Below are 57,671 nucleotides of genomic sequence, written 5' to 3'. Positions count from 1 at the left end.
CGTCCTCAATGTGTCCTGTTGGACATCATGATGCCTGGCATGGACGGATGCCAAGTTGCAAGGTACATGCGCGCCTGCCGCTGGGGGCGCGAGGCCTGTCTGGTCGCCTTGACTGCGAACGACGACGAGCAAAGCCGCGACAGGACGATGCGGGCAGGTATCGATTTTCACCTTTGCAAACCCGTGAGCGCACAAGCCTTGATCGATATTCTGGAAGCCATCCGGGCGTCAGCGCCGTTGCGGAAGGAGAGCGCAGGACGATTGTGATATCTTGGAATGATCCTTAACAATCGTACAAAACACCCTCGGAAAGTCTGCAGGATGGGAAATGACGCAAGCATGCAGAAAGCCGCTCGGCTGGCGCTCATCGCATCGGGAGACGATTGGGCGATGGTCAGCATGCATCTTCCTGACGGTGCGGCGCCGCAACGGATATGTACCGCCGAGCGCGCAGACCTGGGAGCGGCGCTGGAAGCGCTCGAGGCTCAGGTAAGCCGCGAACAGTGCGACATCCCGGATATGCGCGCCAGCAGCTTGCCGCCCTCGTGTCGTGACCTGGCGCAACGCAGCGGCGTGGGCAGCTACCGCGCCGTGCGCCGCAGCTTCATGTATGGAAGCGCCGAGGGGAGCTGCGTTATCGCAGTCGCCAGCGCAGCTGCGCGGGAAGCTGGCGCCAGTATCGGACTGGAATTGATCGCCGACCTGTTCGCAGCCGGCGTCCCGGATCCCTCTGCCAGGGGAATAGCGAACGGGGACGATGCCATGTTCGGCTTCGCAGCCCCCGCGATCGACGCCGCGCCTGCCAGCGAGGCCAGGCATGCACAGGAACAGTTCCGTCTCCTGTTCGAGTCCGCGCCCGGACCCTATCTGGTGCTGTTGCCGGCGGATTTGCGGATCGTGGCAGTGAGCAATGCTTACCTCGCGGCCACCATGGTCACGCGCGAGCAGATCGTCGGCCGCCGCATGTTCGACGTGTTCCCGGATGATCCCGCGGACCAGGCGGAAAGCGGGGTCGCGGCCCTGAACGCATCGCTCCAGCGGGTCCTGCAGACCCGCCTGGCCGATGTGATGGCTGTGCAGCGCTATCCGATCCGCCGGCCGGACGGAAGCTTCGAACTGCGCTACTGGAGTCCTGTGAATTCCCCGGTCCTCGACGCGGACGGGCGCGTCATGTACATCATCCACCGGGTCGAGGACGTGACCGACTACGTGCTCGCGCACCGGCCGCCCGCCCCGGGCGCGCAGCAGGCCACGACCACCAGGCTGGAAGCCGAGATCGTGCTGCGTTCGTATGAGCTCAAGCGCATGGCCGATTCGCTGGCGCAGAGCGAGCAGCGGCTGCGCTACGTCACGCGCGCCACGAACGATGTGATTTGGGACTGGAGCATGGTCGACGATGTGCTGTGGTGCAGCCGCAGCGCGCTGGAGCCGCTCGGCAGCGTGCTCGCGCGTTCGACCACCCTGGCCGACTGGGGCGCCTGCATCCACCCCGACGATCGCGAGCGGGTCGATGCGAGCCTGCGCGCCAGCGTGGCCGCGCAGCGTGAAAACTGGTCCGCCGAATACCGTCTCTGCTTGCCCGGCGACGTCGAGCGCCATGTGCTGCACCGCTGCTTTACCGTGATCGACGAGCAGGGTGGACCGCAGCGGATGGTCGGCACCATCGCCGACCTGACCGAACAGAAGCGCCAGGAAGCGCGCGTTCGCATGCAGGCGGAAATGCTGGACTACGCGACCGACGCCATCTTGGTGCGCGACCTCGATAACCGGGTAGTTTACTGGAACCAGGCCGCCGCCGCGCGCTACGGCTGGAACAGCGATGAGGTCATCGGGCGTCCGGTGAGCGAGACCTTGTATGCCCGCTGCGCTCCGTCCGACTTCCAGCATGCCATGCAGGTGCTGATGCGGCACGGCGACTATTCCGGCCGCATGGTGCATGCGGCGGCGGACGGCCGCAAGTTCGTTGTCCACGTGCACTGGATCCTGGTGCGCCGCGAAGACGGCACGCCACGCGCGATCCTGTCGGTCGTGACCGATCTGAGCGAGCAGATCGCGCTGGAACAGCGCCTGCTGCAGATCCAGAAGCTCGAATCGCTCGGACGGCTGACCGGCGGCCTGGCCCATGACTTCAACAATTGGCTGACGGTTATCCTGGGCAGTGCCGAAGAGCTCATGGAAGCGCTCGACGGCCAGCCGGCCCTGCGCGAGGTCGCCCACATGATCCAGATGGCCGGCGAGCGCGGCGCCGAATTGACGCGCCGCCTGCTGGCCTTCGGCCGCCGTCAACCACTGACCCCGCAGACCTTCGACGTCGGAGAAGCGATCGCATCTATCCGTCCCCTGATCGTGCGCAGCCTGCCCGAGAATATCGACCTGCAGCTGGTCGACATGGACCACCGGTGGTGCGTTTACGCCGACCGGTCCCAGCTCGAGGCGGCCATCATCAACCTGTGCATCAATGCGCGCGACGCCATGCCCGACGGCGGGAAACTGACGATCCAGCTGTTGCTGGCCGACGTCGAGGAACAGGGAGCCGGCTTGAGCAAACCGCTGCCATCCGGCGAGTATGTCGTGATCGCGGTCGCGGACAATGGCGCGGGTATCTCCCAGGACGTCATGGAGCATGTGTTCGAGCCCTTTTTCACGACCAAGGACGAAGCCTCGGGCAGCGGATTGGGCCTGAGCATGGTGTATGGCTTCGTCAGGCAGTCGAACGGCGACGTGACGATCTACTCGGAACTGGGGCGCGGTACTCAGCTCAAGCTGTATCTGCCGCGCGCGCACGCCGAACCGGTGGCGCGGCCGCAGCCTGCGGCAGCCGCCGGGAGACGGCCGCCTCCCGGGCGCGCGGTGCTGCTGGTCGAGGACGACCCGATCGTGCGTGCGCACATCCGCGGCCTGTTGCGCGAGCTGCAGTGCGAGGTGATGGAGGCCTCCGGGGCGGAGGAGGCACTGGCCCAGCTGGCCGCCGGCGCTGCCGTCGACCTGCTGTTCACGGACGTCGTCATGCCCGGCATGGCCGGCACCGAGCTGGCCACGCGCGCCCGCGCCATGCGCCCCGGCCTGTCCGTCCTGCTGAGTTCGGGGTATACCTTCGAAGCCATGCGTCACCAGGACGAGCCGGCACCCGGCATCCGTTTCCTGAACAAGCCTTACGGGAAAAGCGTCCTGGCGCAAACGCTGGCGGAAGCGCTCGGGACGGGCGGGGAGACACGATGAATCCGGCTGATGAAAACACGCGCGAACAGACGCTCGTGGCGCGCAGGATGGAGGCTTTCGCCGCCCTGGCGGAGCACCTCGCCGTGCCGAACGATCTCGCCACGCTGTGCGCGCAGGTGCTGGTGTCCCTGCGCGACGATGTCGAGGCGATGGCGGTGTACCTGGTCGAGGAAGACCGGCGGCTGACGCTGCTGTTGCACGAGGGATTCCGGATGCCGCCGCCCGAGCGCGCGGCCGATGCGTGGGAGCTCTGCGGCCTCGACCCGGATCATGCCGGAGAGCGAAACGCGGACGCGGTCGTCCGCATCTTCGCTACCGGGACCGAGTCGCCGGCCTGGGTTGGCGAGCATGCCCCTGCGCTGGCGCAGGTTCCGTTTGGCGGCCGCGAGCCGGGGCAGCGGCGGGGTGTCGTGGTATTCGTGCTGCGCCGGGCCGACCACCTTCCTTCGCTGGCGGCGTTGCTGGAGCTGGTCATGCACAGGCTTGCCCAGGCGCTCGCACGGGAAGCTGCGCCGCGTGCAGGCCCCGGCGCCGGTGCGGCTGGCCGCATCCGCGTTCTGCTGGTCGACGACGATCAGCTGCTGGCCGCCTATGTCAGGCGTATCCTGGAGCGCGCTGGCTTTGCCTTCCATGCGGCGCACAACGCGCGCGAGGGTTTCGAGCTGGCCATCTCGACCGAGCCCGATGTCATCCTGATTGACAAGGTCATGCCGGACCTCGACGGCATCAAGCTGTTGCGCAAGATGCGTGGCAACGACATGCTCAGCACCGTTCCGGTCATCATGCTTTCCGGCTACGCCGACGAAACGGCGCGGGTCGCCGCCCTCGGCGCCGGCGCCGACGACTTCGTGGTCAAGCCCTTCAGCGCCAAGGACCTGGTGGCGCGGATCGAAGCCAATGTGCGCCTGGTGCGCTTGCGCCATGATGCTGTCTGGCGCCAGAGCGAGCTGCTGCGCCTGCGCCAGTCGCAGCAGGAATTGCGGACCCTGCTCGACACGGTCCAGCGGGTACGCGACGACGAACGGCGCAGACTGGCGCGCGAGGTGCATGATCAGTTGGGGCAGATTCTCACCGCGGTCAAGATCGACCTGCGCCTGCTGGCGGGCCGCATCGCGGCGCCCGGCGAGCCGACGCCGGCATGCGATATCCTGGCCGAGCTGAATGCCGGCCTGTCGGGCGTCGACCTGGCAATCGCTGCGGTTCAGGACATTGCTGCGCTGCTGCGCCCGCCCGAACTCGAGGAGGGTGGCCTGGTCGCCGCGCTGCGCTGGCAGGCCGCGGAACTGCAGCGCCGTGCTGGCATCGCCTGCAGCGTCGAGTTCGACCCGACGAACTATGTCGAGCAATCGCCTTTCGTCTCTGGCGAACTGTTGCGGATTTGCCAGGAAGCCCTGACCAACGTCTTACGCCACGCCGGTGCGACCCGGGTGTTGATCCAGGTTGCCATGCGCAACACATCGCTCCTGGTCAGGATTTGCGATAACGGTACCGGTGTACCGGAGGGGCGCCAGCACGATCCGGCCTCGCTCGGCCTGAAAGGAATGCACGAGCGGGCGGCCAGCATCCGCGCCCGCTTGCGGGTACGCGGACGGCCCGGCCTCGGCACTGTTGTCGCGATCCGCCGCCGGCAGGCGCAGCGCTGACGGCGCCTTTAGCGCGACGCCGCAATCCAGCGATCGACTTTCGCCTCCAGTACCGCCAGCGGCAGCGTGCCTTCGCCCAGCACGATCTCGTGGAATTTCGGCAGGCTGAATTTGTCGCCCAGCGCGGCTTCCGCGCGCTTGCGCAGTTCGATGATCTTCAGCGAACCGATCTTGTAGCCGAGCGCCTGGCCCGGCCACACCATGTAGCGCTCGATCTGGGCGCGTGCTTCGGCTTCCGAGTAGCCCAGCGTGTCCTGGAAATACTGGATGGCCTTTGCACGGCTCCAGCCTTTCGAGTGCAGGCCGGTATCCACCACCAGGCGCGCCGCACGCAGCATCTCGTCGTTCAGGTGGCCGAAATAGTCTTCCGGCTTGTCGAACAGGCCCATCTCCTTGCCCAGGGTCTCGGCATACAGCGCCCAGCCCTCGGTGAAGGCATTGTTGCCGCCGAACTTACGGAAGTTCGGCAGGCCCAGTTCCTGCACCAGCGCGATGTGGAAGTGGTGGCCCGGCTGGCCTTCATGCAGGTAGAGCGTGACCATGCCGGTGCTGCCGTACAGCTTCGGATCGTTCACCACCGACCAGAACACGCCCGGACGCGAGCCGTCCGCGGCCGGCGGGGTGTAGTGGTCCGAAGCGGAGGCGCGCGTCAGTTCCGGCTCCAGGCGCAGGTCGAGCGGCGCCTTCGGGCGCAAGGTGAACAGGGCCGGCAGCTTGGCGCGCACCTTGGCGTCGAGATCGCGGAACACCTCGATCACCTGCTGGTCCGAGGTGAAGGGCTTGTACTTCGGCTGTTCCGACACCCAGCGCGGCAGGCCGGCTGCCGGGCCGGTGTAGCCCATCTTCGGGCCGGTGACGGCGTACTCGCCCTGGATGCGCGCCACTTCCTTCAGGCCGATCTCGTGGATCTGGTCCGGCGTGAGGTCGGTGGTGGTCATCGCCGCCACGCGCGCCGCATACCAGGCCGCGCCGTTCGGCAGCGCATTCCAGCCGGCGCTGGTGCGGGTCTTGGGCAGGTAGTCCTTCTCCAGATAGGTCGCCAGGCGCTTGAGGGCCGGATTGAGCTTGTTGCCGATCGCCTTGCGGTAGGCCTGCTGCAGGCTGCGCTTCTCGCTTGCCGTGAAGCTCGCCGGCATGTTCCTGATCGGCGTATAGAAGATGCTGTCCTCGGCCTTGGTGGCCACCAACTGCTTGAACTGGGGGAGGGCGGACTGCATCGGCTCGCGCGGCTGCACCACGCCGCGCTTGACGCCTTCGCGCATGTTGGCGATCGACTGGTCGATGTGCGGCACCAGCTGGGCCAGGCGGTTCAGGTAGGCGCGGTAGTCGCGGGGAGTACTGAGCGGCTGGGCGCCCTGGCCGCTGGCGTAGTTCGCCAGGATCACCGGCATGCTGACCATCTGGTCGATCGGGATCAGGTGTTCCGGGAAGGCGGCCAGGCGCAGCGCGCTGTCCAGTTCGAACTTGAGGATGTCGTAGCTGGTCTGGTCGCGGCTGCCCAGGCGCTCGCGCGGGATGCTGGACAGGCGCTTGAGGTAGCTGCGGTAGAGCGCGAACTGCTGCTGGCGGATCTTCGGCGAGATCGACAGGCCCAGCTTGTCGTTGAAGCGGTTGTCGCCATTCTCGGTGGCCCATACCGGCTCGAAGCGCGCCAGCGATTCATAGTACTCGTCGGCCAGGGCGTTGATCTGCCGGCTTTCCTGGCTTGCGGCGGAGGAGGCAGGTTTGGGTGCGTCCGGCTGGGCGGCCGCTGCAGGGCCACAGGCGAGCAGCGCGGCGGCTGCCAGCGCCGCCAATGTGAAGCATGCTTTCATGGTGTTTCCTTGTGAATCAATAGCTGGCGAGCGGGCTCAAGACACCGTTCTTGAAGGTGTAGACGGTGACGGTGGTCTTCTTCAGGTTACCCTTGGGGTCGTAGCCGTAGGCGCCGACCACGCCCTGGTAGCTGATCGCGTGCATGGCCGCGCCCACCTTGGCGGCATCGACCGAATTGGCCGACTTCATGGCCTGGGCGATGAACTTGGTCTGGTCGTAGAAGGACGGCGCGTAGACGTCCGGGTCGCGCTTGAAGCGCGCCTTGTAGGCGTCGATGAAGGCCTGGCCGCCCGGCTGCTTGGCGACGATGGCGCCGGCCTGGGCGCAGCGCACGTTCTCGCCGACGGCGGCGCCGCCGAGCTTCGCCATCTCAGGGCTGCACAGGGTGTCGCCGCCCAGCAGCGGCACGTTCAGGCCGAGCGCCTTCATCTGGCGCGCCATCGGGGCGCCCTGCGGCGCATAGCCGCCGAAAAACACCGCATCCACGCGCTTGGCTTTCAAGGCGGTGAGGATGGCGGCGAAATCGGTCGCCTTGTCGGTGGTGTATTCGTGGCCGGCGACCTTCATGCCGTTGGCGGCCGCCTGGCGCTTGAATTCCATCGCGATGCCCTGGCCGAAGGCGGTGCGGTCGTCGATGACGCCGACGTTCTTCACTTTCAGTTCCTTGGCCGCGTAGGCCGCCACCGAGCCGCCCACCTGGGTGTCGCTGGCGACGATGCGGAACACGGTCGGGTAGCCGGACTGGGTGATCTTGGGATTGGTGCCGACGGTCGACATCAGGATGCCGCTGTCGTTGTAGACGCGCGAAGCGGGGATCGCCACGCCCGAGTTGTAGGGGCCCAGCACGAACTTGACCTTGGCGTCGGCGAACTTCTGCGCCACGGTGACGCCCTGTTTCGGGTCGCCCTGGTCGTCTTCGGACTGCAGTTCGAAGCGGATCGTATTGCCGCCGACCTGGATTTTCTGGGCGTTGAGTTCCTCGACGGCGAGGCGCACGCCGTTTTCGTTGTCCTTGCCGGCGAAGGCGTTGGACCCGGACAGCGGGCCGCTCACGCCGATCTTGACGACTTGTTCTGCGGCGTTAGCTTGGGTAGCGAGCAGCGCGGCCAGCGCCAGCGGCGCCATGTGCAGTTTGAATGGCATTCCCTGAGTCTCCGTTGTATGCGAACGGACGCCATCATCGCACGAAAGCTGGCGCCGGTTAAGCGCTAGGCAGGAATCCCATGCGAGATCAGCTCCAGCGGCAGCGCAGTGGTGCACTTGATCTGCTCCATCGAGAACGCCGACGAGACCCCGGTCAGGCGCGCCGCCTTGATCAGCTTTTTGTAGAAGCGGTCGTAGCCCGCGATGTCGGTGGTGACGACCTTCAGCAGGTAGTCGACGTCGCCGCTCATGCGGTGGAACTCGAGCACTTCCGGCAGCGCCTGCACGGCCGAGGCGAAGCGCGCCAGCCATTTTTCGTCGTGCTCGCTGGTGCGCACGCTGACGAACACGGTCACCGGCAGGCCGACCTTGTCGCGGTTGACGATGCTGACCCGGCTTTCGATATACCCCTCTTCCTCGAGGCGCTTGACGCGCTTCCAGCATGGCGTACTGGACAAGCCGACCTTTTCGCTGAGGCCGGAAATGGAGAGGGTGGCGTCCGCCTGCAATGCGGCAAGAATAGCGCAGTCAAACTTGTCGAGTGAGTTCATTTTCCCTATATCGATATGTGGAGAATGTATATGCCAATGCCGCGTCACAAAGCGGACAAATTAGGATATGTTTACCGGCACGACTCCGTAACATATTCAGGAACAATAACACGATCCGCAGCAACTAATTACCTTTTTGTAATTATCTTTATGAACACTGAACTTTACCTCGACGCCAACGCCACTTCGCCGGTGCTGCCGGCAGCCATCGACGCGGCCATGACGGCCATGATGGCCTGCTTCGGCAACCCGAGCAGCAGCCATGCCTGCGGCCTGCGCGCCAAGGCGCTGCTCGACGCCACGCGGGCCAGCGCGCGCCGCGTGCTGGGGGCGGCCAGCGGACGGGTGATGTTCACCAGCGGCGCGACCGAGGGCATCCAGACCGCGGTGCTGTCGGCGCTGTGCGCGGTGCGCGAGCGGCGCCGGCGCGGCGAAGCCTGCGGCGACCTGCTGCTGTACGGCGCCACCGAACACAAGGCCGTGCCGGAAAGCCTGGCGCACTGGAACCGCCTGCTCGGCACCGATCTCGAACTGCGGGTACTGCCGGTCGACGGTGACGGCCGCCACCGGCTGGACGTGCTGCGCGAACTGGCGCCGCGCGCCGCCTTTGTCTGCACCATGGCGGCCAACAACGAGACCGGCGTCGTGTCCGACCTCGACGGCATCGCCCGCGTGCTCGAAGCAACGGCCAGCCCGGCGCTGTGGATGGTCGACTGCGTGCAGGCCCTCGGCAAGCTGGCCCTGGGCCTGGACGCCACCCGCATCGACTACGCACCCTTCTCGGGCCACAAGCTGTACGCACCGAAAGGCATCGGCCTGCTCTACGTGCGCGAGGGCGCGCCCTATACGCCCCTGATGTGCGGCGGCGGCCAGGAGGCCGGCCAGCGCTCCGGCACCGAGAACATGGGCGGCATCGCTGCCCTCGGCGCGGTGCTCGGCGCACTGGAAGCGGGTGACACCTTCCGCAGCCCCACGCAGTTGCGCGCCTACCGCGACCGTCTCGCGGTGGCACTGCGCGACGCGTTCCCCGGCCTGGTGTTCAACGCCCCGCTCGAAGGCGCCTTGCCGACCACCCTGAACTTCTCGGTGCCGGGCATGAGCAGCAAGGAGCTGCTCGACCTGTTCGATGCCGCCGGCGTGCGCGTCAGCGCCGGCTCGGCCTGTTCGGCCGCCAAGGCGGCGCCGAGCTATGTGCTGGATGCGATGGGCGTGCCGCTGGAGCGCAGCGCGTCGGCCGTGCGCCTCTCCTTCGGTCCGCTGGCGGACGACGCCTTCATCGACGCCGCCTGTGCGCGCATCCTGCACTGCGGCCGGGCGCTGCTGCAGGCACGCCCCGAGGCGCGCCTGCAGCAGCTCGAATCGAACGGCGCCAGCGGCTGGCTGCTGTTCGACGACGAGGGCCGCCATTGCATCGCCATCGATCCGCCGGCGGCGCAGGCGCCACGCATCGCGGCCGACCTGCGCGCGCGTGCTTGCTTCCTGCTGGCCTGCTTCGACACCAGCCATGGCGCCGGCGGCGCCGACATCCTGGCGCAATTGCTGGACACGGCGCCGGGCTGGCCGGGCGGGGCGCAGCAGGTCGCGACGGCCAAGGGTGTGCTGGATGCGATCGCGCTCGGCCAGGACGTACTGGCGAAGGACGGCGACGCATTCCTGCTCGGCCGCCCGGAGAATGGCGTGCTGGCGCTTGACGCCGTGCGCTTCGTCTTCGGCGCGGCGCCGGGCGACCCCAAGCTCGACGCGGCGCTGTGTTGTCACCGCATCGGCGAACCGGCCGTGTCGCGTCCCGGGGCCGAGGCATTGCCGGACGAGGGCATCGACCTCGACGCGACTTCGGCCGCCGCCTACCTGGCGTCCCACCCGGATGCGCTCCTGATCGACGTACGCGAGCTGCCCGAACACGCCGCGGCCGCCGCCCAGCTGCGCGGACGCAGCGCCCACAACGTGCCGCTGTCGCAGCTGGCCGGCCAGGCTTCCCACTGGCTGCGTGAACCGCGTCCGCTGGTGTTCGTCTGCCGCAGCGGCAACCGCAGCGCACGCGCCGCGCGCCTGCTGCGCCGCCTCGGCCACGCCCAGGCCTGGCACGTCGCCGGCGGGCTGGCGCTGGCCAACTGATTCAACACACAGCGGCGGATCTGCCGCCTGTGTACGCCACCGCACAGTAGCTGCCGCCTGCATCTTCTAGCATGGCGGTGGCCGTGCGCGCCCTGCGTTTCCCTTCCCATTGACCTGCTTCCGGCGCTCGAACACGCCAGCGGTCTACAGCGCGCGCCTCTGTGTCGAGGTCCCTTTGAAGCAAGAGATGAATCCGAAGGCCGAATCCGGTGCCGCAGGCCTGCGGGCCTTGCTGGCTGAACTGGCCGAAGCGCTCGATGCCGCCAGCGATGCGCTGGACGGCGCACGCCGGCGCGGCAGCGAGCTCCCGCCCGCCGCCGGCGCCATCCTCGACCACCTCCCCCTGATCGACGCCCAGCTGCGCCAGGCGCGCGGCCAACTGCTGCACGACCGCGGCCGCCTGCCGCCGCACGCACCGGGCGGCGATGCCCGCATCCTCGTGCTCGCGCGCGAACTGGCCGCCGCCGAAGAAGGACGCATCGACCGCGCCGCCTTGGCCCACTTCCTCGCCGCCCGCCAGGAAGGCGCGCCCTTGACGCTGGCGGAACTGCGCCTGTTCCCGGCCGCGCTGCGCCTGGCCATGCTGGATGTTCTACGCCACATCGCCGCACGCGGCGCCCGCGCCTGCGAGGAACGCCTCCTCGCCGCCGACTGGGCCGGAAAAATGCTGGACACCGCCGCCAGCCGCTCCGGCGACCTGGTGCTGCTGGTCGCCGACATGGCGCGCGCCGTGCAGCCGCTGGGCAGCAGCTTCGTGGCCGAACTGGCGCGCCGCCTGCAGGGGCAGGGCGGCGCCGTGGCCCAGGCACTGGGCTGGATCGACGCGCGCCTGTTTGACTCCGGCTCCAGCATCGGCCAGCAGGTGCAACTGGAGCGCGACGCCATGGCCGCCGACGGCGTCGCCGCCGCCAATCTGCTGGCCAGCCTGCGGCGCCTGGCCGGGATCGACTGGCGCGCGCTGCTCGAGGAAGCCAGCGCGATCGAAGCCCTGCTGCGCGCCGACCCGGACGGCAGCTACCCGCGCATGGACGGCGCCACCCGCGACCAGTACCGGCTCGCCGTCGAGCGGCTGGCGCAGGGAAGCGGGCGCAGCGAGCTTGACGTGGCGCAGGAAGCGCTGGCGCTGGCGGGCATCCACCGCGCACCGGCCGAGGGAGGACTCGATACCCGCCGCCGTCACATCGGCTACTACCTGGCCGGTCCCGGCCTGGCTGCGCTGGAAGCACGCCTGCAACCGAACCCCGGCCCGGCCGCGCGCCTGCAGCGGCGTCTGCGCCACGCCCCGCTGACGGCGCAGATCGCGGCGACGGCGCTGCTCACGCTGCTGTTCGCCGCAGCGCTGGTGCTGTGCGCGCGCCAGCAGGGCGCCGGCCTGGTGCTGCAGTGCTTTGTCGGGCTGCTCGCGCTGCTCGGCGGCAGCAGCCTGGCGCGCGCGCTGACCGACATGATGAGGTCCTGGCTGGTACCGTCCGCGTCGACCCCGCGCATGGACTTCGGCGACGGTATTCCGGAAGGCGCCCAGGCCCTGGTCGCCGTGTCGACGCGCCTGACCAACACCGCGCAGGTCGATGCGCTGTGCCGCGACCTCGAAGTGCGCTACCTGGCCAACCGCGATCCGCGCCTGCGTTTCTGCCTGCTCGCCGATCTTTACGATGCGCAGGCCGAGACGATGCCCGACGACGAAGCCGTGGTCGCGCATGCGGCCGCCGCCATCGACGCCCTCAACCGCCGCCACGCGCGCGCGCATGTCTTCGACGTGATCGACGAAGAGAACCAGCCGGCGACCCAGCGCAGGCGGATCGAACCCTTCCTGCTCTTGCTGCGCCCGCGCGTGTGGAACGCCGGCGAGGGAGCCTGGATCGGGCGTGGCCGCCGGCGCGGGCAGCTGGCCGACCTGAACGCCGTTCTCGCCGGCGCCGGCCGCGAACGCTTCGCTACCGTCGCCGGCAACAGCGCCGGGCTGGCGGAAATCCGCTACGTGATCGCGCTCGATGCCGCCACCGACCTGCCGCGCGACGCCGCGCGCCGGCTGGCGGGCGCCATGGCGCATCCGCTCAACCAGCCCGCGCTCGATGCCGGAGGGGCGCGCGTGCTCGAAGGCCACGCCATGCTGCGCCCGAGCCTGGGCGGCGCGCTGCCCGGCACACTGGCCTGCCGCTACCAGCGCCTGTGGAGCGAGGGCCGCGGTACCTGGGGCGCGCGCATGGTCGGGCGCGAGTGCGAAGACCACGGCATGTTCGGCTGGGCCGCCATCTACGACGTCGATGCCTGCGAACGTGTGTTGCGCGGACGCCTGCCCGACGATGCGCTGCCGGCTCCTGGCGTGGTCGACGAGGGCTGCCTGCATGCGGGCCGCGATTGCGACGTGCGCCTGGAGGAAGCGATCCCCTGCAGCTACGGCGACCATGCGGCGCGCCGGCACCGCGCGCTGCGTGCGGCCTGGCAGGTGGCGGGCTGGGTGCGCGGCCGCGTGCTGCAGGCGGACGGCGCGCGCGTGATCAATCCGATGACCGCCAGCGCCCGCTGGCAGCTGTTCGACACGCTGCGCGAAAGCCTGGTGGCGCCGGCGCTGGCGGCCCTCCTGGTGCTGTGCTGGATGGCGCTCTCCGCGCCAGCGTTCTGGACCGCGGCGGTGCTGGCGGTGTTTTTCCTGCCGGCGCTGATCGGCAGCGTGTTGGCGCTGGTGGACCGGCCGCACGACGCGCCCTGGCGCCAGCACCTCGACAGTTGGGCGCGCGGCGCGCGCGTGCCGCTGGTGCGCGCCGCGCTGGCGACCAGCTTCCTGCCGCATGCCGCCTGGTGCCAGGCCGACGCGCTGGTGCGTGCGCTATGGCGTAGCCGGGTGTCGCGCCGGCGCCGCCTGGAGTGGCGCCCCGCCGCGCTGGCGCGTCCCGCGCGCGTGGTGGAGAACAACTGGCTGACCATGTGGTTCGCGCCGGCGCTGGCGGTGGCGACAGCGCTGCTGCTGACCTTTGCCAATCCCTATTCGCTGTTCACGGCGGCGCCGGTGCTGCTGGTGTGGTTCCTGTCGCCGATCCTGGCCTGGTGGACCAGCCTGCCGCTGCGCGCCCACGCGCCGCGGCTGCCGCGGCTGTCGGCCGAACGCCAGGCTTTTGTGCAGCGCATCGCGCGCCGCGGCTGGCGCTTCTTTGAAGACCACGCCGGCCCGGCCAACAACTGGCTGCCGCCGGAAAGCGTGCAGGAGCATCCGCACCCGCTGGCCGATGCGCGCACCACGCCGGCCGGCATGGCGATCTACCTGCTGTCGGCGCTGGCCGCGCGCGACTTCGGCTTCATTCCACCAGGCGCGCTGCTGCGGCGCCTCGACACGGCGCTGGCCTCGATGGCGCTGCTGGAACGCTGGAACGGCCACTTCCTGGCCGCCTACGACAACGCCACCCTGGCGCCGATCGAGCCGGCTTTCGTGGCCACCAGCGACAGCGGTTGGATGGCGCTCGGCATGCGCGTACTTGGCGCCGGCCTGGACGAACTGCCGGACACGCCGATCGCAGGCCCCCAGGACCTGGACGGCATCCGCGCCGCCCTGCACGTGGTGGACGAACTGGCCCAGCACCATGACCACGCCGTGCGCGCCCGGGTGGCAGCCGTGTGGGCCGCGCTCGATCCGCAGCGCTGCCGCGCGGCCCACACCCTGCCGGGCCTGTACGAATGCCTGCGCCACGTGACGGCCGCGGCCGATGCGCTGGAAGCAGGGGTGGCGGATCACCTCGACGCCGCGCTGCGCGACTGGGCGGCCTGCCTGGCCGCGCAATGCCATGCGGTCCAGGACGAACTGCTGGCGCTGACGCCCTGGATGCGGGCCGCCGAAGAATACGTGTTCGACGCCAGCCTCACGCGCATCCCGACCCTGCGCGAGCTGGCGGCACTGAGCTCGCCACCGGGTACCCACCACGACCTGGCGCGCCTGGTGCGCGACGGCAGCCAGCATGCCGGGAAGCTGCTGGCCGAGACGGCGCGGCTGGCCGAGCAGGCGCGCAGCTTCGGCGCCATGGACTTCGGCGCGCTGCGCGAGCGCGACACCGGCCTCCTGGCGGCCGGCTGCCACGTGCGCGAAGAGCGCCTCGACAGCGCCAGCTGCGAGCTGCTGGCGTCCAGCGCGCGCATCGCCAGCTACGTGGCGGTGGCCCAGGACCAGCTGGGCCAGCAGCACTGGTGGACGCTGGGCCGCCCGATGCGCATCGGCGGTGGCGAGCAGCTGCTGCTGTCGCGCAGCGGTGCGCTGTCGGACTACCTGGCGCCCGAGCTCTTGATGCCGTCCTGGCGCGAAACCCTGCTCGACCACGCCGGCCGCGCCGCCGTGCGCGCCCAGGTAGCGCATGGCGCGCGCCACGCCATGCCCTGGGGGATGTCGGAATCGCTTTGCAACGCGGTCGATGCCCAGCTGCGTTACCAGGGCGGCCGCTTCGGCATTCCCGCCGCCAGCCTCGAACGGAGCAACGGCGACCTGGTCGCCGCACCCTACGCAGCCCTGCTGGCGCTGCCGGTGCTGCCGGCGCCGGCGCTCGCCAACCTGGAACGCATGGCGCGCGACGGCTTGAGCGGCGAATACGGTTTCTACGACGCGGTCGACCATACGCCAGGGCGGCTGCCGCACGGCGAGCGCAGCCACGTGGTGCGCGCCTTCTCGGCGCGCCACCAGGGAATGGGCCTGCTTGCGCTGCTGCAGGTGCTGTTGGAGGCGCCGATGCAGCGCCGTTTCGCGCGCGACCCCGAGCTGCGCGCGGCCCAGGCCCTGCTGCAGGAAGCGCTGCCCGCCAGCGGCGCCTCGCAAGCCGCAGCCTACGGGAACGACGCGCCACCGGCCGGCCCGGCGCACGGACGCCATGTCGACGGCGCCGGCGCCGCCGCCGGCGTGCCGGAGCTGCAGCTGCTGTCGAACGGCAGCTACCACGTGATGGTGGACAGCGACGGCGCCGGCTACAGCCGCTGGAACGAGCTGCCGCTCACCCGCTGGCAGCCGGACCCGCTAGGCAGCAGCGGCGGCCTGGCCTGCATACTGCGCGATACGTCCTCCGGCGAGCGCTGGTCGGCCACGCTCGCGCCCGAATACGGCGAGCCGGAACGCTACGAGGCGGTCTTCGCCGAGGGCCGCGCCAGCTTCCGGCGTGAAGAGCGCGGCCTGGCGATCGCGATCGAGGTCGTGGTCGCACCCGAGGACGACGTCGAACTGCGGCGCATCCGCATCCGCAATACCGGCGACACACCCCGCACGCTGGAGGTGACCGGCCACGTCGCGCTCCTGCCCGGCAGCGATCCGCAGGTGCGCATCGACGCGGGCACGCAGTCACTGCTGTACCTGCCCGGACCGGGCGCGCCGGTCGTGCTGTGCCAGCTGGCCGTGCGCGGCAGGGCCGACGCGCCGCTGTTCAGCAGCAGCTGCCTCGACCCCGCCGGCGCGCTGCCGCCACTGGACCAGACACCCTTCGCACCGGCGCTGGCAATCCGCCGCAGCCTGAGCCTGGCGCCCGGCCAGGAAATCACGGTCGACCTGATGCTGGGCGCCGCGCCCACGCCCGCTGCCGCGCGCGAGCTGGCGGCGCGCTATGCCGATCGCCAGGCGGTGGAGACGGCGGTCGAGGCGGCGTGGACGCACGGCCAGGCCTTCCTGCGCGCGGCCGGCCTGAGCGACGCCCAGGCCCAGCGCTATAACCGCCTGGCCGCCTGCCTGCTCGACCCGACGCCCGGCCTGCGCGCCGACGCCGGCGTCATCGAACGCAATGTGCGCGGCCGCGACGCCCTGCGCCTGTACGGCGCGGACGTGAGCCGTCCGTTGCTGGTGCTGCAGCCGGGCCCTGAGAGCAGCCTGCTGCCCGAGGTGCTGCAGGCACATGCCTACTGGCGCGCACGCGGCCTGGACGCCGACGTGGTCGTGCTGTGCGAAGATCGTGCGGTCCGCGGCCAGGTGCTGGCATTGGCGCGCGAGGCGCTGGAGCACCCGGACGGCATCCATGTCCACTTGCTGGAAGAAGTGCCGCAGGAAGACCGCATCCTGTTGCGCGCGGCTGCCCGCGTGTTGCTGCTGGAAGAAGGCGGCGCTCTCGCCGACCAGCTGCGCCGCGCGGCGCCGGCGCTGCCGGCCGTGCCGCCGCCGTTCACACGGAAGGAGGACGCGGCGCCCTGGACGCTCGCCGCCGGACCCGAGCCGGAACCAAGGCTGCAGTACGACGACGGCCTTGCCGGTTTCTCGGAAGATGGCCGCGAGGCCGTGATCCGCCAGCCCTTGCCGGCGCCGTGCGAGCACCCGCTGGCCAATGGCGTATTCGGCGCGCTGGCGCCGGAGAGCGCAACGGGCAGCACCTGGTACGGCCGCCGCACGCGGCGCCTGACGGCCGCCCGAGGCGAAGCCTTCTACCTGCGCGACGAGGACAGTGGCGCGGCCTGGTCGCCGACGCCCTGGCCGATTCCGTCGGGCGAGCCTTACCGCACGCGCCATGGTTTCGGCTACACCCTGTTCGAACACCAGGCCCACGGCATCCGTTCCGAACTGCGCTGTTTCGTCGCACCCGGTGCGCCGCTCAAATATACCGTCCTGCGCCTGCGTAACCTGTCGAGCGCACCGCGCCGACTGTCCGTGACCGGCTACGTGCAGTGGTGGATGGACGAGATGGACCTGGACCCCGGCCTGCAGATCGTCACCAGCATCGACGTCGCCAGCGGCGCGCTGCTGGCGCGCAATGCCTTTGGGGCCGGCTTCGGCGACCAGGTCGGCTTTTTCCACCTCGACGCGCCGCAGCCGGCCTATACCGCCGACCGGCGCGAATTCATCGGCCGCCACCGCAGCCTGGCGCAGCCGGCCGCCTTGACGCGCAAGGGCCTGGCCGGCACCCTGGGCGCGGCGTTCGACCCCTGCGCAGCGCTGCAGGCGACGCTCGAACTGCAGCCCGGCGCGGAAACCGAACTGGTGTTCCTGCTGGGCGTGGCCGGCCCCGACAGCCTGGCCGCCAGCCGCACGGTGCAGCAGCACGGCGGCGCCAAGGGCGCAGCGCTGGCCCTGCGCCAGGTGCACGCCTACTGGGACGAGCTGCTCGGCAGCCTGCGCGTCTCCACCCCGGACCCGGCCTTCGACCTGTTCGCCAACGGCTGGCTGCCCTACGCGGCCGTGGCCGGCGCCATGGGCGGGCACTCCAGCGAGCAGCTGCAGGGCGCGCTGGCCGCGGTGCACGGCAATCCGGACACCCTGCGCGCGGCACTGCTGCGGGCCGCACGCGAGGACATCGGCGCCGAAGGCAGCCCGGTCGAGGACTTCCTGTGGCTTCCCTGGGCGCTGCAGCGCTATGTCAGCGTCACCGGCGACTACGGCGTGCTGCGCGAGCCGGCCGGCGGCGACCCGTCCAGCGGCACCCGGCTGGCGCGCGACGACCTGTACCAATACTGCGTGCACGGCCTGCGCGGCTGCCTGCGCTTTGGTCCACGCGGCCTGCCGCTGCAGGGCGCGCGCATGCACGAGGACGCGCCGGACCTGGAAGAGCGCACCGAAAACCTGCAACTGGCCTTCCTGCTCACCACCGTGCTGCAGCGCTTCGCCGAGGTGGCTGACCGCCGCGCCGACTTCGGCTTTGCCACCACCTGCCGCGGCGCCGCGCTGGCGCTCCAGGCCCAGGCCGAGGAACACGGCTGGAACGGCGCCGCCTATGCCCTCGAGGGTGAAGCGGCGGACGTGGCCACCCAGGCCTGGGCCGCCATCGCCGGCGCCGAACCGGAACGCGTCGCCCAGGTGCTGGAGCTGCTGGATGGGGCCGGCACCGAAGATTCGCGAACGGCGGCGTGGGCCGCACTGGTGCTGGCGGGCGAGGGCGTGGGCACCCGCGCCTGGGAACTGGTGCGCGCACTGAACCCGCTTGGCGTGCGCTCTGCCGGCGCACCTTGCTTCATGATGGATGGCGCGGCGGCCGGGTGGACGCAGCTGCTGCTGGCCGACGGCCTGCTCGGATTCAAGCGCGCGGTCGACCGCCTGGCGCCGGCGCCGCTGCTGCCGGAGGGCTGGGACAGCGTCCGCTTCCGCTACCGCACGGGGCGGACCGACTACCGGTTCACGGTGCTGCGCGCCACGGTGGGCGAGTTGCTGGTGCTCGACGGCGCGCCGCAGCCATTGAACACGATCGAGCTCGTCGACGACGGGCGCGAGCACGAGGTGGAACTGTATGTGGAACGCAGGCCGGGCGATGCGCGCACCGGCCATGGAAACAATCAGCCAGGAACGACGACATGACCAAGAATGCGATCGCGGCGGCCTGCGCCGCCCTGCTGTGCTGCGCCGCGCCGGCTGGCGCGGTCGACTGGAGCGACAACGCCATCAGCTACCGCTACGGCACCCGCTTCGCCGAGCCCTTCAATCCGGAGCACATCAAGAAGCACATCGTGGCCTTTACCCACGCCAGCGGCTACAAGTACGGCAGCAACTACCTGAACCTCGACGTGCTCAAGTCCGACAGCACCGATCCACGCGAGCTGGGGAGCAGCAGTGGCGCGACCGAGGCCTATCTGCTGTATCGCCACACGCTCGACATCGGCGCGCTGCGCGGCCAGGAGATCCGCTTCGGCAAGGTGAAGGGCCTGGGCCTGACGCTCGGCTTCGACGTCAACCACAAGGAGGACGTCGGCTACAACTCGCGCAAGCGCATGCTGGTGGCCGGCCCGACCCTGATGTGGGACGTGCCCGGCTTCCTGAACACCAGCATCCTGTGGCTGCGCGAATCGAATGCGCCGAGCGGCGCCTTCCCGCCGATCTCGAACGTGCGTGGGCGCTACACCTACGACACCCACCCGATGTTCGGCGCCAGCTGGGGCATCCCGGTCAACGAGCGCTTGTCCTTCGAGGGATTCCTGAACTTCATCGCCGCCAAGGGGCTGGATGAAACCGGCAACCCGACCAGCGCCGAGACCAACCTCGACATGGCGCTGATGGTCGACATCGGCCCGCGTTTCGGCTATGCGCCGAAGAAGATCCGGGTCGGCGTCGGTTATCAGTTCTGGAACAGCAAGTTCGGCAATTCGCGCCGGACCACGGGCGGGGCAGGGCAGCGCGCCAGCACGCCGATGCTGCGGGCGGACTTCCATTTCTGATCGTGTGAACGCAGCTGCCTGCCTGTGGCCATGAATTTTCACGGCGCAGGAAGCGCTAGATCTGTTGAATCTGTCTGGTGATCGCCTTTATCGCCCTGTCATTGCGCTCGCTGTAGCGATCAGTCAGGTAGTTTGTCCGACCCCGCATCAGCAGGGTCATCTTGAACAGCTCTTCCATGACATCGACCACCCGGTCATAGTAGGCCGATGGGCGCATCCGGCCTTCCTCGTCAAACTCCTTATAGGCCATCGGTACCGAGGACTGATTGGGGATGGTGAACATCCGCATCCAGCGGCCCAGCAGGCGCATGGTGTTCACGACGTTGAAGGACTGCGATCCGCCGCAGACCTGCATCAGCGCCAGGGTACGCCCCTGGCTCGGGCGCAGGGCGCCTTGCTCCAGCGGGACCCAGTCGATCTGGTTCTTCATCACGCCGGTGATGGCGCCGTGGCGCTCGGGGCTGCACCATACCTGTCCCTCGGACCACAGGAACAGTTCGCGCAGCTCGACCACCTTCGGATGGGTCTCCGGCACGCTGCCAACCATGGGCAAATCCGTCGGATCGTATATCTTCACTTCCGCACCGAAGTGTTCGAGGATGCGCGCCGCCTCCCAGGTCAGGAAGCGGCTGAAAGAGCGCTCGCGCAGCGAACCGTACAGCAGCAGGATGCGCGGCGGGTGGCGCATGTCGCCCACCTGCGCCAGCTTGTCCATGCTGGGCATGTCCAGCTGGTCCGCGTTGATGTTGGGGAGTCCGGGAATGCTGTTCATGGTCGTCGTCTTTCTCTTCAGCCCAATCGCAGCGCCAGCGCCGCCAGGGTAACCAGGAGGATCGGCAGGGTGAGCACGATGCCGACACGGAAGTAATAGGTCCACGAGATGCGCACACCCTTGCTCGCCAGGACGTGCAGCCAGAGCAGGGTGGCCAGGCTGCCGATCGGCGTGATCTTCGGCCCTAGGTCGCTGCCGATCACGTTCGCGTAGACCATCGCCTCGCGCACCGCGCCCGTCGCCTGCGTGGCGTCGATCGACAGCGCGCCCACCAGCACCGTGGGCATGTTGTTCATGATCGATGAGAGCAGCGCGCTCAAGAGGCCGGTGCCGAAGGCCGCACCCCACACGCCATGCTCGGCGAATCCTTCCAGCAGCGCGCTCAGGTAGCCGGTCAGCCCGGCGTTGCGCAGTCCGTAGACCACGAGGTACATCCCGAGCGAGAACACCACCACCTGCCAGGGCGCGCCGCGCAGCACTTCGCGCGTGGAAATGCGATGACCGCGCGCGGCCACCGCCAGCAGGACCAGCGCGCCGAATGCGGCGACCGCGCTGATCGGCACGCCCGCATCGTCGAGCCAGAAGAATCCGGCCAGGAGCATGGCCAGCACCCACCATCCGGCAAGGAAGGTGGCGCGGTCGTGGATGGCCTCATTCGGCGCGCGCAGCTGGCTCAGATCATAGTCGCGTGGAATGTCGCGGCCGAAGAAGAACAGCAGCGCGCCCAGCGTGGCCGCTACCGACACCAGGTTCACCGGCGCCATCACGGCGGCGTAGCGCGCGAAGCCGATGCCGAAATAGTCGGCGGAGACGATGTTGACGAGATTTGACACCACCAGCGGCAGGCTGGCGGTGTCCGCGATGAAGCCGGCCGCCATCACGAAAGCCAGCGTGGCTTGCGGGGAAAACCGCAGCGCGGCCAGCATGGCGATCACGATCGGCGTCAGGATCAAGGCCGCGCCGTCGTTGGCGAACAGCGCGGCCACCGCGGCGCCGAGCAGCACCAGCAGCACGAACAGGCGCCGCCCGCTGCCGCGTCCCCAGCGCGCCACGTGCAGCGCGGCCCACTCGAAGAAGCCGGCCTTGTCCAGCACCAGGCTGATGACGATGATGGCGACGAAAGCGCCGGTGGCGTTCCACACGATGCCCCAGACGATGGGGATGTCTTCCAGGCGGATCACGCCAAGCAGGAGGGCGGTGATGGCGCCGAAGGAAGCGCTCCAGCCGATGCCGAGGCCGCGCGGTTGCCAGATGACGAGGGCGAGGGTAGCGGCGAAGATCAGGAAAGCGGGCAGCAAGCGCGATCTCCCATCACGCCGGCAGCAGGCCGCCGATGCGGTCCAGCTCCGTCTTGAAGCGTGCGCGGTCTTGGGCCAGTTCGTCGAGCGGCAGCGCGAGGAATACCTCGATACGTGTGCGCAGGATGGCGTAGGCGCGTTCGAAGGCTGCCGTAATGGCCTGCTCCGTCCCGTCGACATGGCTCGGGTCGTCCACGCCCCAATGGGTGCGCAGGACCGGGCCGAGATAGGCTGGACAGGTCTCGCCGGCCGCGCTGGCGCACACGGTGACGACAATGTCGGGCATGACCGGAAGCGCGTCCCAGGACTTGCTGTAATAGCCATCCGTCGGGATGCCCTTGTCGGCCAGAAGCCGTAGCGCGCGCTCGTTCAGGCGCCCGGTCGGCTGGCTGCCGGCGCTGATGGCTTTCCAGCCCGCGGGGGCCAGGTGATTGAAGACGGCTTCGCTGATCAGCGAGCGGCACGAATTGCCGGTGCAGAGAAACAGGATGTTCATGTGTGATGTGTGTGCGCTGGCTCAGCTTGGGGCTTTGCATGTGGAGGCCGCCGGCGTGCACGGGTTCCCCCCACAGCAGTTTTCGGTAAGGAAGCCCAGCAAGGAGTTCATCGTGTCGAACTGCGCGGCATAGATGACGAAGCGGCCCTCCTGGCGCGATGTCACCAGATTTGAAAGCGCGAGCTCCTTGAGATGAAAGGTCAGGGAGGAGGGGCTGATTCCCACCGTCTCTGCAATCTTGCTCGCAGCTAATCCAGCAGGCCCAGCCTGAACGAGGGCGCGAAAGGTCGACAGCCTGGATTCGTGTCCAAGGGCATCCAGTGCTTTTGCGGCTTCGGAAATATGCATTTGCCAGACCCTAGGTGATTTTGGTGTTAATAGTATATTTCATTAAATCTTGAAATGTAAACGGATTCCCGCTGAGCGAATTGGCAACAAATTTAAAGCCGATCAACTTGCGTAGATAAATTTGCAAGTCCGCAGCAGAAGAACTCAAGGCTAATTCTCATGCAATTGTCAAAATTGCATTATGAAAACCTTTATCCTCTCCCTCTCCCTCCGTGCGCTGCTGCTGGCCCTGTGCTGCGGCAGCGCGTTCGCGGCGTCCGCCGAGCACAAGGAATTCGGAGCGACCCTGCACGCGCCCTTCCAGGCCGACCAGGCAACTGCGCGCCGGACCTTCAGCCTGAATTTCAGCTACCCTGGACTGGAACAGCCCGCGACCGTCTACTGGAAGCTGGAGCTGGTGAACCCGCAAGGGCGCATCGTCCAGGTCTGGCGCGGCAGCAGCGCCTTCAGCGGCGACGATATTCCCGTAAAAGTCCTGTGGGACGGCCGCGTCAAGGGCGCCGCTGCGCCGGCCGGCCTGTACGGGGTGCGCATGCGCGCCATCCTGCGCGACGTCTACCATGACGAGCAGCATGGCGCCGTCGAGCAGGACTGGCAGATCGCGGTCGGCCCCCGAGCCGGCCTGCGCATGCCGCGCTTTGCCCCACTGCCCGGCGTACGCGATACTGCGGCGACGGGGACCGCGATGGCGCCGGCAACGGCCTCTCTGCCCTACACGGTCTACCTGGCCAACCTGCACAGCCAGAGCAACCACAGCGATGGCGGCGCCGCCCTCGACGACTGCAAGGGCGCGCAGGATCCGCTCAAGGCGAAGTACGGTCCCGAAGCGGCCTTCGCCTACGCACGCGGGCGTGGCCTCGACATCCTGGCCGTGTCGGAGCACAACCACATGTACGACGGCTCGGACGGCACCAACCCGGACGCAGAGCCGGCCAAGGCCAAGGACCTGTACCAGGCCGGCCTGGCCAGCGCGGCCGCCTTCAACGCCACCAAGCCCGGCTTCCTGGCGCTATACGGCATGGAGTGGGGCGTCATCAACAACGGCGGCCATGTCAACATCTTCAACAGCGACGAGCTGCTGGGCTGGGAGACCAATGCCCGGGGCGAGCTGATGGCTGACACGCTTACCGCCCGCAACGACTACGGCGCGCTCTACGCCCTGATGCGCCAGCGCGGCTGGGTGGGGCAGTTCAACCATCCCTCGCACAGCGGCCAGTTCAAGGTGAACGGCGTGCCGCTCGCGTACACCCAGGACGGCGACGAAGCGATGGCGCTGTGCGAGGTCATGAACAGCACCGCGTTCTCCACCAACGACAGCGAGACCGAAACCCGGCGCAGCAATTTCGAACAGGCCTGCAATCGCCTGCTGGAAGCCGGCTACCACGTGGCATTCAGCACCAACCAGGATAACCACTGCGCCAACTGGGGCGCGTCCTATACCAACCGCACCGGCGTGCTGCTGCCCAATGGGACGGCGCTCACGCGCGACGCATTTGTCGAGGCGCTCAAGGCGCGGCGCGTGTTCGCGACCATGGACAAGGGCTCGCAGCTGGTGCTGACTGCGAACGGCAAGTTGATGGGTGAGCGTTTCAAGAATCGCGGGCCGTTGACGCTCGTTGCCAACTTCGCCTCCAGCGCAGGCAAGAAGGTGGCTGCCGTGGCAATCATGGAAGGAGTGCCGGGACGGAACGGCACGGTGACGGAAGTCTCGAACCTCGCCACGAGCACCTTCACGCCGGCGCCCGGCAAACACTTCTACTATGCCAAGGTGACGCAGGAAGACGGCAACGTGTTGTGGTCGGCGCCTGTGTGGGTGACGCAGGAATGAGGTGCGACGCCCGATCAAAAACCGAGCGATTCACCGGCGCCTAGCAGCGTAGCAAGCCCCAGCACCGCAAAGATCAAGGCCGCGATCCCGTGCACCAGCGTCAGCGGCACGCGATTGGCAATACGTTCGCCGAAAACCACGGCCGGCACGTTCGCCAGCATCATGCCGAAGGTGGTGCCGGCCACCACCGCCGCCATCGATTCGTAGCGCGCCGCCAGGGCGACGGTGGCGACCTGGGTCTTGTCGCCCATCTCGGCCACGAAGAAGGCGAGCAGGGTGGTCGCGAAGACGCCGTAGCGCGCCAGCGGCGCGTCTTCCGGGTCGATCTCATCGGGGATCATGGTCCATGCGGCCATGCCGAGGAAGGACAGGCCCAGGACCCAGCGCATTGTGTTGGGGCCCAGCAGTTCGCTCACCAGCGCGCCGACGGCGGCGGCGAAGGCGTGGTTGGCGATGGTGGCCACGAAGATGCCAAACACGATCGGCAAAGGGCGGCGAAAGCGGGCGGCGAGGAGGAAAGCCAGCAGCTGGGTCTTGTCGCCGATCTCGGCAAGTCCCACGATGCCGGTCGATACGAGGAAGGCGTCCATGAAGCGGCGGGTGCGAAAGCGCCGATCATAGCAGAGGCGCCTGTCAATACGGCGCGCGTGCTTTTCGCCCCCGGTTGAAAGTGCTATCCTGCCTGCGCCCTCAGCCCTACCGCGGCTGTTCGACGCCGTCATCCTTCCACGAGAGACCATGAAGACTAGCACCCTGCTGCGCGCCACGGCTTGCGCCTTTATCTGCCAGTGGAGCGCCTACGCGTTCGCACTCGATCCCCTCAGCTACGCCAAATACGACCAGGTCAAGACCACGGCCCTGCACCTGGACCTGAAAGCCGATTTCACCCGCAAGACCCTGGCCGGCTACGCCGACCTGTCGCTGAACTGGATCGACAAGAAGGCCACCACGCTGGACCTCGACACCCGTGAGCTCAGCATCTCGAAGATCGAGGCGCAGGATGCGAAAGGCGCCTGGGCGCCTGTCAAGTACACCCTCGACAAGCTCGATGCCGAGAAGGGCCAGGCCCTGCACATCGCGCTGCCAGGCCAGCCGGCCAAGGTGCGCATCCACTACCAGACCGCGCCCACCGCGCCCGCGCTGCAGTGGCTCACGCCCAAGCAGACCATGTCGGGCAAGTACCCCTTCATGTTCAGCCAGTCGCAGCCGATCGCCGCGCGCTCCTTCGTGCCGATCCAGGACACGCCAGCGGTGCGCTTCACCTACACCGCGCGCATCCAGGCCCCTAGCGGCATGCGCGTCGTGATGAGCGCCGATAACGACCCGAAGGCCACCGGCAAGGGCGGCTGGAAGTTCACCATGCCGCAGCCGGTGCCGTCCTACCTGATCGCGATCGGCATCGGCGAGCTGGAAGCGCGCACCCTGGGCGGGCGCACCGGCGTCTACGCCGAGCCGCTGCGCATCAAGGCCGCCGAATACGAGCTGGCGGACACCGAGAAGATGGTGGCCGCGGCCGAATCGCTGTACGGCCCGTATCGCTGGGGACGTTACGACATGCTGGTGCTGCCGCCGTCCTTCCCGATCGGCGGCATGGAGAATCCGCGCCTGACCTTCCTGACCCCGACCATGATCGCGGGTGACCGCAGCCTGGTCGACCTGGTCTCGCACGAGCTGGCGCACAGCTGGTCGGGCAACCTGGTGACCAACGCCTCATGGAAGCACTGGTGGCTGAACGAAGGCTTCACCACCTACGTCACCACCCGCATCCTCGAGAAGCTGTACGGCGAGGAAGTGGCGAACATGAACCTGCAGCTGGAGCAGGAAGAAGCGCTCGACTCGCTCAAGGATATCCCCAAGGCCAAGCAAGCCCTGATCACGCGTGATCCGGACACCTCGAGCGCCAACTATACGGACGAAGGACTGGCCTATCCGAAGGGCGCCTGGTTCCTGCGCACCCTGGAACAGCGCGCCGGCCGCGCCGTATTCGATCCTTTCCTGCGCGGCTGGTTCGACCAGCACGCTTTCCAGAGTGTGACCACCGACCAGTTCGTGCAGTACCTGCGCGCCAACCTGCTGTCGAAAAATTCGAAGATCATGAGCGACGCGGAGCTGGACGAATGGCTGTACGGCCCTGGCATCCCGGCCAGCGCCAAGAAGGCCGTCTCGACCCGCCTGGCGAAGCTGAACGACACCACCGCACGCTGGCTCAAGGGCGAGATCAAGACCGCGCAGCTGCCGGCCAAGAACTGGAATGCCGCCGAGTGGATGAAGTTCCTGAACGATATCGACAACAAGGCGAATGCCGCCAAGCTGGAAGAACTGGACAAGGCCTATGGCCTGGCCAAGACCGGCAACAATGAAGTCGCCTTCCGCTTCTACCGCGCGGCGGTGCATGCCGGCTACCGCGCCATCCGTCCGAACCTGGAAGCCTTCCTGATGAGCGTGGGCCGCCAGAAGTTCGTGGTGCCGCTTTACGGCGCGCTGCGCGCGAATCTTGATGACCGCGCCTGGGCCGAGCGCGTCTACAAGGCGGCGCGCGAGCGCTACCACCCGGAGACGCAGGGTAGCGTCGACAAACAAATGAATAAATAAGAGGGATGACCAGAGTGCTTTCCATGAACCGAATCGCAGCCGCGGTCCTGATCGCGTTTTCCGCCACTGGCGCGGTGTTTGCACAGGAAGCGGCGCCGGTCGCCGCCGTCCAGGCCCCGGCCTACAACCTGAAAGCTGACGTCGAGCGCGTCATGAAAGAATTCGACGTGCCCGGCATCGCCATTGCCGTGGTCAAGGACGGCAAAGTGCTGGCCGCCCAGGGCTTCGGCGTGCGCAAACGCGGCGAGCCGGCGCCGGTCGACGGCAAGACCATCTTCGAGATCGCCTCCAATTCCAAGGCTTTTACCGCCGCGGCGCTGGGCATGCTGGTGGACCAGGGCAAGCTGTCCTGGGACGACCCGGTGATCAAGCACCTGCCGGACTTCCGCATGTACGACGCCTACGTCACCGCCGAGATGACCGTACGCGACCTGCTGACCCACCGCAGCGGCCTGGGACTGGGCGCGGGTGACCTGATGTGGTGGCCGACGACGAACTTCACCACCGACGAGATCATCCACAACCTCCGCTACATCAAGCCCGCGACCAGCTTCCGCAGCAGCTACGCCTACGACAACCTGCTGTACATCGTGGCCGGCAAGATCATCGCCGCCAAGTCAGGCAAGAGCTGGGGCGAGACCATGCACGAGTGGATCCTCAAGCCTGTCGGCATGACGAATACCACCACCAGCCTGGACGAAAACGCGAAGTTCGCCAACGTCTCTGCGCCGCACAGCAAGATCAACGGCAAGGCGGTGCCGGTGAAACCGATGCCGGTGGCGAACGCGGTCGGCGCGGTAGGCATCAACACCAATGCCGAGGACATCGCGCGCTGGATGCAGGTGCTGCTCGATAACGGCAAGCTGGGCCAGGACAAGCGCCTGTGGTCGGACAAGCAGGCGCGCGAAATGTGGACCGCGCAGACCCCGATGACGATCAACACCCCGCGTCCGCCGCTGGCCGCCACCAAGCCAAATTTCTATGCCTACGGCCTCGGCTTCCAGCTGCGCGACTACCAGGGCAAGCTGGTGGCGATGCACGGCGGCGCGCTGCAGGGCTTCTATACCCGTGTGATGCTGGTGCCGGAAGCGAAGCTGGGCATCGCGATCTTCACCAATGCCGAGAGCGGTCCGTCGCTGAGCGCGCTGCAGTACCGCCTGCTGGACCAGTACCTGGGTGTGGCGCCGACCGACTGGATCGGCCGCATCGCCGAGATGGACCGCGAGATGCAGGCCAAGGAAGCGGCGCGTGTGAAGGGCGAAGCGTCCTCGCGCGCGTCGTCGTCGAAGCCCTCGCTGCCGCTGGCTTCGTACGAAGGGGAGTATGAGGATGTCTGGTACGGCAAGGCGTCGATCAAACGCGTGAACAACAAGCTGGTGCTGTCGTTCGCGAAGACGCCGGACCTGACCGGGGAGATGGAGCACTTCCAGCACGACACCTTCATCGTGCGCTGGAAGGAGCGTAACTTCAATGCGGACGCTTACATCACCTTCTCGCTGGACCATGACGGCAGCATCGAGCGGGTACGCATGAAGCCTGTTTCTACTGAGACGGACTTCAGCTATGACTTCCAGGACTTGCTGTTTGTGCCGGTGAAGAAGAAAGAGAAGTAATCGGCAGCGTTATGAACTTGGGTCCCGGCCTGCGCCGGGACGACGGTCTTTAGGCCAACACAAGAAAGACCGTCGTCCTCGCGCAGGCGGGGACCCAATTTTGCACGAAGGGTGTTAGCTCACTTCCCCGTCCACACCTTCATCATATCCTCCGACCCCTGCGTCCGAATCCCGTTATCCGACAGGATCCCTTCGGTCGCTTCCAGCGTCGCCTTGCGCGGCAGGACCAGGTTCTCGCCGTAGCGCTGGTCGAACCTGAACACGACAAATTCATCCTTCAAATCACGCAGCACCGCCACCAGGTGGGCCAGGCTGCGGATCTTGGTGCCGTTCACCGATTCCACCACTGAGCCGAAGCGGTTGCTATAGCCGGTCACCAGCTTGTGCGGGAAGAACGGGCCGCTGATTACCACCAGCTCTTCGCGCGTCACATCGGGCGAGTCGCCGCGCTGCGTCATCAGGGGGCTGTCGTTGAAGGCGTAGGCATTCGCCGCCGCCGCGTTCACCGCCAGGAAGGCCGTGAATTCGCTGGTGGCGCGGGTGAACGCCACCGGGCCGTACACGAAGTAGGACGGGTAGCCGCCGTTCAGGTCCGGCACCAGGAGCGGACGCGGGCCGCTGGTCGGGACCTCGACCTTCATCGACTTGCCGCCGCGGACGATGGTCATCGGCACCTTGCCGTTCTTCGCCACCTGCTGGATGCGGTACTGGAAGCGCACGCGCAGGTTCGCGCCCAGCTTCACCATGCCCTGGTTGTCGATCGCGGAATCGGCGATGTGGGTGATGATGTCGCCTTCCTTCAGCGGCCAGCTGGCATCGGTTTTGAATGGACGGTGCACCAGCGCGCCTTCCACCGACTTGTCGAGCTTCAGATACTGGCGCAGGGCCGGGTTCTCGAGCGTTTGCACGCTGTCGTGCAGCAGCGGCTTGCCGTCATAGCGGCCGTCCGCCACGTCTTTCAGGAACAGCTCGATCTCTTCGTTCGGGATCACGTAGCCGATGTTCTGGGCGCCCGCTGCCATCGAGAAGGCCAGGCCGATCATCTTGTCGCCCGCGATCACCGGGCCGCCGCTGTTGCCCGGGTTGATCGGCGCGTCGATCTGGATGCGCAGGCCCGAGCTGAACGAGCCGTAGCCGACGAATTCCACGCGCGAGACGATGCCGCGGGTGGTCGACAGCGAGTTGCCGCCGAGCGGGTAGCCGTAGGCGAACACCGCTTCGCGCACGTCCGGCAGCACGGCCGCGCGTTGCACCGGCGGGCGCTTGTCGAAGAAGGACGGGTCGTCCAGTTCCAGCACGGCCAGGTCCAGCCCGCGCGCCAGCGCGATCACCTTGGCCGACACCTTGTCGCCCGACTGGCTGGCCTGCACCTCGACCTGGCTGGCGTAGCCGACCACGTGGGCGTTGGTCAGGATGCGCTTGCCCTCGATGATGACGCCCGAGCCGGTGACGTCGGCCGGCGACTGCTTGCTCCAGGGTTTATAAGGGTCCGGGCGGCGCACGGTGGCGAAGATCTTGACCACCGAGTTCTCGATCGCCGGCAGGGCGGGTGCGGTGGTGGCGGATGGGGTCGAGACGGCGGGCGACGGCGGGGTCGCGGGCGTCGGTGCCGGGGGAGGCGTGGTGTCCTGTGCGTGGACGATGCCGGCCAGGGCGAATGCCACGGCGGCGGCGAGGCGTGCGGTTTTCATGGTTTCCTTCGGTGGCTCAACGGTACGAGTGGCAAGAATATACACGCTCGCCGCCGAAGGAAATACACAAAATTTCACTGGGGGAGGCGACTCCCCGCTGTGCTTACTGTTTCACGAACTTGAGCGTCATGCGGTCGCTCTCGCCGATCGCCAGGTACTTCTCGCGGTCCTTGTCCTTGTTGGCCAGGACCGGCGGCAGGGTCCACACGCCCTTCTCGTAGTCGGCCTTGTCCTTCGGGTTGGCGTTGACTTCCGATTTGCCGGCCAGCTTGAAGCCCTGGCCTTCCACCAGCTTGATCACCCAGGCTTCATGCACGTAGCCGCTCGAGGCCTTGGCGTCCTGCGTCATCGCGGCCGGCAGGCGGTGGTCGACGATGCCCAGCACGCCGCCTGGTTTCAGGACCTTGTGGATTTCCTTGAAGGTGTTCTTCAGCGAATCCTCGCCATTGCCGACCCAGTTGTGCAGGTTGCGGAAGGTGAGCACCATGTCGACGCTGTTCGGCGCCGCGATCTGGTAGGTGGCCGGCGGTTCGAACACGGCCGGGACGGCCTTGTCGTACAGGGCTGGCGCCGCGTCGAACTTGGCCTTGAGCGCCATGCCGCCGCGCTTCTCCGGCACGAAGGCCTGGCCTGCGGCGATGTATTTGCCGTTCGGGCGCAGGTAGGGCGCCAGGATCTCGGTGTACCAGCCGCCGCCCGGCACCAGTTCCACCACCGTCATGTTCGGCTTGATGCCGAAGAAAGTCAGGGTTTCGTAAGGGTGGCGCGCCGCGTCGCGCGCCTTGTTGGCGGCGCTGCGGTGTTCGCCCGCGATGGCGGCTTTCAGGGCGTCGTCCGCCTGCGCGACGCCGCCGAACAGGCTCGCGGCGATGCCGGCGGCCAGGATCAGTCGTTTCATTGGTTCGAAGTCTCCATGGTGGTTATACGCGGCCGTGCGGAACGCCGCCGCCGCGCTGATGATCGGTCAGCCTTAGCGGACAGTCAAGCATTCCTCGCATATGCATATCCGCTTCGTAAACACGCCTGTCCGGGTGTCCGCGCCGGACGCCCGGACAGGCGCCCGGACACTTTGCGCGGACAGCGGACGTCCACGAAAACAGACACTTGGAAAATGCTTTGACATGGCACAACAATTGCCTATTCAAAACGTCAAGTTGCTGCTAAGGTTGACAAGTTTGCCGAGGCCGCATCACGCCCGGCGAAGACCCTTCATTGCGCCGTAAATACAAGAGCGGGCCGTGTTGTTGGCGGGACCGCTGCCCCAGAAACAGGTTGATTTCAGGAGACACGATGGAACGCCGTACCTTTCTCAATTTCAGCAGCCTGGCGCTCGCCTCCACGATGGTGCCATTCACCCGTGCGATCGCCGCTGAAGAACTGCTCAGCTCCATGCCCACGGCCGCCAAGAAGGCGCTGGCCGACGTCGCGCTGAACGCCGCCACCAAGGCCGGCGCCAGCTATGCCGACGTGCGCATCGGACGCTACCTGAACCAGTTCATCACCACCCGTGACCTGAACGTCGAGAACGTGGCCAACACCGAGTCCGCCGGTATCGGCGTGCGCGTGATCGCCAACGGCGCCTACGGCTTCGCCGCCACCTCGGACATGAGCAGCGACGGCATCGCCAACGCGGCGCGCCAGGCGGTCGCCATCGCCAAGGCCAACGCCAAGCTGCAGTCCGAACCGGTGCGCCTTGCACCAGTCAAGGGCGTCGGTGAAGTGTCGTGGAACACGCCGATCAAGAAGGACTGGCGCACGGTGCCGATCAAGGAGAAGGCGGACCTGCTGATCGCGGCCAACAAGGCCGGCATGGAAGGCGGCGCGACCTTCATGAATTCGATGCTGTTCCAGGTGAACCAGCAGAAGTACTTCGCTTCCACCGACGGCTCCTACATCGAGCAGGACGTACACCGCATGTGGGCGCCGTTCCAGGCCACCGCGGTCGATAAGGCCACCGGCAAGTTCCGCTCGCGCTCGGGCCTGGGCGCACCAGTCGGCAAGGGTTACGAATACCTGGACGCGCGCAAGGAAGACAAGATCAAGGCCGCGGGCGGCGTCGCCACCCTGTACACCGGCTCCTACGACATCATCGAGGATGCGCGCGCAGCGGGCCGCGACGCCAAGGCCAAGCTGACCGCCAAGTCGGTCACCCCGGGCAAGTACGACCTGATGCTGTCGCCGGAACACCTGTGGCTGACCATCCACGAAAACGTCGGCCACCCGACGGAACTGGACCGCGTGCTCGGCTACGAAGCCAACTACGCCGGCACCAGCTTCGCCACCCTGGATAAATGGGAGTCGAAGAAGTTCAAGTACGGTAACCCGATCGTCAACCTGTTCGCCGACAAGACCACCCCGGGCTCGCTCGGCTGCGTGGGCTACGACGACGAAGGCGTCAAGACCAAGAAGTGGGACATCATCAAGGACGGCATCCTGGTCAACTACCAGGCCACGCGCGACCAGGCCCACATCATCGGCGAAAAGGAATCGCACGGCTGCTCGTACGCCGACTCCTGGAACTCGGTGCAGTTCCAGCGCATGCCGAACGTCTCGCTCGCCGCCGGCAAGAAGAAGCTGACCCCGGACGAGATGGTCAAGGACATCAAGAAGGGTATCTACATCGTCGGCGACGGCTCGTTCTCGATCGACCAGCAGCGCTACAACTTCCAGTTCGGCGGCCAGCTGTTCTACGAGATCAAGGACGGCAAGATCGGCCCGATGCTGGAAGACGTGGCCTACCAGGCCAACACCCAGGAATTCTGGAACGCCTGCAGTGCCATCTGCGACGAGCGCGACTGGCGCATGGGTGGCTCCTTCTTCGACGGCAAGGGCCAGCCGCCGCAGATCAGTATCGTCTCGCACGGTTCGTCGACCACGCGCTTCAACGGCATCAACGTGATCAACACCGCCCGCAAGATCGGCTAAGGCAAAGGACCCTCATGAGCATCCTGACCCAAGACCAGACCAAGCGCATCACCGAGCGCGTGCTGTCGCTCTCGAAGGCCGACGAGTGCATCGTCGACATCAGCGGCAACCGCATCGGCAACATCCGCTTCGCGCGCAATGCCGTGTCGACTGCTGGCCTGTCGGACGACACCCGCATCCAGGTGCAGGTCGCCTTCGGCAAGCGCCAGGGCACCGCCACCATCAACGAATTCGACGACAAGTCGCTGGAGCGCGCCGTGCGCCGCGCCGAGGACCTGGCGCGCCTCGCGCCGGAGAACCCCGAGTTCATGCCGGCGATCGGCAAGTCCGCGTTCAAGCCTTCGGAGACTTTCTTCCAGCGCACCGCCGACATCGACCCGGAATTCCGCGCCCAGGCCGCCGCGTATGCGATGGAAGCCTGCCGGAAGAAGGGCCTGGTCGCCGCCGGCTTCTTCACCGACCGCGCTTCGTTCCAGAGCGTGGCCAATTCGAACGGCCTGTTCGGCCACCAGGTCGCCACCTCGCTCGACTTCACCTGCACCGTGCGCACCGAAGACGGCCGCGGCTCGGGCTGGGTCAAGCGCTCGGCGCGCGACGCCGCCAAGTTCGACGCGCGTGAAGCGGCCGACGTGGCGATCGAGAAGGCGCTGCGTTCGGTGGACGCCAAGGCGATCGAGCCGGGCCGCTACACCGTCGTGATGGAACCGGCCGCCACCAGCGACCTGCTGACCTTCATGCTGGGCGGCTTCAATGCCCGCATGGCCGACGAGGGCCGCAGCTTCCTGTCCAAGAAGGGCGGCCTGAACCGCCTGGGCGACAAGCTGTTCGACCAGCAGGTGAATATCTGGTCCGACCCGTGGGACAAGGACGTGCCGGTGCTGCCCTGGGACGGCGACATGCTGCCGCGCGAGCGCCTGCAACTGGTCAAGGACGGCCGCATCAATGCGCTGAACTACTCGCAGTACTGGGCCAAGCAGAAGGGCCAGCGCGCGATCGGCCGTGCCGGCAACGTCATCATGGCCGGCACCGACCGCACGACCGAAGAGCTGATCGCCAGCACCAAGAAGGGCGTGCTGGTGACCCGCACCTGGTACATCCGCATGGTGGACCCGCAATCGGTGCTGCTGACCGGCCTGACCCGCGACGGCACCTTCTACATCGAGAACGGCAAGGTCAAGCACCCGATCAAGAACTTCCGCTTCAACGAGAGCCCGGTGACGATGCTGAACAACATCGAGGAGATCGGCAAGCCGGTGGTGATCGGTGGGGACGAGGCGAACTACTCGATGCTGATCCCGTCGATGAAGGTTCGCGATTTCAACTTCACGTCGCTGTCGGACGCGGTGTAACAGGACCACAAAAGCAACCATCACCACCGTCGTCAAGACCGTCATTCCGGCGCAGGCCGGAATCCAATTCCGCACCGTAGTGCTAACGCAGAACTTGGGTCCCGGCCTTCGCCGGGACGACGCGCAGCGGCAGCGGGTGAACGCAAACGGAAAATTAGACACACATGGAACGTCGTAAATTCCTCCAGATCGGCGCCGGTACCGCGGGCGCCATGCTCATCCCGGTCTTCGGCAACGCCATCGCCGCCGATGAGCTCATGAGCGCCATGCCGCGCAGCGCCAAGAAAGCGCTGGCCGACATTGCGCTGAATGCCGCCACCAAGGCCGGCGCGTCGTATTGCGACGTGCGCATCGGCCGCTACCTGAACCAGTTCGTCATCACGCGCGACCTGAACGTCGAGAACATCAGCAATACCGAGTCGAGCGGCGTCGGCGTGCGCGTGATCGCGGGCGGCGCCTACGGCTTCGCCTCGACCAACGACATGAGCCCGGACGGCATCGCCAACGCGGCGCGCCAGGCGGTGGCCATCGCCAAGGCCAACGCCAAGCTGCAGACCGAGCCGGTGCGCCTGGCGCCGGTGAAGGGCGTCGGCGAAGTAGCCTGGGCCACGCCGATGAAGAAGGACTGGCGCAGCATCCCGGTCAAGGACAAGGCCGACATGCTGATCGCCGCCAATAAGGCGGGCATGGACGCCGGCGCCACCTTCATGACCGCGTCGCTGTTCCAGATCAACCAGCAGAAGTACTTCGCTTCCACCGACGGTTCCTACATCGACCAGGACATCCACCGCCTGTGGGCCCCGATCAATGCGACCGCCGTCGACAAGGCCAGCGGCAAGTTCCGTTCGCGTGCGGGCCTCAGCTCGCCGGTGAGCATGGGCTATGAGTACTTCGACGCCAAGGCCAGCGACAAGGTGCAGGCGGCGGGCGGCGTGACCACGCTGTACACCAACTCCTACGACATCGTCGAGGATGCCAAGCTGTCGGGCAAGCAGGCGCGCGAAAAGCTCACCGCGAAATCGGTCGAGCCGGGCAAGTACGACCTGGTCCTGAGCCCCGAACACCTGTTCCTGACCATCCACGAGAACGTCGGCCACCCAACGGAGCTGGACCGCGTGCTCGGCTACGAAGCCAACTACGCCGGCACCAGCTTTGCGGGCCTCGACAAGTGGGAAACCAAGAAATTCAAGTACGGCTCCGAGCGCGTGAACTTCGTTGCCGACCGCACCACCCCGGGTTCGCTTGGCCTGATCGGCTACGACGACGAAGGCGTGCGCGCCAAGAAGTGGGACATCATCCGCAACGGCATCCTGGTCAACTACCAGGCCACGCGCGACCAGGCCCACATCATCGGCGAGAAGGAGTCGCACGGCTGCTCGTATGCGGACAGCTGGAGCACCATCCAGTTCCAGCGCATGCCGAACGTGTCGCTGGAAGCCGGCAAACAGCGCCTGACCCCGGACGAGATGGTCAAGGACGTCAAGAAGGGCATCTACATCCTGGGCCGCGGCTCCTACTCGATCGACCAGCAGCGCTACAACTTCCAGTTCGGCGGCACGCTGTTCTACGAGATCAAGAACGGCAAGATCGCCGGCCCGCTGGAAGACGTGGCCTACCAGGCCAACACCCAGGAATTCTGGAACGCCTGCTCGGCCATCTGCGACGAGCGCGACTGGCGCATGGGCGGCTCGTTCTTCGACGGCAAAGGCCAGCCGAGCCAGGTCAGCGCAGTCTCGCATGGTTCGAGCACCGCGCGCTTCAATGGCATCAACGTCATCAACACCGCACGCAAGATCGGTTGAGAGGGAGACACAACATGAAACAGCTGAACCAGGAACAAGCAAAACAAATCACCGACCGCGTGATCGGTTTCTCGAAAGCCGACGAGTGCAGCGTCTCGATCGACGGCAACCGCACCGGTAACATCCGCTTCGCGCGCAACAGCGTGTCGACCGCGGGCCTGACCGAAGACACCCAGCTGGCCGTGCGCGTCGCCTTCGGCAAGCGCACTGGCACCGCCGTCATCAACGAGTTCGACGACAAGTCGCTGGAAAAGGCCGTGCGCCGCGCCGAGGAACTGGCGCGCCTGGCGCCGGAAAATCCGGAGTTCATGCCGGCCGTCGGCAAGCAGGAATACCTCAGCACCAAGACCTTCGTGGGCTCGACCGCCGCGATCGATCCGGACTACCGCGCCGAAGTGGCCGCCGCCTCGATCGGCCAGGCGCGCGCCAAGAAGCTGGTCACCGCCGGCTTCTTCACCGACAGCACCAGCTTCTCCTGCGTGGCCAACTCGAAGGGCGTGTTCGGCTTCCAGGAATTCACGGACCTGTCCTTCACCTGCACCGCGCGCACCGAAGACGGCCGCGGTTCGGGCTGGGTGACGCGCTCGGCGGTCGATGCGCGCCGCTTCAGCGCGGCCGAAGCAGCCGAGATCGCGATCGACAAGGCCCTGCGCTCGGTCGATGCGAAAGCGCTGGAGCCGGGCCGCTACACCGTGATTCTGGAACCGGCGGCGACCTCGGAGATCCTGGGTAACATGTTCAGCTCTTTTGGTGCGCGCGCCGCGGACGAAGGCCGCAGCTTCTTGGCCAAGAAGGGCGGCGGCAACCGCCTGGGTGAGAAGCTGTTCGACGAACAGGTCAACATCTGGGCCGATCCGTGGAATCCGGACGTGCCGGTGGCGCCGTGGGACGGCCAGACCATGCTGGCCCGCAAGCGTACGGACCTGATCAAGAACGGCCGCGTCGCGTCGCTCGGCTATTCGCCCTACTGGGCCAAGAAGACCGGCAACGTCGCCACCGCCAGCCACGGCAACATGATCATGGCCGGCGGCACCAAGTCGCTGGAAGAGCTGATCGAAGGCACCAAGAAGGGCATCGTGGTCACCCGCACCTGGTACATCCGCATGGTCGATCCGCAGTCGCTCCTGATCACGGGCCTGACCCGCGACGGCACCTTCTACGTCGAGAATGGCAAGATCAAGCACCCGGTGAAGAACTTCCGCTTCAACGAGAGCCCGGTGACCATCCTCAACAACATCGACGAACTGGGCAAGCCGCAGATCATCGGTGGCGACGAGGTGCCGTTCCAGATGGTGCTGCCGCCGATGAAGGTCCGCGACTTCAACTTCACCTCGCTGTCCGACGCGGTCTAAATGGCGGCAAGTTACGATTTCTACTTCACGCGCCTGACCTACGAATCGGGCGACTGGGACGTGGATATCCGTATGCCCAGCAACGTGCTGAACTCGCTCGTCGAGTACACCACGCTGCGGGTGGATCCGGCGGAGCGCGTGGTCGCGCTGTCGGACCCGAAGATGCTTCAGGCGCCGTTCTGCTATTTCGCGGGACACAAGCTGGTGCAGTTCACGCCGGCGGAGCGGCGCAATCTCGAAAAGTACGTGCGCGGCGGCGGCTTCGTGTTCGTCGACGACTGCAACCACGACATCGACGGCCTGTTCGCGAAGTCGTTCGAGGCCGAGATGACGAAGATTTTCGGCGCGTCCGCGCTCAAGAAGATCCCGAATACGCACCCGCTGTATTCGTGCTTCTTCAAGTTCGACGGGCCGCCGACCACCGGCGGGGAACTCAATGGCTGGGGCGACGACCTGGTGCACGAGTACCTGAAGGCGATCGAGTTCGGCGGGCGCATCCGCCTGCTGTACTCGAACAAGGATTACGGATGCGAGTGGGACTACGACTTCCGCAACAAGCGGTTCCTCGCGGTCGACAACACCCGCTTCGCGGTCAACATCATTCAATATGCGTTGGGAGCTTGAGCAGTGTCGGAACGTGATGCGGTAGCGTGGAGTGAGAAGGAAATCGCCGACCTGACGGCGAAAGTGGGCGCGCTGAAGGCAAGCATGGCGCGCGTGATCATCGGCCAGGAAGACGTGGTCGACCTGCTGGTCACCTGCCTGCTGGCGGGCGGACACGCGCTGGTCGAGGGCGTGCCGGGCCTGGGCAAGACGCTGCTGGTCAAGTCGCTGGCGCAGGCAACCGACATGGAGTTCCGCCGCGTGCAGTTCACGCCGGACCTGATGCCCTCCGATATCGTCGGCACCGAGATCCTGGAAGAAGACACCAGCACGCGCCAGCGCGTGTTCCGTTTCCAGCAGGGCCCCGTGTTCACACAAGTGCTGCTGGCGGACGAGATCAACCGCGCGCCGCCCAAGACCCAGTCGGCGCTGCTGGAAGCGATGCAGGAGCGCGCCGTTACCTTCGCCGGTACCACGCACAAGCTGCCGCGCCCGTTCTTCGTGCTGGCCACGCAAAACCCGATCGAGCAGGCCGGTACGTATCCATTGCCGGAAGCGCAGCTCGACCGCTTCCTGCTGCGCATCGACGTGGTCTACCCGACCGAGGACGAAGAAGTCCTGATGGTCTCGCGCACCACCCACGCGGGCCTGGACGACGCGGAACCGGCGATGACGGTGGAAACACTGCTGCGCCTGCAGCAGCTGGTGCGCGACATCGAGATCGGCGAACACTTGCTGCGCTACGCGACGCGCCTGGTGCGCAACACCCGTCCGGCCCTCACCACGGTGGCGGCGGTGAAGCAGCATATCGGCTGGGGCGCCGGTCCGCGCGCCGGCCAGGCGCTGGTGCTGGCGTCGAAGGCACGCGCGCTGATGCAGGGGCGTCTGGCGGTCACGCGCGACGACATCCAGGCCATGCTGCTGCCGGTGCTGGCGCACCGTGTGCTGCGCAACTTCGAGGCGGAGGCCGACGGCATCGCCATCGCCGACATCCTGCAATCCCTGCGTAACGAGATCCGGGTCGATTAATCTTGTCGCTGGCGAAGACCGCGCTGATCGCGCACACGCAGAAGCTCGACCTCGTGATCCGCCATGTGCTGGCGGGCCTGGGCCATGGCATCCACGCCGGGCGTGAGCGCGGGGCGGGCGTCGAATTCTCCGAATACCGGGCCTACGCGCCCGGGGACGAGTGGCGCCGCGTCGACTGGAAACTGCTCGCGCGCGCCGACCGCTATTTTGTCCGCGAAGCGGAACGCGACAGCCACGTGGCGGTCTGGCTGGTGCTGGACGCCAGCGCCTCCATGCTGGAGCCGAGCCGCGAAGTGAGCGGCGTCGACAAGCTGGCCTATGCGCGCACGCTGCTGGGCTGCGTCGCCGCCATCGCGCAGCGCCAGGGCGACGCCTTCGGGCTGGTGATCCTGAACGGCGGCAAGGTGCAATTCACCCCGGCCCTGCGCGGACCGCGCCAGCTGCAGCGCGTGCTGCTGCAACTGAGCCGCGTCGAGGCGCTCGGCGAACTGCCGGATGCCGATACCCTGCGTGCCAGCCTGCACTTCGCCCAGTCGCCCAGTGTCATCTTTGCCGCCAGCGACCTGCTCGACTGGCCATCGCCGCTGTCGCAGGCATTGATGCGCCTGCGCGGCATGCGCCATGACGTACGCGTGCTGTGCCTGCAGACCCAGGCGGAAGTCGACGCGAGTTTTTCCTCCAGCCAGGCTTACCGCGACCCGGAGCAGGGCACGGGCGTGTACCGTTTTGGGTCCGATCTGAAAGAGGGTTACCGCCAGAACCGTGAGCAGCACTTCGCGCAAGTGACGGCAAGCTGCCGCAAGAGCGACATCCCGCTGGTGGCGGCGCGCATCGAGCAGCCGCCCGGTGAAGTCCTGCGCCTGTGGTTGCGCCGTCCGGGGAGCCGTCCATGAACGCCATGTGGTGGTTCGCCCTCCCGATCCTGCTGCTGCCGATCTGGTGGCACCGGCGCAAGCGCGAGCAGCACAAGGCCGAGCTGCTGGCGACCAGCCGCTTCCTGCCGCGCGCCGAGCCGCGCCAGACGCGCGCATGGCGTTGGAACGACGTCATCCTGCTGCTGGTGCGCTGCCTGATGCTGGCCACGGCGATTGCCTGGCTGGCCGACCCGGTCATGCCCTGGCGTGGCGATACCGTAATCGTGGCCGCCGGAACAGATGCCAAATGGGCCGACCAGCAGGCCACCCAGGCCGGCCTCACCAAGGCCGACCGCTTGACCATGCCTGCTGCGCAGACGATCGGCTGGCTGCGTGCCCACGAGCGCGAATGGCGTCCAGAGGCGCGCCTGCTGGTGCTGGGCGACGTGCCGATGCCGGCCTTCGTCCCCGAGTTCGGCCGCCGCATCGAACTGCGCACGCTGGCGCGCGCGCCTGAAAAAGCCGAGCGCCGCGTCCATATCGCCAGCGAGCGCCCGGAGCAGTGGCGCCGCGTGTTCGCCGCCGACGGGATTGCCATCGACGAGGCGCCGACTGCGAAAACCGCGCTGATCGTTTGGGATCGCAAGGACGCGCCGCCGCCATCGCTGCGCGCGCCCCTTTGGCTGGTCACCGATCCTGCTGCTTTCCCTGAACTGGCCAAGGCGCCGCAGGTGGATGGCCTGCGCTACGCCGACAGCGCGCGCGGCCGCCTCTGGCGTGCCGACGTGTGGCCGCCGAAAACCGCCGACGCCGCCCGCACCCTGCTGGACAACTGGCAGCGCCTGCACCTCGGGCCGCCGGTCTATACGGCGCCCTCGCGCACGTTCGCCGCATCGGGCGCGGCCCATGCACCAGAACCGAGCGGCGCGCTGCGCGGCATCCTGATGGCGCTGCTGGTGGCACTGTTCGTACTCGAAAGGATACTGACCCATGCACGTCGCCGCTGAGATCGTCCGGCGCGTCTGGCGTGCTGCCTGGCTGCGCCGTCTGCCTCTCTGGCTGGCCGGCATCGTCCCCTGGCTGGTCATCCGCTCCGCCCCCGGCCTGATCGCCTGGACGGCCTTCTGCGCCTGGGACTGGGCGGTCCTGCGCCGCCGCGTCTCGATCGAATGGACATCCTGGCTGGACGGCGCCGTACCGGAAATGGAAGACAGCAGCGCGCTGATCGAGCACGCGCCGACCCCGGTTGCCCAGCTGCAGCGCCGCCGCATCCTCGACCGGCTCGATGCGCGCGTCAGCAGCAGCCAGCTGAACGCGATCGCACGCGAGCGCGTCGCTCTGGGGGCGCCCTGGCTGCTGGGCGGCGTGGCCGCCGCGGCTGCGATCTGGTTCGCGACTGCTCCAGCGCCGCAGGCCGGCGCTTCAGCGCCCGGCAAGGCCCCGGCGGCGATCGCCGCGCCGCTGACGTCCCAGCTGATCGTGCGTACCGCACCGCCGGCCTACACCGGCGTCGCGCCCGTCGAAAGCGCGCCGCGCGACCTGCAGGTGCCGGAGCAGACCGCCATGACCTGGTGCCTGAAGAATCCCGCGGCGCCCGAGGAATCGGTCGAACTCAGCACCGGCCAGATCCTCAAGCCGGGCAAGGAATGCGTGCGCTGGACTGCTGCGGAATCCGTGTTCTGGCGCTGGCGCGGCAACCGCTATACGATCAAGGTCATTCCTGACCAGCCGCCGGAAATCACGATCACGGCGCCCACCCAGATGGTGCAGGAACTATCGGAGACGGCGAGCAGCGCCGCGATGGGCGTGAAGGTGAGCGACGACTACCTCATCACGCGCGCTACCTTGCACATGACGCTGGCGCGCGGCAGCGGCGAGAACATCCGCTTCACCGACCGCGAGATGCCGATCCCCAGCTCGCCGAACCCGAAGCAGCGCAACTGGGCCAAGAACTGGGCGATCACGGAGCTGGGCATGGAGCCGGGCGACGAGCTGTACTTCTTCGTGCGCGCCACCGACAACGCGGCGCGCCCGCACACGGTGCAGTCGCCCACCTATACCTTGCGCCTGCCGGCGCCGCCCGAGCAGGCGGAAGAAGAGAGCGCCGCGATGCCGATGCTGGTCAAGCCGCAGAGCCTGCGCAGCCAGCGCCAGATCATCATCGATACCGAGCAGCTGATCGCCGACATGCGCACCACGAAGATGAGCGAGGAAGCGGTGCGCGACCGCAGCCAGAAGATCGCCGGCGACCAGGGCGCGCTGCGCCGCCGCTACGGCCAGTTCCTGGGCGAGGAATCCTCGCTGTTCGCGGATGGCGACGACGACCACGACGACCACGGCGGCGGCATGGAAGGCGGTGGCAGCAATCAGGACATCCTGCACCAGTACGGCCACGCCCACGACGAAGCCGAGAACGCCACGCTGTTCGACGAAGAGACCAAGAAGGTGCTGCGCCGCGCCCTGTCGGCGATGTGGGATGCCGAGAAGGCCCTGCGCGCGATCACGCCGAAGGTGGCGCTGCCGCCCGAACACAAGGCGCTGGAGGCGATCAAGGAACTGCAGCAGGCAGAACGCGTCTACCTCCACAAGACCGCCTTCGTACCGCCGCCGATCAAGGAAGAGAAACGCATGTCCGGCGACATGGACGGCACCGCCAGCTACCGCCGCGCACAGGGCGGGGCCGAGAAGCGCGTTCCGGAAGACGTCGGCCTGCTGGTGCAGGCGTTGTCCGGCGACGGACCGCTACCGGCCCTGTGGACCCGCAGCGCGCACGACTGGGTGCGCAGACGCCTAGAGGACGACGACCAGCGCCTGTCGGCCCAGAGCGCGATCCAGGACGTGGCGGATGGCTGCCTCCCATGCCGCCCGGTGCTGCGCGCCTGGCTGCGTCAGGGAGCGGGACAGGGCCAGATCCTGCTGCAGGCAAAACCGACGGTAGAGACGCCGTTCGTACGCGCATGGCGTGAAGGAGTTAAGCCATGAATGCATGGATGAGTACAAACATGCTGCTGGCGCTGATCGGTGTTGCCGGCATCGTCAGCGCCGCGCTGTATGCGCGCCGCCGCCAGTGGATCGACGCCCTGCTGGTGCTGGTGGCCGCGGTAGCCCTCGGCCTGTTCGCGGCCGGCCTCAAGCTGCCGGGCGACGCCGGCCGTGGCTTGACGCTCGATCCGTCCGCGCCGCCCCCGATGCTGGAAGGCGTCCGCGCCTTCGCGGTGAAAGGTGACGGCCTGCGTGCCGCGCAGTGGAACGACTTGCCGGCGCTGCCGCTGCAATGGCAGCGTCCCGAAGGCGGCAGCTTGCGCCTGCACTACCCGCGCCAGCTCGCGCTCGGACGCACTTTTACGCTACGCGTGCAGCGCGACGACAAGCTTGATGCACGCCTGCAGCTGCTGGCCGAGAACGGCCAGGTCATTGCCGACACGCGCGGCACCGGCGACCTGGTCGTCAACTGGACCCCGCCGCTGGCCGAACGTGTCGTACTGAAGGCGCGCCTGCAGGACGCCGCCGGCAAGACGATCGCCGAAGGTCCGGTGCCGCTGACCATCCACGAACCGAACATCCTGCAAGTGCAGGGCCGCTTCGGCGCGCCCTCGTTCGACCTGCGCACCCTGAACGAGCTGCTGGCCGGCAGCGGCGCGCTGCTCGACTGGCAGGTGGTGCTGGGCCGCGCCATCACGCGCACCGAACTGCCATCCGAAGAGATGAAGGCGCCGAACCTGCTCGTGATCGACGCCGCCTGGTTCGAACGCGCGAGCAGCGCCGAGCGCTCTGCGCTGCTGGGCCGCGTGGCCGGCGGCCTGCCGCTGCTGGTGCTGGGTGCGAACGCCAACGACCCTGGCGTGTGGTCGCGTACGCTGGGCCTGCCGCTGCAGGCGCAGCCTGCGGACAAGAAGATCGACACGCCCTTCGAATTGCCGGTGGCGCCGCTCAATCCCGGCGCGCGCGAAGCGGGCGAGTGGAGCGGCTCGGACAACCTGGTCTGGACCCGTAACTGGCAGAAGGGCCGCATCGCCTGGCTCGGCGCCAGCGAATGGCACCGCCATGCGATCAGCGAGCCACAGGCGTTGGCACTGTGGTGGCAGGGCGTGCTGGACCGCGTCGGCATCGACGTTTCGAAAGAAGTCGAATGGTTGGAGCCGGAAGAGCTGCCGCTGCCGGGCCAGCGCATGGAACTGTGCGCGCGCGGCGTCAAAGGCGAGGTCAGCTTCCCCGACCTGAAGCTGACGCGCACCTGGTCGCCGCGTACCGATAGCGCCTGCGTGGCGGTGTGGCCGGAGAAGTCGGGCTGGCTGCAGGTCAAGGATGCGAAGGCGGGCGCGCACGCCGTGTACGTTTACGCGCCGGGCGACTGGCCGCAGTGGCAGGCCGCGCAGCGCCGCGACGCGACGGCGCGTTATGCGGCCCGGACGCCGGTGCAGGCTTTGGCAGGCGCTGCGCGTGCGTTCCCGGCCTGGCCGTTCGCACTGAGCTTTGTTCTGGCGATGCTGCTGCTCTGGTGGCGCGAGCGCCGCTGATCAGGTCGCGTCCCCACCGACAGAAACATGACGCTGATGATCGACCGGAAGGTCTCCGTGCCGCCAGGCTTCGCCGAGCGATCCTGCCTGCAGGTGAGTTACCGCCTGCCTGGTTTGCGTCATTGCTACGTTCTGTGTCATGACGCTAGTCCAGATTCGCCCAACGCCGGTCCCGGCCTGGTCGACTTCTTCATTTGGAAGGCTGAACAGCTGGCACTGGAGACGACCGGCGATCCACAGGCCTATATGGTGATCCTGAGCGGCGCATCGATCCGCCGGCGCCCTGGCTTGCACATGCACGTGTTCATTGTCCGCTACCGCTGGCAGAAAGCCTGGGTCTACCTCGTGCTGGGCGCGAAAAATCTTGGCTTGGCACTCTGGCAGGCCTTCAGGCGCTGGCTGCGATGACCGGGCCGATCTACGCCGGCCATCGCCAGGAATTGCGCAAGCTCCCCTAGTGCTGAACCAGCGAGGCCGCAACTTCCCGTAGCTGGGCTGACAGCTTCCTGTCCAGGCCATCCACCGAGTCCGACAGCGCGTCGAGCGCGAGCGCGATCTCGTTGGCGCGCTCCGCCAGCAGGACCGGACCCACTTCACTCTGGGGCAAGGCAAGCCCGCTGCGCGGCAAGTGGAAATTCATCCCCGCGCAGGGCAAGGGCTCGCTGCTTGCCGGCAGCGTGGTCAGCAAGGAACTCAGCGCATGCAGCACGTGCATCAGACTGACGGCGCCATCGATCTCCATCCGGCGCGTGGATGCGGCGCCGCGCTCGACGCCGCTTCCGCTGGCGAGAAGACGCAGCATCAATCCGTAGGTCGCATTGGCGAGATCGAGTACGCGGGCGCTCTGTGGCGCGTTGACATGAAAGCCCGGTGCACCTTCCATCGGCGCAAACATGACAGGGTCCGAGACCACTGCACGGTAAGGAAGGAATGCAGGATCTTCCGCCAGGAAGGCATCGTATTCCTTTGCCATGGCTGAAAAACGTGCAAAGTGCGAGTCTTCTGCATCCTGCCGGCCGCCTTCGCCCTGTTCGACAATGATGTCGATGGCGTGCATGGCGCTATCCAGGTCAGTGACCGCCAACAGCCCCGGCAGGTCCATGATAGCCTTGCCCAGCTGGGCGTCTGGATTGCGGACGAATAGCGCCTTCTCTCCAATATTGTTGGCGAGGGTCTTGAAGCCTTGCTGGATGCCGCGGTACAGGTGGCTGACCGTATCGAAGTCTTCAGCGGTCGGCGTGAGCCTGGTAACACGAGGACGGCGCTGATAGGCGACCGGCGTCTCGAAGCCGTTGGCCTGCTCCATCGGCATTCCCTCCGGCCGCTCCAGGTACACAAAATGGGCAAGGGTATCGCGTGTCAGCGGCGCCAGGCGAACCACCAGGCTGGAGGGGTGATAGCCCGCCGGGACCGGGAAATTCTGGCGCCGGAAGTGCGGCGGCGAACCGATGCTCATCAAGAGATTATTCACCGTGGCCAGGTGGGCCATCTCTTCCATCGCCACGCTGCGGATTTCCTTTCCCCAGCGCTGGAGTACCTCCAGCTGTGCGGGTGTCACACCCTCTGACACCGCCTGCTTCAAGCTCCATCCCGCATACAGGTAGGAACACATGAGCCCATGTTCGATCTCGGCCGCTTCGGTCAACAGATAAATCAGCTGCTCGCGGTCGTTCACGCGTACTTCATGCAGATCGGTGCTGGTAGAGATGTTCATGTAAGTACTATATCCGAAGCTGAATTCGAGCCGGATTCAACTGTGCCTCCAGATAGAGTAATAGCATTCAAACACCGCTTGAACATGCGCGGTCAAAGAAGCTATGTCCAGAATGAGGCCGGGCGCTCTGCCATTTTCTGTTTAGTAGAACATGACTGCGATACACTCGTTTGCATCGTCAGACGTGATCCTTTCCTTGCAACTGCAGTGAAAGCGCTTCAGGACTTTAAATACATGAGCATTCCAACACTCTCAGCGGCTCAACTAAAACACGCACTGCAGTGTGCAGCAAGGTGCGATGGCAAGCTCACTCCCGAAGAGTGGCTGAGGGTATTCAGGTATGAGGATACCCGGTCAGATGCGATCGAGATGGCCAGGTACGACAACGGGGCGGGTGACCACATAACCGTGTTCTTTACATCGACGGGAAAAGCGCTGGTCAAAGGATTCGATCATGAATCGGAAGTCAGCCCCCATGCACAGGAAAACGGTGAAGTCTGGCCCGGGATGTACGACGGCTTGCCATCAGACCTTCTACCTTTGGCGCAGGATGAGGCTGCAGAATACGAGGACGTTACGTTCTGCTTTTGGAGCGTGGACGGAACATCATGGGACCGCGGGAACACGCTCATCCCTGATCATGTCGATGATGGGTCCTCTTGGCTCCTGAGCATGATCCAAATGGACGCGGTGGAGTTTATTGAGTGGGCAAGAGACTATTACGAAGAAGGTTTTGACTTACTAGGGGAATCCGGCGTATTTGCCGAGTTCAGTAAAGGGGGCCGCCACGAAGCATGATGTTCACTCCTGCGCGCCCCTTGGCCTTAGCCAGGATGAGGTTTTTGGTCCAGCGGATCGCATGTCGAAGGATGAGTACGAATGAAGCGCGCATTATTTATTTGTAGTCAGAATCGCTTGCGAAGCCCCACTGCCGAGCAGGTGTTCGCAAGCTGGCCGGACGTCGAAACCGATTCCGCAGGCCTGGGTGGAGACGCGACGGTACCGCTGTCTTCGGAGCAGATCGCATGGGCTGACATCATCTTTGTGATGGAAAAAACGCACCGCAACCGTCTCTCTTCAAAGTTCAGAAGGTATCTGGGCGGGAAGCGCGTGATTTGCCTGGATATTCCGGATGACTACGAGTACATGCAGCCGGAACTCATCAAGCTCCTTGAAGTGAAAGCAGGGCGGTTCTTGCGCGCATCCACTTGAGCCAAGGAGCTCAGCGACACGAACCCCGCGTCCCGCGGCAGGCACGGGACGCGGGCGTACGACGTCAGAACGCGTAATCCACCTTCGCGTACATCGAGCGACCGTTAATACCAAACGGGCAGGTCTCCCAGCAGTAGGTAAAGCCCAGCTGCGGGAACGGCGATGCCTTGGTCGCATCCCACTTGGTCGGATACGTATCGAACAGGTTGTTCACACCCGCGCTCAGGCTCAGCTTTTTCGTAAAGTTGTAGCGGGCAGTCACGTCGACGATCCACTTCGCTTCCCAGGTCTGGATGAAGCCCGGCGTGAAGCCCTGGCCTTCCACTTCACCAAAGTAGTTGGCGCGCGCAGTGGCATTCCACTGGCCGACCGTGTAATCCGCTGCCACCACGTGGTGTTGGCGCGGCTGGCCCTTCTCGATCAGCGTCACCTGGGTGTCGTCGAACAGCTGGGCGCCGGAGAGCACCGAGGACTGCGAGTGACGATCCTTCACCTTGGTGCGGTTGAAGCCCAGCTGGCCGGACAGCACCAGGGTCGAGCCTTGGCCGCGCGTGGTGTGCTGGGCCACCAGGTCGAAGCCGGTGGTCGAAGTGTCGATCGCGTTGGTGAAGAACTGGGCCTGGCCCACGCGCAGCGGATCCAGGATTGCCTTGATCGGGCAGGCCGCTGCGGTCGCGCAGGCGCCGGACTCCGGCGCGATGTTCGACGAGAACACGATGCGGTCGTCGATGTTGGTGCGGTACAGGTCGGCCGTCACCGAGAAGTTATTCGTCGGACGCAGGATCATGCCGACGCTGGCGCTTTTTGACGTCTCTTCCTGCAGCGGTGCGATGCCGAAGGCGCGGGTCACGGCGCTGTTCTCGCGCGCGGTCAGCGTTTCGGTCAACACGCCGGCGGCGTTCAGGTTGGTCGACACCGAGCTGTAGAACTTCTGCTGCACGCCCGGTGCGCGGAAACCGGTCGAGCCGGAGCCGCGCAGGCCGACCAGGCGCGACGGATCGTAACGGACACTCAGCTTGCCGATGGTGGTGTTGCCGAAGTCCGAATAGCGCTCGTGGCGCAGGGCTGCGCCGAGCGACAGCGCGTCGCCGACTTTGCGTTCGAGGTCAAGGTAGTAGGCGGTGTTGTGGCGGCCATCGTCCACGGCGGTGCCCGGGGTGTAGCCCGGGAAGCCCTGGATGCCGGAAGCCGCGATGCCGCCCGACTGGTCGCGGATGATCTTGCGCGGGTCGTTGGTGCGGCCGTACTGGTAGGAGACCGGGTCGCCCGCCTCGATCTGGTAGTTATCGCGGCGCCATTCGAAGCCGGTGCCGATGTAGAGCGGGGCGCCGGCGAAGTCCACCGAACCCTTGAAGTCGAGGTTGAGCGTGGTCTGGTCGAACTTCAGCTTGCCGGTGTCGGCCTCCAGGGGCGAGCTGCCGTTTTCGTAGTAGTAGCTGACATTGATCGAGTTCCGCTCGTGGAAACCGAGTTCGCTGCGGCCGTGGTTGACGCTCAGGTCCACGCTCCAGTCGCCCGCCAGGTCGTGCTTGAAGCCCACACCGAGCGAGGCGTCCTTGACGGTGGTGATGATGTTGGGCAGGAAGCCGTTCGGGTACACGGCCGGCACGTTGCGTGCGTCGCCGGCGGAGCGGAAGAAGCCCGAGGAATCGCCCGTGCGCTTGGAGGCGCCGCCGAAGGCGTACAGCTCGCCGCCACCGACCGGCAGGCCGGCGTTCAGCCACAGGTAGCCGTCCTTGGCCAGGCTGTCGCCGATGCGCTGGGTCACGCGCGGCGGACTCACGCGCAGCTGGTCGGGACCTGCGCGGTTGGTCTCGTTGCGGCGCCGGCCTTCGAGCGACAGGTTCAGGTAGCCGCCGTCGGCGCCGAGCGCGAAGCCCTTGTGCGCGCTGGCGGTATAGGTGTCGCCGTCGCCTTCGCTGGTGGTGCCGGCGCTGGTGCTGAACTGGGTGTCGGTCACGCCCTTCTTGAGCACGATGTTGATCACGCCGGCGATCGCGTCCGAGCCGTATTGGGCGGCGGCGCCGTCGCGCAGCACTTCGATCGACTGGATGGCGGACAGGGGAATCGCATTGATGTCGGTGCCGGCCGAGCCGCGGCCGATGGTCTGCTGCACGTTGACCAGGGCTTGCTGGTGGCGGCGCTTGCCGTTCACCAGCACCAGCAGCTGGTCGGGGCCGAGGCCGCGCAGGGTGGCGGGGCGGATGATGTCGGTGCCGTCGCTGATGAAGGTCGTCGTGAAGTTGAACGACGGGTCGAGGTCCTGCAGCACCTTGCCGAGTTCGAGCGAGCCGGCCGACTGCAGGTCCTTCGCGCTGATCAGGCCTACCGGCACCGCGGTGTCGAGTGCGGTCTTGGCCTGAGTACGCGAACCCAGCACCACCACCGTTGCCGGCTCGGCCTGGTTGTTCGCAGCTTCCTGCGCGAACGCCGATGCCATGGCCGATACCAGTGCAGTCGCCAGCAATACCCGTTTATTCGCTTGATTCACCATCTTGTCCCCTTGGTTTAATTAATCCATCACAAAAACTATGACCCCTATAACTACAGCGAATTGATTTTGATCAAACATTTCCGTAAGTACAAGTGTGAACTGTGCAATACACAACACTTTTAGGTGATTTGCTCTATTCACAAACGATGGATTGCACCCATGGTGGGTAATCGCGTGCGTGCATACCAGGTTTGGCTTCTCGACGTGGATCGGCGCTGCCTACAATGGCTTACCGGCTAGCGGCCACCACTTCTGGAGTATCGATTGACGCACTTGTTTCCCTATCGCGGCCGCCTGGCTGCCGTCCTGCTCGCGTTTGCACTGTCCGGCAGCATCCACGCGGCGACACCGGCCCCGGACACCATCAAGGTCGGCGACTACCAGGTGCAGGTGGCCACGCTCGGATCCGGCAGCTACACGGTGATCCTGGAAGCGGGCTTCGGGCGCGACCTGGGCGTCTGGCGCAACGTGGCGCCGGCGCTGGCCAAGTCGGCCAAGGTGGTGGCCTACTCGCGCGCCGGCCACGGCAAATCGGACCCGCGCCCCGAGGCGCCGACCATCGCGGCGCGTACCGGCGAACTGGAACAGCTGATTGCCGCGGCGGGTTTGAAGCCGCCCTTCGTGCTGGTCGGGCATTCCTACGGCGGCTTCCTGATCCGCAGCTACGCGGTGCGCCATCCCGAACAGGTGGCCGGGATGGTCTTCGTCGACCCCAGCGACGAGCGCTTCAACGTGGAGCTGCGCAAACTCGATGCGGCCGCTGTCGACAAGGACAGCAAACTCACTGAACAGTTCATGCCGCCCAAGTTCCACCCCGAGCTGCGCAGCGTGCAGGCGGTGCTCGACAGCGGCAAGCTGCCGTTTAGCGGCGCGCTGCCGGACGTGCCGGTGGCGGTCCTGACTTCGGTGCAGAAGCGCGAGCAGCCGCAGCTCTTCCTCGAGACGCCGGCGGCGGTGCAGGTCTGGCGCGACCTGCACGAGCGTTTCTTCCGGAATTTCAGCAACGGCAGCCATATCGTCACCGCTGAGAGCGGCCACAACATCCACCAGGAACAGCCGCAGCTGGTTGTAGCGGCGGTCGAGGGCGTGATCGCAGCGGCCGAGGGGGCGCGCGTCAAGCGCGTGCGCGAGCAGGCGCGCGCCGAGCTGCTGCGCCGCGTGGAGCAGGGCGGGTCCGACGCCGAGATGGTAAGCGCGGTGGAGGCGAGCGGCTTCGGGGAAGCGGACATCAACCGCATCGGTTACGAGCTGCTCGGAGCGCGCAAGCAGCCGGCGCTGGCCGAACGCCTGATGAAGGCCAATGCCAGCAAGTTCCCCACTTCCGACAACGTGCAGGACAGCTATGGCGAAGTGCTGCTGGCAGCGGGCAAGCCGGTGGAGGCGAAGCTGCAGTTCATGCGCGCGATCACGCTGGCCGAAGCGCAGGGCAAGGACGCGCGGGTCTTGGCAGGTTACCGCGCCAACCTGGCCAAGGCCGAGGGCGCGATTGCGCGCTGAGCGCCGGCCTAGAGGCTGAGGGTTTCCTTCAGCTCGGCGGCATGGCGCCGCGAGATCTCGAGCTTCTTGCCGTTGTCGAGGGTGAGCAGGTAGCCGGCGCCCATCGCTTCTTCGATGGCGGCGATGGCGCCGAGGTTGACGATGTGCTGCCGGCTGACGCGCAGGAACATGTGGCGCGGCAGGCGCTCCTCCACGCTGTTCAGCGACTTCTTCACGTAGGCGTGCTGCTGGCCGAAATAGACCTGCACGTGGTTCCTGCAGCTCTCAAAGCAGCGGATCTCGGCCAGCGGCACCATGTGGCAGCGCTCGCCGTCCTTGATGAAGATGCGGCTCTTGTCGTCCAGCGGCGCCCTGGGCGCTTCCGCAAGGCGCGGACCGTCGCGCGCTTCGAGCTTGCGGATGGCCTGCGCCAGGCGTTCCTGGCTGACCGGCTTGAGCAGGTAGTCGACCGTATCGAATTCAAAAGAGCGCACGGCGTACTCCGCGTGCGCGGTAGTAAAGACGATGCGCGGGTGCGCATCGAGCTGCGCCAGCAGGTCGAAGGCGTCGGCGCCGGCCATCTGGATGTCCAGGAACAGGACGTCCGGCCGGGTCGCCCGGATCAGCGGCAGGGCGCTGTCGGGATGGTCCGCTTCGCCGACCACCTCGATGCCCGGATGGGCGGCCAGCATGCGCACCAGGCCGCTGCGCGCCAGACGCGAATCCTCCACTACGACGACCCTCATGCCGCCCTCTCGCAAGGCAGCGCCAGGCTGACCCGGTACTGGTCGCCGCCGTCGCTGGCCTCGTGTGTCGCGCGTGCGCCGTACAGCAGGGCAAGGCGCTGCACGATGTTGCGCATGCCGATGCCCAGGCCGCCGCTGTCCGCTGGCGCCGCCGGCTTGTCGTTGGTGACCTCGACCCGCAGGAAGGCGTCCTGCCGGCTGACCGCCAGCCTGAGCGCGCCGCCCTCGCGCAAGGGTTCGACCCCATGCTTCACTGCGTTCTCGACCAGCATCTGCAGCAGCAGCGGCGGGACCAGGCAATCGTGCAGCGCGGCCGGAACGTCGATGCTCACGCGCAGGCGTTGTTCGAGCTGGACGCCGACGATCTCCAGGTAGCGCTCGATGATGTCCAGTTCCGCGCCGAGTTTCACCTTGCCGCTGTCGTCGGCGCCGAGCGAGTAGCGCAGGATGTCCGACAGCGCCACCAGCATCGCGTCGGCGCGTCCCGCATCCTCGTGGATCATGAATCGGATGTTGTTGAGCGAATTGAACAGGAAGTGCGGATTGAGCTGGTTCGACAGGCTGCGCAGCTGGGCGTCGCGCAGCGCGGTCTGCAGCCGTGCGTTGTCCAGTTCGCGGGCGCGCGCATCGCGGCTGCCGGTGAAGCTGATGTAGAGGAAGATCCAGGCGCAGATGAAGACCTGCGCCTGCAGGCTGGTGCTGCTGACCGTGCGCACCAGGTAGTCGCCGAGGCCGATCGGCATGCCGCGCGCGACGTAGTAGGCCGCGATCTGGTCCCAGAAAAAGGGCAGCGTGAGGGCGGCGACGCTGGCCGCGACCAGCAGCGCGGCCAGGCTGCCGTAGACGACCGCGATGGCGATCAGGCGGCCCATGGCCAGCGCTTTCCAGCCGCGCTTCTTGTACAGCCAGCGAAAGCCCAGCACCGCCAACGTGAAGGGCAGCAGCCAGACGGTCATCGCCACGCTGTCCTGCACGGCGAGAGGGCTCCACAGGACAATGGTCAGCAGGGTGACCGCCACCCCGAGCGCGCCTGCGCCCAGGTGATACGACCAGAATTGCCGGTCAGGCGGAAAAAATCGCGTTGTCATTGCTGCCTGGTGCCCGTTCGCTTGCCGATGAGAAGACACGCGAGTATAGCGGCTTACCATGCCCGCAGGCGATCCCCGGCCGGCACGAACATGCGGTCGCCTGGGCGGGTGGAGAAAGCCTCGTGGAAGCCGTCGAGCTGCATCGCCGGGACATTCGCGCGCAGCGGGGCGGGTGCGTGCGGGTCGGTCGACAGCAGCTGCAGCGTGCGTTCGTCGCGGCGCTTGACCGCCCATTGCCGTGCGTAGGCCAGGAAGAAGCCTTGTTCGGCGCCGGGGGCGGCGGCCCGTCCCTGCGCCGTGCCGCGCCAGGCGCGCCAGGCCAGCTGCAGCCCCATCAGGTCGGCGACGTTCTCCGACAGAGTGAGCTTGCCGTTCACCCGCGCGCCGGGCAGGACTTCGAGCGCATCGAAGTGGGCGACCATGCGCGCGGTGAAGGCCTCGAATGCCGCATGGTCGGCGGCGCTCCACCAGTCGCGCTGCATGCCGCGGCTGTCGAACTGGGAACCGGTTGCGTCGAAAGCATGGCTGATTTCATGCGCGATCAAGACGCCGATCCCGCCGTAGTTGGCGGCGTCGTCGGCTTCCGGATCGAAGAAGGGCGCCTGCAGGATGCCGGCCGGAAGGTTGATCTCGTTGAGCACCGGATCGTAATAGGCGTTCGGCTCGAGCGGGCTCATGGCCCAGCTGCCGCGGTCCATCGCGCTGCCGGACAGGGCGGCCAGGCGCAGCCAGGCGTGGCGCCGTGCGCGCTCGCGGTTGCCGAGCGCATCGGCGGGACGGATCTCGAGCCCGCCGTAGTCGCGCCATGCCGCAGGGTAGCCGACCTTGGCCCGCATTCCGGCGATCTTCCTGAGCGCTTCGGCACGGGCATCCGGGCCCATCCAGGCGATGCCGGCCACCGCTGCGGCGGCGGTCGTGCGGATTCGTTCGACCATGCCTTCGACGCGCGCCTTTTGCGCAGCGGAGAAGTGGCGCGCCATGTAGGCCTGGCCCAGCGCGTCGCCCATGCTCTCGGTCACGGTGTCGAGCGCGCGCTCGTCCGCGCTGCGCGGCGCCGACTGTCCGCCCAGCGCACGCCCATGGAAGGCGAAATGCGCGGCGCGGAAGGCCGCCGGCAGCAGCGGCGCAGAGGCGTCCAGCGTGCGCAGGCGGAAGTACAGCTTCCAGTCAGCGAGGGGCAGTTCGCGCATCAGGCCCGCGATGGCAGCGGCGGCCGGCGGCTGCACCACATTGACCGCCTCGCCCTTGCGGATACCCGCGTGCTGCAGGTAGGAGGTCCAGGCCAGGCCAGGTGCGCCGGCATCCAGCTGCGCCGGAGTGCGGGATGCGACCAGAGCCGGGTTCATGGCGTCGGCAGCGGCCACATGCGCATGCGCCAGGCGCGTTTCGAGTGCCAGGACGCGCTGCGCCGCCGCTTGCGGACGCGGGTCGCCCGCCAGCTGCGCCAGCGTCGCCAGATAAGCGAGGTAGGCCTGGCGCGCGGCCACCAGGCGGGCATCGTCGCGCAGGTAGTAATCGCAGTCCGGCAGCCCCAGTCCGCCCTGCATCACGAGCACGCGGTTCACGCCCGGATCCTTGAAGTCGGCGAAGCCGCCCCATAGCCACAGGGGCGTCTTCAGGACACCCTGCACCTGGCCCTGCCAGCGCGCCAGCGCCTGCGGCGTGTCGATCGCCTCGATCTGCGTCAGCCGCGGCGCCACCGGGGCGAGGCCGGCGCGGTCGATCGCGTCCAGGTCGCGTTGGCTGTCGTAGAAGTCGATCAGCTTGCGGCCGTCGCCGCTTGCCGGCGCCTGCGTGCGCAGGTCGTCCAAAATCCGGCGCAGGCGCGTGTTGACCGTGCCGGGCAGGTCGGCGCCATACACTTCGGACTTGTCGGCAGGGATGACGGTGGCATCCAGCCAGGCCCCGTTTGCAGCGCGATACAGGTCCTTGCGCGCCAGGGCAGTGCCGACGGACGTTTGAGCGGCTGCGGGGAAAGGCGCCAAGGTGGCAACAGCCACGAGCAGGGCCGGGATGCGGGAGAGCGAAAGCGTGGAGAACATGGATTCCGATTTGCTTGAACGGGATCCAAGTATCGGTGCGGCGTGGCGCGCCTGGAGAAATAGGTGCTGAACGGTGCAATGCGCTGACGAGCGGTCGGAATCGCGCGTCAAGCGTGGTCGCGCATCCATTCCTTGAGGCCATCCACCCACTTCTTGGCCGGCAGGTTGAGGTGGCGCCGGATTTCGCCGGCCCGTTCGTACAGCACTGAAAAGTCGAGCTGGGGAGCGTTCTTGAAGGCGAGGACGACGATGTTCGCATCGTGTACCTCGGGCAGCCAGACCACGGCGTCGAACACCTGCTGCATGGTGAGCAGGTTCCTGTCGTAGCTGTCGACCTGGCCGAACACGTTGGCGGTCATGATGCCCTTCGGTGTCAGGCAGTCGTAGCAGCCCTGGTAGAAGTCGAGCGAATCCAGCACCGGGCCGCGCGCGTCATGGTCGTAGAGGTCGACCTGCAGCACGTCGACCTGGCCGTGGTTGTCGGCATCCAGCACGAAGTCGAGCGCGTTCATCTCGCGCACGTCCAGGCGCGCATCGTTCTCGGGCAGGCCGAACAACGCGCGGCAGATCGCGATCACGTTCGGATTCAGCTCCGCCACGCTGATGCGGGCGTCCGGAAAGCGCCGGTAGCAGAACTTGGTGAGGGCCGCACTGCCCAGGCCCAGCTGGACGATGCGGCGCGGGGCATTCTGGAACAGCGTCCACATCATCATCATCTGGACGTATTCCAGCTCGATCGCGTCCGGTTTCGACAGCCGCATCGCGCCCTGCACCCAGGAGGTGCCCAGGTGCAGGAAGCGCACCCCGTCGAATTCGTCGATGGTGGCGGGCGGGTGGCCGGGCTGGGCGAAACGGGGATCGATGCGGGCGTAGGAAGGCGGCATGGTGAAGCAGCTGCGGTGAAAGCCTATCCTACCATTGCCGCCTTCGGCGTGCGTCAGGCGATTCCGTTGCGTCCGAACTCGCGGAAACCCTGCCGTTCCGTCAGGCGGTCGTAATATGCCGCCACGTGGCGGTAGTCCGGCTTGTCCATCGGCGTCATCATCCAGCGGTTCACCGACAGGCCGAGCACCACGTCGGCCAGCGTGAAGGCGCCGCCCGCCGCATAGGCGCCGGTGGCGCGCAGCTGGGCGTCGAGGATGCCGATGTGGCGGTTCCAGGATGCGATGCTGGCCTCGACCTGGCCCCGGTCCTGGTGCGCGGCGCTATTGCGCACCAGCGCCATGAAGGCGTAGCGCCAGGCGGTGTTCAGGTCGGTGGCCTGCCAGTCCATCCATTGCTCGACGCGCGCACGGTCGCGTGGCGATGCCGGAAGCAGGGCCCCTTCGCCCTGCCTGCCGTACTCGGTGCTGAGGTAGCGGCAGATCGTGTTCGATTCCCACAGCACGAAACCGTCGTCGACCAGCACCGGCACCAGGGCGTTCGGGTTGAGCCCCGCGTGGCTCGTATTCCAGTCCTCGCGGTCGAAGGGCAGCCCGAGTTCCAGGCAGGTCCACAATACCTTGCGCACGTTGATCGAGGTGTCCTTGCCGATGATCTTCAGCATATGCGTCCTTTCATGGTCACGGTGTGTGAGCGCCAGGCAGGGCCGGAAGAATGAGGCTGACGGCCAGGCCGCCGCCGTCGCGGTTGGAGAGCAGGATGCGCCCGCCGTGGGCTTCGGCGATCTCGCGCGCCAGCGCCAGTCCGAGGCCGGTGCCGCTGCGCTTGGTGGAGTAGAAGGGCACCAGCGCATTGGTCAGCACCGCCTCGCTCATGCCGGTGCCGCGGTCCAGCACATCGATGCGCACGGCGTCCTGGATGCGGCGCACGTGCAGCTCGACGGCTTCCGGCGTTGAACCGGATTCGTGGGCGTTCTTGAGCAGGTTGAGCAGGGCCTGTTCCATCTGGGCGGCGTCGATCCAGGCCGGGTCCTGCGGCAGAGCGCCGATCAGGCGGAAAGCCACCTGGTCGGCCAGGCGGTCGACGAACACGTCCCAGGGATAGGCTTCCAGGCGCGGCGTAGGCAGCTTGGCGAAGCGCGCATAGCCGAGGATGAAGGTCTCGAGGTGGCGGGTGCGCTCGCCGATGGTCTGCAGGATCTGCGGCAGGCGCTCGGTCTGGCCGCGCCGCACCAGTTCCGTGCCGGAGTGCGCGAGCGAGGCCAGCGGCGCCAGCGAATTGTTCAGTTCATGGCTGATCACGCGGATCACCTTCTTCCAGGTCTGCACCTCCTGGCGCCGCAGCTCGGTGGTGAGGTGGCGCAGCAGCAGCAGTTCGT

General features: G+C 66.9%; 41 protein-coding genes (2 of these 41 cut by a window edge). 23 read left to right on the top strand and 18 right to left on the bottom strand.

Going from position 1 to position 57,671, the window contains the following annotated elements; all coding sequences use genetic code 11:
* From GV068_RS13585 to GV068_RS13575, 3 genes are all read left to right on the top strand, one after another.
* On the top strand, positions 1 to 267 hold the 3' portion of the coding sequence (locus GV068_RS13585; protein WP_159698527.1) for a response regulator. Its footprint begins 258 nt before the window's first position; the window shows 267 of its 525 coding nt (coding positions 259–525); the start codon falls outside the window, past its left edge; its stop codon occupies positions 265 to 267.
* A gap of 72 nt (positions 268 to 339) precedes the next feature.
* Positions 340 to 3,219 carry a PAS domain-containing protein gene (locus GV068_RS13580; protein WP_159698524.1) on the top strand — a complete coding sequence of 960 codons (2,880 nt, stop codon included), beginning with the start codon at positions 340 to 342 and terminating at the stop codon, positions 3,217 to 3,219.
* Entirely contained in the window at positions 3,216 to 4,862 is a 1,647-nt protein-coding gene (locus GV068_RS13575; RefSeq protein WP_159698521.1) for a response regulator, read from the top strand. Before GV068_RS13580 ends, GV068_RS13575 begins: the two co-directional genes overlap by 4 nt.
* A gap of 8 nt (positions 4,863 to 4,870) precedes the next feature.
* Here the strand turns inward: GV068_RS13575 and GV068_RS13570 are convergent, their stop codons facing one another.
* The 3 genes from GV068_RS13570 to GV068_RS13560 all read right to left on the bottom strand — a co-directional run bounded on the left by GV068_RS13570 (position 4,871) and on the right by GV068_RS13560 (position 8,371).
* The gene (locus GV068_RS13570; protein ID WP_159698518.1) at positions 4,871 to 6,676 is read right to left on the bottom strand and encodes a DUF885 family protein; all 1,806 of its coding nucleotides are present in this window, start codon (positions 6,674 to 6,676) and stop codon (positions 4,871 to 4,873) included.
* Between the two features lie 16 nt (positions 6,677 to 6,692).
* Positions 6,693 to 7,820 (bottom strand): branched-chain amino acid ABC transporter substrate-binding protein, encoded by a 1,128-nt coding sequence (locus GV068_RS13565; RefSeq protein WP_159698515.1) that lies wholly within the window; start codon positions 7,818 to 7,820, stop codon positions 6,693 to 6,695.
* Positions 7,821 to 7,885: 65 nt separating this feature from the next.
* Complete coding sequence (locus GV068_RS13560; RefSeq protein ID WP_159698512.1) at positions 7,886 to 8,371, bottom strand: Lrp/AsnC family transcriptional regulator; 486 nt, start codon at positions 8,369 to 8,371, stop codon at positions 7,886 to 7,888.
* A 150-nt stretch (positions 8,372 to 8,521) separates the two neighbouring features.
* Between GV068_RS13560 and GV068_RS13555 the strand changes: the two genes are divergently transcribed.
* From GV068_RS13555 to GV068_RS13545, 3 genes are all read left to right on the top strand, one after another.
* A complete protein-coding gene (locus GV068_RS13555; protein WP_159698509.1) occupies positions 8,522 to 10,486 on the top strand; it encodes an aminotransferase class V-fold PLP-dependent enzyme in 1,965 nt (654 codons plus the stop codon).
* A 187-nt stretch (positions 10,487 to 10,673) separates the two neighbouring features.
* Positions 10,674 to 18,716 (top strand): GH36-type glycosyl hydrolase domain-containing protein, encoded by an 8,043-nt coding sequence (locus GV068_RS13550; RefSeq protein ID WP_159698506.1) that lies wholly within the window; start codon positions 10,674 to 10,676, stop codon positions 18,714 to 18,716.
* Complete coding sequence (locus tag GV068_RS13545; RefSeq protein WP_159698503.1) at positions 18,713 to 19,570, top strand: outer envelope protein; 858 nt, start codon at positions 18,713 to 18,715, stop codon at positions 19,568 to 19,570. The genes GV068_RS13550 and GV068_RS13545 overlap by 4 nt, the downstream gene beginning before the upstream one ends.
* 55 nt (positions 19,571 to 19,625) lie before the next feature.
* On the opposite strand, the gene arsH is transcribed toward GV068_RS13545, so the two are convergent.
* From arsH to GV068_RS13525, 4 genes are read right to left on the bottom strand one after another with little or no spacing between them, the layout of a single operon-like run.
* A complete protein-coding gene (gene arsH, locus GV068_RS13540) occupies positions 19,626 to 20,342 on the bottom strand; it encodes an arsenical resistance protein ArsH (RefSeq protein WP_159698500.1) in 717 nt (238 codons plus the stop codon).
* Positions 20,343 to 20,359: 17 nt separating this feature from the next.
* Positions 20,360 to 21,640, bottom strand: a complete 1,281-nt coding sequence (locus GV068_RS13535; RefSeq protein ID WP_159698497.1) for an arsenic transporter — start codon at positions 21,638 to 21,640, stop codon at positions 20,360 to 20,362.
* Between the two features lie 13 nt (positions 21,641 to 21,653).
* Positions 21,654 to 22,136 (bottom strand): arsenate reductase ArsC, encoded by a 483-nt coding sequence (locus tag GV068_RS13530; protein WP_159698494.1) that lies wholly within the window; start codon positions 22,134 to 22,136, stop codon positions 21,654 to 21,656.
* A 21-nt stretch (positions 22,137 to 22,157) separates the two neighbouring features.
* Positions 22,158 to 22,484 carry a helix-turn-helix transcriptional regulator gene (locus GV068_RS13525; RefSeq protein ID WP_159698491.1) on the bottom strand — a complete coding sequence of 109 codons (327 nt, stop codon included), beginning with the start codon at positions 22,482 to 22,484 and terminating at the stop codon, positions 22,158 to 22,160.
* 181 nt (positions 22,485 to 22,665) lie between these two features.
* On the opposite strand from GV068_RS13525, the gene GV068_RS13520 reads away from it, so the two are divergent.
* Positions 22,666 to 24,312 carry a CehA/McbA family metallohydrolase gene (locus tag GV068_RS13520; protein WP_159698488.1) on the top strand — a complete coding sequence of 549 codons (1,647 nt, stop codon included), beginning with the start codon at positions 22,666 to 22,668 and terminating at the stop codon, positions 24,310 to 24,312.
* A 14-nt stretch (positions 24,313 to 24,326) separates the two neighbouring features.
* Here GV068_RS13520 and GV068_RS13515 read toward each other — a convergent pair whose 3' ends face one another.
* Positions 24,327 to 24,902: a TMEM165/GDT1 family protein gene (locus GV068_RS13515; protein ID WP_159698485.1), complete on the bottom strand. Its 576-nt coding sequence runs from the start codon at positions 24,900 to 24,902 to the stop codon at positions 24,327 to 24,329.
* Between the two features lie 148 nt (positions 24,903 to 25,050).
* Between GV068_RS13515 and GV068_RS13510 the strand changes: the two genes are divergently transcribed.
* Complete coding sequence (locus GV068_RS13510) at positions 25,051 to 26,904, top strand: M1 family metallopeptidase (protein ID WP_159698482.1); 1,854 nt, start codon at positions 25,051 to 25,053, stop codon at positions 26,902 to 26,904.
* Between the two features lie 23 nt (positions 26,905 to 26,927).
* A complete protein-coding gene (locus GV068_RS13505; protein ID WP_159698479.1) occupies positions 26,928 to 28,517 on the top strand; it encodes a serine hydrolase in 1,590 nt (529 codons plus the stop codon).
* Positions 28,518 to 28,636: 119 nt separating this feature from the next.
* On the opposite strand, the gene GV068_RS13500 is transcribed toward GV068_RS13505, so the two are convergent.
* Complete coding sequence (locus GV068_RS13500; RefSeq protein ID WP_159698476.1) at positions 28,637 to 30,208, bottom strand: S1C family serine protease; 1,572 nt, start codon at positions 30,206 to 30,208, stop codon at positions 28,637 to 28,639.
* A gap of 103 nt (positions 30,209 to 30,311) precedes the next feature.
* Positions 30,312 to 31,106, bottom strand: coding sequence for a class I SAM-dependent methyltransferase (locus GV068_RS13495; RefSeq protein WP_159698473.1), 795 nt, complete (start codon positions 31,104 to 31,106; stop codon positions 30,312 to 30,314).
* 392 nt (positions 31,107 to 31,498) lie between these two features.
* Here GV068_RS13495 and GV068_RS13490 point away from each other — a divergent pair, with 392 nt between their 5' ends.
* The 11 genes from GV068_RS13490 (at position 31,499) to GV068_RS13440 (ending at position 45,047) form a co-directional block, all read left to right on the top strand.
* Entirely contained in the window at positions 31,499 to 33,133 is a 1,635-nt protein-coding gene (locus GV068_RS13490) for a TldD/PmbA family protein (protein ID WP_159698470.1), read from the top strand.
* A 14-nt stretch (positions 33,134 to 33,147) separates the two neighbouring features.
* Positions 33,148 to 34,482: a TldD/PmbA family protein gene (locus GV068_RS13485; protein ID WP_159698467.1), complete on the top strand. Its 1,335-nt coding sequence runs from the start codon at positions 33,148 to 33,150 to the stop codon at positions 34,480 to 34,482.
* Positions 34,483 to 34,646: 164 nt separating this feature from the next.
* Positions 34,647 to 36,284, top strand: a complete 1,638-nt coding sequence (locus GV068_RS13480; protein ID WP_159698464.1) for a TldD/PmbA family protein — start codon at positions 34,647 to 34,649, stop codon at positions 36,282 to 36,284.
* A 14-nt stretch (positions 36,285 to 36,298) separates the two neighbouring features.
* On the top strand, positions 36,299 to 37,636 hold the full coding sequence (locus GV068_RS13475; RefSeq protein ID WP_159698461.1) for a TldD/PmbA family protein: 1,338 nt from the start codon (positions 36,299 to 36,301) through the stop codon (positions 37,634 to 37,636).
* On the top strand, positions 37,637 to 38,260 hold the full coding sequence (locus tag GV068_RS13470) for a DUF4159 domain-containing protein (protein ID WP_159698458.1): 624 nt from the start codon (positions 37,637 to 37,639) through the stop codon (positions 38,258 to 38,260). It abuts the gene before it with no gap.
* A 3-nt stretch (positions 38,261 to 38,263) separates the two neighbouring features.
* Positions 38,264 to 39,268, top strand: a complete 1,005-nt coding sequence (locus GV068_RS13465; RefSeq protein WP_159698455.1) for a MoxR family ATPase — start codon at positions 38,264 to 38,266, stop codon at positions 39,266 to 39,268.
* Between the two features lie 2 nt (positions 39,269 to 39,270).
* Positions 39,271 to 40,161, top strand: coding sequence for a DUF58 domain-containing protein (locus GV068_RS13460; protein ID WP_159698452.1), 891 nt, complete (start codon positions 39,271 to 39,273; stop codon positions 40,159 to 40,161).
* Entirely contained in the window at positions 40,158 to 41,129 is a 972-nt protein-coding gene (locus GV068_RS13455) for a BatA domain-containing protein (protein ID WP_159698449.1), read from the top strand. The genes GV068_RS13460 and GV068_RS13455 overlap by 4 nt, the downstream gene beginning before the upstream one ends.
* Positions 41,113 to 43,104 carry a DUF4175 family protein gene (locus tag GV068_RS13450; protein ID WP_159698446.1) on the top strand — a complete coding sequence of 664 codons (1,992 nt, stop codon included), beginning with the start codon at positions 41,113 to 41,115 and terminating at the stop codon, positions 43,102 to 43,104. Before GV068_RS13455 ends, GV068_RS13450 begins: the two co-directional genes overlap by 17 nt.
* Positions 43,105 to 43,112: 8 nt before the next feature.
* The gene (locus tag GV068_RS13445) at positions 43,113 to 44,639 is read left to right on the top strand and encodes a hypothetical protein (protein ID WP_159698443.1); all 1,527 of its coding nucleotides are present in this window, start codon (positions 43,113 to 43,115) and stop codon (positions 44,637 to 44,639) included.
* Between the two features lie 27 nt (positions 44,640 to 44,666).
* Positions 44,667 to 45,047, top strand: coding sequence for a hypothetical protein (locus GV068_RS13440; protein WP_159698440.1), 381 nt, complete (start codon positions 44,667 to 44,669; stop codon positions 45,045 to 45,047).
* Positions 45,048 to 45,093: 46 nt separating this feature from the next.
* On the opposite strand, the gene GV068_RS13435 is transcribed toward GV068_RS13440, so the two are convergent.
* Positions 45,094 to 46,353, bottom strand: coding sequence for a ferritin-like protein (locus GV068_RS13435; RefSeq protein WP_159698437.1), 1,260 nt, complete (start codon positions 46,351 to 46,353; stop codon positions 45,094 to 45,096).
* Here GV068_RS13435 and GV068_RS13430 point away from each other — a divergent pair.
* Both GV068_RS13430 and GV068_RS13425 read left to right on the top strand, forming a co-directional pair.
* A complete protein-coding gene (locus GV068_RS13430) occupies positions 46,324 to 47,151 on the top strand; it encodes a hypothetical protein (RefSeq protein WP_159698434.1) in 828 nt (275 codons plus the stop codon). The genes GV068_RS13435 and GV068_RS13430 overlap by 30 nt on opposite strands.
* 81 nt (positions 47,152 to 47,232) lie before the next feature.
* Positions 47,233 to 47,565 (top strand): low molecular weight protein tyrosine phosphatase family protein, encoded by a 333-nt coding sequence (locus GV068_RS13425; protein WP_159698431.1) that lies wholly within the window; start codon positions 47,233 to 47,235, stop codon positions 47,563 to 47,565.
* Between the two features lie 64 nt (positions 47,566 to 47,629).
* Here GV068_RS13425 and GV068_RS13420 read toward each other — a convergent pair whose 3' ends face one another.
* A complete protein-coding gene (locus GV068_RS13420) occupies positions 47,630 to 50,005 on the bottom strand; it encodes a TonB-dependent siderophore receptor (RefSeq protein ID WP_229464159.1) in 2,376 nt (791 codons plus the stop codon).
* Between the two features lie 318 nt (positions 50,006 to 50,323).
* Between GV068_RS13420 and GV068_RS13415 the strand changes: the two genes are divergently transcribed.
* On the top strand, positions 50,324 to 51,556 hold the full coding sequence (locus GV068_RS13415) for an alpha/beta fold hydrolase (RefSeq protein WP_159698425.1): 1,233 nt from the start codon (positions 50,324 to 50,326) through the stop codon (positions 51,554 to 51,556).
* A gap of 8 nt (positions 51,557 to 51,564) precedes the next feature.
* On the opposite strand, the gene GV068_RS13410 is transcribed toward GV068_RS13415, so the two are convergent.
* From GV068_RS13410 to GV068_RS13385, 6 genes are all read right to left on the bottom strand, one after another.
* Entirely contained in the window at positions 51,565 to 52,281 is a 717-nt protein-coding gene (locus GV068_RS13410; RefSeq protein WP_159698423.1) for a LytTR family DNA-binding domain-containing protein, read from the bottom strand.
* The gene (locus GV068_RS13405; RefSeq protein WP_159698420.1) at positions 52,278 to 53,369 is read right to left on the bottom strand and encodes a sensor histidine kinase; all 1,092 of its coding nucleotides are present in this window, start codon (positions 53,367 to 53,369) and stop codon (positions 52,278 to 52,280) included. The genes GV068_RS13410 and GV068_RS13405 overlap by 4 nt, the downstream gene beginning before the upstream one ends.
* A 53-nt stretch (positions 53,370 to 53,422) precedes the next feature.
* A complete protein-coding gene (locus tag GV068_RS13400; protein ID WP_159698417.1) occupies positions 53,423 to 55,411 on the bottom strand; it encodes a M13 family metallopeptidase in 1,989 nt (662 codons plus the stop codon).
* 107 nt (positions 55,412 to 55,518) lie between these two features.
* Positions 55,519 to 56,295: a spermidine synthase gene (locus tag GV068_RS13395; RefSeq protein WP_159698414.1), complete on the bottom strand. Its 777-nt coding sequence runs from the start codon at positions 56,293 to 56,295 to the stop codon at positions 55,519 to 55,521.
* 53 nt (positions 56,296 to 56,348) lie between these two features.
* Entirely contained in the window at positions 56,349 to 56,957 is a 609-nt protein-coding gene (locus tag GV068_RS13390) for a glutathione S-transferase family protein (RefSeq protein ID WP_159698411.1), read from the bottom strand.
* Between the two features lie 16 nt (positions 56,958 to 56,973).
* A protein-coding gene (locus GV068_RS13385; protein ID WP_159698408.1) for a PAS domain-containing sensor histidine kinase crosses the window boundary here: on the bottom strand, positions 56,974 to 57,671 show its 3' portion. Its footprint extends 688 nt past the window's final position; 698 of the gene's 1,386 nt are visible here — the last part of the coding sequence; its start codon lies beyond the right edge, outside the window — the gene reads right to left on this strand; its stop codon occupies positions 56,974 to 56,976.

This window comes from Massilia sp. 9I, assembly GCF_902506415.1.
Lineage (GTDB): Bacteria > Pseudomonadota > Gammaproteobacteria > Burkholderiales > Burkholderiaceae_D > Telluria.
The sequence above is the reverse complement of the archived record's forward strand: the minus strand, read 5'-3'. Positions and strand labels throughout refer to the sequence as shown.

Bases quoted from the DNA above. Each gene is read 5' to 3' on its own strand.
- GV068_RS13440 (WP_159698440.1), top strand. From the start codon at position 44,667: ATGACGCTGATGATCGACCGGAAGGTCTCCGTGCCGCCAGGCTTCGCC.
- GV068_RS13550 (WP_159698506.1), top strand. From the start codon at position 10,674: ATGAATCCGAAGGCCGAATCCGGTGCCGCAGGCCTGCGGGCCTTGCTG.
- GV068_RS13560 (WP_159698512.1), bottom strand. From the start codon at position 8,371: ATGAACTCACTCGACAAGTTTGACTGCGCTATTCTTGCCGCATTGCAG.
- GV068_RS13485 (WP_159698467.1), top strand. From the start codon at position 33,148: ATGAGCATCCTGACCCAAGACCAGACCAAGCGCATCACCGAGCGCGTG.
- GV068_RS13475 (WP_159698461.1), top strand. From the start codon at position 36,299: ATGAAACAGCTGAACCAGGAACAAGCAAAACAAATCACCGACCGCGTG.
- GV068_RS13410 (WP_159698423.1), bottom strand. From the start codon at position 52,281: ATGAGGGTCGTCGTAGTGGAGGATTCGCGTCTGGCGCGCAGCGGCCTG.
- GV068_RS13505 (WP_159698479.1), top strand. From the start codon at position 26,928: ATGAACCGAATCGCAGCCGCGGTCCTGATCGCGTTTTCCGCCACTGGC.
- GV068_RS13445 (WP_159698443.1), top strand. From the start codon at position 43,113: ATGAGTACAAACATGCTGCTGGCGCTGATCGGTGTTGCCGGCATCGTC.
- GV068_RS13420 (WP_229464159.1), bottom strand. From the start codon at position 50,005: ATGGCATCGGCGTTCGCGCAGGAAGCTGCGAACAACCAGGCCGAGCCG.
- GV068_RS13555 (WP_159698509.1), top strand. From the start codon at position 8,522: ATGAACACTGAACTTTACCTCGACGCCAACGCCACTTCGCCGGTGCTG.
- arsH (WP_159698500.1), bottom strand. From the start codon at position 20,342: ATGAACAGCATTCCCGGACTCCCCAACATCAACGCGGACCAGCTGGAC.
- GV068_RS13400 (WP_159698417.1), bottom strand. From the start codon at position 55,411: ATGTTCTCCACGCTTTCGCTCTCCCGCATCCCGGCCCTGCTCGTGGCT.
- GV068_RS13580 (WP_159698524.1), top strand. From the start codon at position 340: ATGCAGAAAGCCGCTCGGCTGGCGCTCATCGCATCGGGAGACGATTGG.
- GV068_RS13390 (WP_159698411.1), bottom strand. From the start codon at position 56,957: ATGCTGAAGATCATCGGCAAGGACACCTCGATCAACGTGCGCAAGGTA.
- GV068_RS13405 (WP_159698420.1), bottom strand. From the start codon at position 53,369: ATGACAACGCGATTTTTTCCGCCTGACCGGCAATTCTGGTCGTATCAC.
- GV068_RS13395 (WP_159698414.1), bottom strand. From the start codon at position 56,295: ATGCCGCCTTCCTACGCCCGCATCGATCCCCGTTTCGCCCAGCCCGGC.
- GV068_RS13520 (WP_159698488.1), top strand. From the start codon at position 22,666: ATGAAAACCTTTATCCTCTCCCTCTCCCTCCGTGCGCTGCTGCTGGCC.
- GV068_RS13450 (WP_159698446.1), top strand. From the start codon at position 41,113: ATGCACGTCGCCGCTGAGATCGTCCGGCGCGTCTGGCGTGCTGCCTGG.
- GV068_RS13480 (WP_159698464.1), top strand. From the start codon at position 34,647: ATGGAACGTCGTAAATTCCTCCAGATCGGCGCCGGTACCGCGGGCGCC.
- GV068_RS13565 (WP_159698515.1), bottom strand. From the start codon at position 7,820: ATGCCATTCAAACTGCACATGGCGCCGCTGGCGCTGGCCGCGCTGCTC.
- GV068_RS13570 (WP_159698518.1), bottom strand. From the start codon at position 6,676: ATGAAAGCATGCTTCACATTGGCGGCGCTGGCAGCCGCCGCGCTGCTC.
- GV068_RS13530 (WP_159698494.1), bottom strand. From the start codon at position 22,136: ATGAACATCCTGTTTCTCTGCACCGGCAATTCGTGCCGCTCGCTGATC.
- GV068_RS13470 (WP_159698458.1), top strand. From the start codon at position 37,637: ATGGCGGCAAGTTACGATTTCTACTTCACGCGCCTGACCTACGAATCG.
- GV068_RS13545 (WP_159698503.1), top strand. From the start codon at position 18,713: ATGACCAAGAATGCGATCGCGGCGGCCTGCGCCGCCCTGCTGTGCTGC.
- GV068_RS13490 (WP_159698470.1), top strand. From the start codon at position 31,499: ATGGAACGCCGTACCTTTCTCAATTTCAGCAGCCTGGCGCTCGCCTCC.
- GV068_RS13510 (WP_159698482.1), top strand. From the start codon at position 25,051: ATGAAGACTAGCACCCTGCTGCGCGCCACGGCTTGCGCCTTTATCTGC.
- GV068_RS13435 (WP_159698437.1), bottom strand. From the start codon at position 46,353: ATGAACATCTCTACCAGCACCGATCTGCATGAAGTACGCGTGAACGAC.
- GV068_RS13575 (WP_159698521.1), top strand. From the start codon at position 3,216: ATGAATCCGGCTGATGAAAACACGCGCGAACAGACGCTCGTGGCGCGC.
- GV068_RS13425 (WP_159698431.1), top strand. From the start codon at position 47,233: ATGAAGCGCGCATTATTTATTTGTAGTCAGAATCGCTTGCGAAGCCCC.
- GV068_RS13455 (WP_159698449.1), top strand. From the start codon at position 40,158: ATGAACGCCATGTGGTGGTTCGCCCTCCCGATCCTGCTGCTGCCGATC.
- GV068_RS13515 (WP_159698485.1), bottom strand. From the start codon at position 24,902: ATGGACGCCTTCCTCGTATCGACCGGCATCGTGGGACTTGCCGAGATC.
- GV068_RS13500 (WP_159698476.1), bottom strand. From the start codon at position 30,208: ATGAAAACCGCACGCCTCGCCGCCGCCGTGGCATTCGCCCTGGCCGGC.
- GV068_RS13430 (WP_159698434.1), top strand. From the start codon at position 46,324: ATGCAGATCGGTGCTGGTAGAGATGTTCATGTAAGTACTATATCCGAA.
- GV068_RS13525 (WP_159698491.1), bottom strand. From the start codon at position 22,484: ATGCATATTTCCGAAGCCGCAAAAGCACTGGATGCCCTTGGACACGAA.
- GV068_RS13495 (WP_159698473.1), bottom strand. From the start codon at position 31,106: ATGAAACGACTGATCCTGGCCGCCGGCATCGCCGCGAGCCTGTTCGGC.